This is a genomic window from Puniceicoccaceae bacterium (assembly GCA_040224245.1).
Classification (GTDB): Bacteria; Verrucomicrobiota; Verrucomicrobiia; order Opitutales; family JAFGAQ01; genus JAKSBQ01.
The window spans coordinates 1-57,671 of the sequence record JBEGIR010000041.1 but is presented as its reverse complement, the minus strand read 5'-3'; the positions used below and the strand labels follow the sequence as shown (position 1 = coordinate 57,671).

The 57,671-nt window shown below is 54.8% G+C and carries 48 protein-coding genes (1 of these 48 running past the window's edge); 27 read left to right on the top strand and 21 right to left on the bottom strand.

From position 1 onward, the window contains the following. Positions 1 to 363, top strand: partial view of a hypothetical protein gene (locus ABQ298_06895; protein MEQ9824095.1) — the end only. Its footprint begins 735 nt before the window's first position; 363 of the gene's 1,098 nt are visible here — the last part of the coding sequence; its start codon lies off the left edge, out of view; its stop codon occupies positions 361 to 363. Positions 364 to 424: 61 nt separating this feature from the next. Here the strand turns inward: ABQ298_06895 and ABQ298_06890 are convergent, their stop codons facing one another. After that, positions 425 to 889 (bottom strand): cupin domain-containing protein, encoded by a 465-nt coding sequence (locus ABQ298_06890; protein ID MEQ9824094.1) that lies wholly within the window; start codon positions 887 to 889, stop codon positions 425 to 427. A gap of 40 nt (positions 890 to 929) precedes the next feature. Continuing rightward, entirely contained in the window at positions 930 to 1,373 is a 444-nt protein-coding gene (locus tag ABQ298_06885) for a nucleoside deaminase (protein MEQ9824093.1), read from the bottom strand. 205 nt (positions 1,374 to 1,578) lie between these two features. Here ABQ298_06885 and ABQ298_06880 point away from each other — a divergent pair, with 205 nt between their 5' ends. Both ABQ298_06880 and ABQ298_06875 read left to right on the top strand, forming a co-directional pair. Then, on the top strand, positions 1,579 to 1,794 hold the full coding sequence (locus ABQ298_06880) for a hypothetical protein (protein ID MEQ9824092.1): 216 nt from the start codon (positions 1,579 to 1,581) through the stop codon (positions 1,792 to 1,794). A gap of 24 nt (positions 1,795 to 1,818) precedes the next feature. Further along, positions 1,819 to 4,074, top strand: a complete 2,256-nt coding sequence (locus ABQ298_06875; GenBank protein ID MEQ9824091.1) for a hypothetical protein — start codon at positions 1,819 to 1,821, stop codon at positions 4,072 to 4,074. A gap of 63 nt (positions 4,075 to 4,137) precedes the next feature. Here ABQ298_06875 and ABQ298_06870 read toward each other — a convergent pair whose 3' ends face one another. From ABQ298_06870 to ABQ298_06855, 4 genes are read right to left on the bottom strand one after another with little or no spacing between them, the layout of a single operon-like run. Continuing rightward, positions 4,138 to 4,575, bottom strand: a complete 438-nt coding sequence (locus tag ABQ298_06870) for a hypothetical protein (protein ID MEQ9824090.1) — start codon at positions 4,573 to 4,575, stop codon at positions 4,138 to 4,140. Further along, complete coding sequence (locus ABQ298_06865) at positions 4,562 to 5,041, bottom strand: hypothetical protein (GenBank protein MEQ9824089.1); 480 nt, start codon at positions 5,039 to 5,041, stop codon at positions 4,562 to 4,564. Before ABQ298_06865 ends, ABQ298_06870 begins: the two co-directional genes overlap by 14 nt. Further along, positions 5,025 to 5,921, bottom strand: a complete 897-nt coding sequence (locus ABQ298_06860) for a hypothetical protein (protein ID MEQ9824088.1) — start codon at positions 5,919 to 5,921, stop codon at positions 5,025 to 5,027. The genes ABQ298_06865 and ABQ298_06860 overlap by 17 nt, the downstream gene beginning before the upstream one ends. A 28-nt stretch (positions 5,922 to 5,949) precedes the next feature. Further along, positions 5,950 to 7,011 (bottom strand): SCO family protein, encoded by a 1,062-nt coding sequence (locus ABQ298_06855; GenBank protein ID MEQ9824087.1) that lies wholly within the window; start codon positions 7,009 to 7,011, stop codon positions 5,950 to 5,952. 226 nt (positions 7,012 to 7,237) lie between these two features. Here ABQ298_06855 and ABQ298_06850 point away from each other — a divergent pair, with 226 nt between their 5' ends. From ABQ298_06850 to ABQ298_06765, 18 genes are all read left to right on the top strand, one after another. After that, a complete protein-coding gene (locus tag ABQ298_06850) occupies positions 7,238 to 8,239 on the top strand; it encodes a COX15/CtaA family protein (GenBank protein ID MEQ9824086.1) in 1,002 nt (333 codons plus the stop codon). Continuing rightward, positions 8,229 to 9,104, top strand: coding sequence for a heme o synthase (cyoE, locus tag ABQ298_06845; GenBank protein MEQ9824085.1), 876 nt, complete (start codon positions 8,229 to 8,231; stop codon positions 9,102 to 9,104). Before ABQ298_06850 ends, cyoE begins: the two co-directional genes overlap by 11 nt. Continuing rightward, a complete protein-coding gene (locus ABQ298_06840) occupies positions 9,101 to 9,529 on the top strand; it encodes a DUF420 domain-containing protein (GenBank protein ID MEQ9824084.1) in 429 nt (142 codons plus the stop codon). Before cyoE ends, ABQ298_06840 begins: the two co-directional genes overlap by 4 nt. Positions 9,530 to 9,694: 165 nt before the next feature. After that, complete coding sequence (locus ABQ298_06835; protein ID MEQ9824083.1) at positions 9,695 to 10,705, top strand: adenosine kinase; 1,011 nt, start codon at positions 9,695 to 9,697, stop codon at positions 10,703 to 10,705. Positions 10,706 to 10,987: 282 nt separating this feature from the next. Continuing rightward, positions 10,988 to 12,202 (top strand): cytochrome c oxidase subunit II, encoded by a 1,215-nt coding sequence (gene coxB / locus ABQ298_06830; protein ID MEQ9824082.1) that lies wholly within the window; start codon positions 10,988 to 10,990, stop codon positions 12,200 to 12,202. 23 nt (positions 12,203 to 12,225) lie between these two features. Next, positions 12,226 to 14,217: a cytochrome c oxidase subunit I gene (gene ctaD, locus ABQ298_06825; GenBank protein ID MEQ9824081.1), complete on the top strand. Its 1,992-nt coding sequence runs from the start codon at positions 12,226 to 12,228 to the stop codon at positions 14,215 to 14,217. Between the two features lie 10 nt (positions 14,218 to 14,227). Next, positions 14,228 to 14,839 (top strand): heme-copper oxidase subunit III, encoded by a 612-nt coding sequence (locus tag ABQ298_06820; GenBank protein ID MEQ9824080.1) that lies wholly within the window; start codon positions 14,228 to 14,230, stop codon positions 14,837 to 14,839. A gap of 21 nt (positions 14,840 to 14,860) precedes the next feature. After that, complete coding sequence (locus ABQ298_06815; GenBank protein MEQ9824079.1) at positions 14,861 to 15,289, top strand: hypothetical protein; 429 nt, start codon at positions 14,861 to 14,863, stop codon at positions 15,287 to 15,289. A gap of 19 nt (positions 15,290 to 15,308) precedes the next feature. Continuing rightward, the gene (locus tag ABQ298_06810; GenBank protein MEQ9824078.1) at positions 15,309 to 16,118 is read left to right on the top strand and encodes a cytochrome c oxidase assembly protein; all 810 of its coding nucleotides are present in this window, start codon (positions 15,309 to 15,311) and stop codon (positions 16,116 to 16,118) included. Positions 16,119 to 16,295: 177 nt separating this feature from the next. Next, entirely contained in the window at positions 16,296 to 17,642 is a 1,347-nt protein-coding gene (locus ABQ298_06805) for a SpoIIE family protein phosphatase (GenBank protein ID MEQ9824077.1), read from the top strand. Positions 17,643 to 17,759: 117 nt separating this feature from the next. Continuing rightward, complete coding sequence (locus tag ABQ298_06800; GenBank protein MEQ9824076.1) at positions 17,760 to 19,829, top strand: sodium-translocating pyrophosphatase; 2,070 nt, start codon at positions 17,760 to 17,762, stop codon at positions 19,827 to 19,829. 51 nt (positions 19,830 to 19,880) lie between these two features. After that, on the top strand, positions 19,881 to 20,669 hold the full coding sequence (locus tag ABQ298_06795; protein MEQ9824075.1) for a hypothetical protein: 789 nt from the start codon (positions 19,881 to 19,883) through the stop codon (positions 20,667 to 20,669). 173 nt (positions 20,670 to 20,842) lie between these two features. After that, complete coding sequence (locus ABQ298_06790; GenBank protein MEQ9824074.1) at positions 20,843 to 22,921, top strand: TonB-dependent receptor; 2,079 nt, start codon at positions 20,843 to 20,845, stop codon at positions 22,919 to 22,921. 11 nt (positions 22,922 to 22,932) lie between these two features. Continuing rightward, entirely contained in the window at positions 22,933 to 23,745 is an 813-nt protein-coding gene (locus ABQ298_06785; GenBank protein ID MEQ9824073.1) for a glycosyltransferase family 2 protein, read from the top strand. Positions 23,746 to 23,784: 39 nt separating this feature from the next. After that, the gene (locus tag ABQ298_06780) at positions 23,785 to 24,336 is read left to right on the top strand and encodes a hypothetical protein (protein ID MEQ9824072.1); all 552 of its coding nucleotides are present in this window, start codon (positions 23,785 to 23,787) and stop codon (positions 24,334 to 24,336) included. After that, positions 24,333 to 25,574 carry a glycosyltransferase gene (locus ABQ298_06775; GenBank protein MEQ9824071.1) on the top strand — a complete coding sequence of 414 codons (1,242 nt, stop codon included), beginning with the start codon at positions 24,333 to 24,335 and terminating at the stop codon, positions 25,572 to 25,574. The genes ABQ298_06780 and ABQ298_06775 overlap by 4 nt, the downstream gene beginning before the upstream one ends. 38 nt (positions 25,575 to 25,612) lie before the next feature. Further along, entirely contained in the window at positions 25,613 to 26,581 is a 969-nt protein-coding gene (locus tag ABQ298_06770; GenBank protein ID MEQ9824070.1) for a glycosyltransferase family 2 protein, read from the top strand. Positions 26,582 to 26,733: 152 nt separating this feature from the next. Continuing rightward, the gene (locus ABQ298_06765) at positions 26,734 to 27,756 is read left to right on the top strand and encodes an ABC transporter ATP-binding protein (protein MEQ9824069.1); all 1,023 of its coding nucleotides are present in this window, start codon (positions 26,734 to 26,736) and stop codon (positions 27,754 to 27,756) included. A gap of 28 nt (positions 27,757 to 27,784) precedes the next feature. Here ABQ298_06765 and ABQ298_06760 read toward each other — a convergent pair whose 3' ends face one another. After that, positions 27,785 to 29,011: a class I SAM-dependent RNA methyltransferase gene (locus tag ABQ298_06760; protein ID MEQ9824068.1), complete on the bottom strand. Its 1,227-nt coding sequence runs from the start codon at positions 29,009 to 29,011 to the stop codon at positions 27,785 to 27,787. A gap of 84 nt (positions 29,012 to 29,095) precedes the next feature. Between ABQ298_06760 and ABQ298_06755 the strand changes: the two genes are divergently transcribed. Beyond that, positions 29,096 to 29,689, top strand: a complete 594-nt coding sequence (locus ABQ298_06755; GenBank protein MEQ9824067.1) for a crossover junction endodeoxyribonuclease RuvC — start codon at positions 29,096 to 29,098, stop codon at positions 29,687 to 29,689. A 143-nt stretch (positions 29,690 to 29,832) separates the two neighbouring features. Further along, positions 29,833 to 31,941, top strand: a complete 2,109-nt coding sequence (locus ABQ298_06750; GenBank protein MEQ9824066.1) for a M3 family metallopeptidase — start codon at positions 29,833 to 29,835, stop codon at positions 31,939 to 31,941. Here the strand turns inward: ABQ298_06750 and ABQ298_06745 are convergent, their stop codons facing one another. Beyond that, on the bottom strand, positions 31,942 to 33,030 hold the full coding sequence (locus tag ABQ298_06745) for a LacI family DNA-binding transcriptional regulator (protein ID MEQ9824065.1): 1,089 nt from the start codon (positions 33,028 to 33,030) through the stop codon (positions 31,942 to 31,944). It abuts the gene before it with no gap. 214 nt (positions 33,031 to 33,244) lie between these two features. Between ABQ298_06745 and ABQ298_06740 the strand changes: the two genes are divergently transcribed. Next, complete coding sequence (locus tag ABQ298_06740; protein MEQ9824064.1) at positions 33,245 to 35,686, top strand: glycosyl transferase; 2,442 nt, start codon at positions 33,245 to 33,247, stop codon at positions 35,684 to 35,686. A gap of 153 nt (positions 35,687 to 35,839) precedes the next feature. Here the strand turns inward: ABQ298_06740 and ABQ298_06735 are convergent, their stop codons facing one another. The 5 genes from ABQ298_06735 to ABQ298_06715 are packed head-to-tail and all read right to left on the bottom strand — an operon-like array spanning position 35,840 to position 44,269. Next, positions 35,840 to 37,603, bottom strand: coding sequence for a sulfite reductase subunit alpha (locus ABQ298_06735; protein ID MEQ9824063.1), 1,764 nt, complete (start codon positions 37,601 to 37,603; stop codon positions 35,840 to 35,842). Beyond that, the gene (locus ABQ298_06730; protein MEQ9824062.1) at positions 37,587 to 39,341 is read right to left on the bottom strand and encodes a NirA family protein; all 1,755 of its coding nucleotides are present in this window, start codon (positions 39,339 to 39,341) and stop codon (positions 37,587 to 37,589) included. The genes ABQ298_06735 and ABQ298_06730 overlap by 17 nt, the downstream gene beginning before the upstream one ends. 1 nt (position 39,342) lies before the next feature. Beyond that, positions 39,343 to 41,577: a nitrate reductase gene (locus ABQ298_06725; GenBank protein ID MEQ9824061.1), complete on the bottom strand. Its 2,235-nt coding sequence runs from the start codon at positions 41,575 to 41,577 to the stop codon at positions 39,343 to 39,345. Next, positions 41,574 to 43,148: a DmsC/YnfH family molybdoenzyme membrane anchor subunit gene (locus tag ABQ298_06720; protein ID MEQ9824060.1), complete on the bottom strand. Its 1,575-nt coding sequence runs from the start codon at positions 43,146 to 43,148 to the stop codon at positions 41,574 to 41,576. Before ABQ298_06720 ends, ABQ298_06725 begins: the two co-directional genes overlap by 4 nt. Before the next feature lie 2 nt (positions 43,149 to 43,150). Further along, positions 43,151 to 44,269 carry an ABC transporter substrate-binding protein gene (locus tag ABQ298_06715; protein ID MEQ9824059.1) on the bottom strand — a complete coding sequence of 373 codons (1,119 nt, stop codon included), beginning with the start codon at positions 44,267 to 44,269 and terminating at the stop codon, positions 43,151 to 43,153. 88 nt (positions 44,270 to 44,357) lie between these two features. On the opposite strand from ABQ298_06715, the gene ABQ298_06710 reads away from it, so the two are divergent. Further along, on the top strand, positions 44,358 to 45,272 hold the full coding sequence (locus tag ABQ298_06710) for a LysR family transcriptional regulator (protein MEQ9824058.1): 915 nt from the start codon (positions 44,358 to 44,360) through the stop codon (positions 45,270 to 45,272). A 29-nt stretch (positions 45,273 to 45,301) separates the two neighbouring features. Here ABQ298_06710 and ABQ298_06705 read toward each other — a convergent pair whose 3' ends face one another. The 5 genes from ABQ298_06705 to ABQ298_06685 form a co-directional block, all read right to left on the bottom strand. Then, entirely contained in the window at positions 45,302 to 46,102 is an 801-nt protein-coding gene (locus ABQ298_06705) for an ABC transporter ATP-binding protein (protein ID MEQ9824057.1), read from the bottom strand. A gap of 46 nt (positions 46,103 to 46,148) precedes the next feature. Beyond that, complete coding sequence (locus ABQ298_06700; protein MEQ9824056.1) at positions 46,149 to 47,000, bottom strand: ABC transporter ATP-binding protein; 852 nt, start codon at positions 46,998 to 47,000, stop codon at positions 46,149 to 46,151. A 40-nt stretch (positions 47,001 to 47,040) separates the two neighbouring features. Further along, positions 47,041 to 48,648, bottom strand: a complete 1,608-nt coding sequence (locus tag ABQ298_06695) for an ABC transporter permease subunit (protein ID MEQ9824055.1) — start codon at positions 48,646 to 48,648, stop codon at positions 47,041 to 47,043. Positions 48,649 to 48,690: 42 nt separating this feature from the next. Further along, positions 48,691 to 50,016 carry a CmpA/NrtA family ABC transporter substrate-binding protein gene (locus ABQ298_06690; protein MEQ9824054.1) on the bottom strand — a complete coding sequence of 442 codons (1,326 nt, stop codon included), beginning with the start codon at positions 50,014 to 50,016 and terminating at the stop codon, positions 48,691 to 48,693. Between the two features lie 223 nt (positions 50,017 to 50,239). Next, positions 50,240 to 51,526: an alginate export family protein gene (locus tag ABQ298_06685; GenBank protein MEQ9824053.1), complete on the bottom strand. Its 1,287-nt coding sequence runs from the start codon at positions 51,524 to 51,526 to the stop codon at positions 50,240 to 50,242. Between the two features lie 308 nt (positions 51,527 to 51,834). Here ABQ298_06685 and ABQ298_06680 point away from each other — a divergent pair, with 308 nt between their 5' ends. After that, entirely contained in the window at positions 51,835 to 53,022 is a 1,188-nt protein-coding gene (locus ABQ298_06680) for a hypothetical protein (protein MEQ9824052.1), read from the top strand. A 5-nt stretch (positions 53,023 to 53,027) separates the two neighbouring features. Next, positions 53,028 to 53,495 (top strand): MarR family transcriptional regulator, encoded by a 468-nt coding sequence (locus ABQ298_06675; protein MEQ9824051.1) that lies wholly within the window; start codon positions 53,028 to 53,030, stop codon positions 53,493 to 53,495. A gap of 106 nt (positions 53,496 to 53,601) precedes the next feature. On the opposite strand, the gene ABQ298_06670 is transcribed toward ABQ298_06675, so the two are convergent. The 3 genes from ABQ298_06670 to ABQ298_06660 all read right to left on the bottom strand — a co-directional run. Next, entirely contained in the window at positions 53,602 to 55,911 is a 2,310-nt protein-coding gene (locus ABQ298_06670) for a glycoside hydrolase family 2 TIM barrel-domain containing protein (GenBank protein ID MEQ9824050.1), read from the bottom strand. Positions 55,912 to 55,922: 11 nt separating this feature from the next. After that, complete coding sequence (locus tag ABQ298_06665) at positions 55,923 to 56,885, bottom strand: LacI family DNA-binding transcriptional regulator (GenBank protein ID MEQ9824049.1); 963 nt, start codon at positions 56,883 to 56,885, stop codon at positions 55,923 to 55,925. 60 nt (positions 56,886 to 56,945) lie between these two features. Further along, positions 56,946 to 57,671 (bottom strand): MFS transporter (locus tag ABQ298_06660; GenBank protein MEQ9824048.1); only part of this gene is annotated, 726 nt, incomplete at its 5' end.

Below are 57,671 nucleotides of genomic sequence, written 5' to 3'. Positions count from 1 at the left end.
TACGGCGACTACAGCTTGATTGAGCAACACAATGCCAAGCTCAAGGAGGACCCCATGACAGGTGCCTTGGGGGAGCTGGGGTTTGGGACGCAGTTGCTGCCGTTTTCAGGTCGGGATATTCAGGACGAAAAGATTCGTGGCACGATTCACGTGGCCACCGGGCGGGATGATCATCTCGGGGGAAAGCTGACTCCCGATCTCTTCACCAAACATGAATATGCCTCGCACGATGATGTCCTGTATGCTCCGTTCAAGACGCCGGAAATTCGCATCCCCGAGGTTCGCATGATCCGCGACGGAAAGGCGACGGTGATTCATCGCAACTACGAGATCACCGAATACTTGCAGCATCTGTTGTCATAGTGGATGCCAATCGCTTGGGTCGGGTTTCACAGGTCTCTGTGGACCTGTTCCCGATCCGGCTTTATGATTTGCTGGGAGCTTGCTTCTCTGTTGACGGGATGTTCTCCAGCACCGTGATGGGTGTTCCCTGCACACCGGCATAGAAGACAACGATGACGGCGGGTTCATCACCGGGGTTGTGGCCATAGTGTGGCTGGTTGACCAGTTCAATGAGCGTATCGCCTGCCTTTAGTTGCAGGGTTCGCCCGTCAGGGGTGTGCACCGTCAAAGCACCCTCCAGTAGCAAACCAGCGTTGATAACCGGATGGTGGTGCATCGGAAGTGCACTGTGCGGTGGAATAGTGATGCGCAGGATCGTGACCTCGGGAGTGCCTTTCGGATAGGCTGGCAACGGACTGCCATCCCAGCTCAGGGATGCTTTCTGGAGCACTTCAACCTCGGCAGATGTGCTGGAAGTGTGAGCGTGCAGGAACCCTGTGAGCAGGCACAGGTTCACGAATAATAGGGGTTTCAGCAAGATGTTCATTTGTGGAATCGAGGGTTCGTGTTTTTGGGGGAAGCAAACATCAGGTACAGCCAATATCTTCGTTCCACAGCGATGGGTGCTGATCGATAAAATCCCGCATCATCTGAATGCAAGCAGGGTTCTGCAGTACATCAACCGTGACGCCTCTTGAGCGCAGCAGTTCTTCCTCACCCATAAAATTCTGGTTTTCACCTACAATGACTTTGGGAATCTGGTAGAGCAGGATGGCACCGCTGCACATCGCACAGGGGGAGAGTGTGGTGTAGAGTTCACACTCACGCAGCAAGGAGGCGGACAATCGACCCGCATTTTCCAAGGCGTCCATTTCTCCATGCAGAACAGCGCTTCCCTTCTGAACCCGGCGGTTGTGACCCCGACCGAGGATTTTTCCGTGATGAACGAGAACGGAACCGATGGGGATGCCTCCTTCGGCAAGTCCGGCCTGCGCCTCTTCGATTGCCGCCTGCATGAATGCGTCTGCCATGTGAGAAAATCTGTTCAGAATTCTCCAGAATGTCGAGTGCTGGTTGGAATGGAGTTGTAGGGAGTGGTGAAATGAATCAGTTTTGTGCTGAGTTTACCGTAAGAGTTTCAAAAATCAAAGGTTTGAAACTGCGGCATCGCTACCATTTTGGAACGCATGCGACTGCGCAGAGAAATATCGTGAAGGAGTACCTGATTATTGGAACATGATTCGATACCGTCAAACCTTCGAGGAAATCATCAGTTCCTTGATTCCTATTGAGGCAACTTGGCTGGATTCTCATGCAGAGAAGACTATTCAATTGATGCAACAGATTCCTCAAAAATCTGCCTATGAGCCTAACGATGTGAAACGGCTGCTGGATCAGGATTTTGATCTTCTTTTTCCATTCGCTGGTGAATACAGTGGAGTTCTCCAGTAACTTCGCACTGCATCTGTTTGCCTGATGAAAACCTTCACCTTGAGCTTCTTTTTTCTTCTCAGTTCACTGGTTTCTGCCAGTGATTGGATTGCAACTCCGATTGACGGCTGCACGCCAAGTGTGAGTTCGGTGGACTCTCTCGACGGACGCTTTGTTGCCTGGGGCGATGGACTGATGGTCTCAGAAGATGGAGTGAACTGGACAACGGTACCACTGCCACTCGATGGAGGAAGGATCTCGAGCGTCTTTGTTGTGAACGGACAGTGGGTGTTGTTTGCGGAAGAGAGTACGGGTCAGCGGATGCGCCTCATATCTACCGATCTGAAGCGATGGGCGAGGGATCGCATCCCAGGGTCTTTCGGTTGGGGCATTATATATGCCAAGGGAAAGTTTTTTGAAATAAGATCGCATCGTCTGCACAACTCCCCGGACGGGTTGACCTGGCAGGAGGTACCAATCGAGTTGGAGACAGTCGATACTCTGACGGCGATTGTGGAGTTGGAGGATACGCTCTATCTGCTGGGTTGGGACCGCTACTGGACGAGTGAGGATGGTGTTGAATGGAACGAAATACAGGCTCCATTTCTGAGTCGTGATGGCAGTGGAAACGGGGTATATCAAGCAGTGTCCTTCAAAGGCTGGACATTTGCCGTAGGAAATGGATTTCACCGATCCCAAGACCGTCAGCAGTGGCAGTCGCTTTTTCCCCTAGGAATTCACGGCGATGCGGCGGTTACGGGGGACGAGGGTATCTCACAGCTTTTCCCGACGGACGAAGCACTCTATGCTGTGACGAGTACGGGTCGTATGCTTTTCACCCACGATGGTACGCACTGGGGCACGACCGGACGTAAGGCATTGCCTCAGCCCATGGGGCCTGGATTGATTGTATTGCAGTACCGTCTGGCTGCGGACGACATGACGCGAGTATGTACGGATGGCAAAGATCTCTTTTGTCAGGCCAGAGGGGGCGATTGGCAGCGTGTCAGTGATGCCAGCTGGCCCGCAGCCTGGTCTCAGGATGGTTTCGCTCCCCAGTGGTTTGCGGGTCGTTATGTGGTGGGTGGACCGGGGGCGCAGTTGTGGAGCAGCGAGGATGGGGTCGTGTGGCGCACGGATTTTCGGTATGCAGGGGTGCAGGAGTGGTCGTCCATTATCGATCCAGACTCCTTTTGGGGTGATTCGTTCAGGCTCGCGCAGGGAGGAGGACAACTGCTTGCAATAGGTCGAGGAGACTGGGTACTTGCAACCGAAGATGGACGCTTATGGCGTCATCACTGGACGACGCTTGACGGACAGCCCATGTGGGATCAGATCGGCTCAACGACTGAGGGTTATTCTGATTCGATTGAAGCACTGCGCTTTGTGGATGGACGCTGGATTTCGACTTCAACTGCAGGCAATCCCATTCAATCTGCGAATGGTATCCATTGGGTGAGTGAGGCGCGTGCACCCGAAGGACTGGAGTTCGTACGCATCCATCGAATGCAGGATGGTTTTGTGGGGGCAGGCACCTGGCTTTATTTCAGTACCGACGGCCAGAATTGGGAAGCAGCGTCGGTGGAGGGATTAACCGAGGCTGAAAGCACCTGGTGGTTTGTGAATCTGAAGCGCTTTGCTGAGGGTTATGTGGTGGGTTGGAATGGCGGAGCAATTTTTCGTTCGGTGGATGGAAGGAGCTGGAGTCGGATCGAGATTCCACTGGAGGGTTTTGTTCCTTCTGGCAACATCAGCCAAATTGGGGATGCCCTGTATCTTGCCATGTCGCAGGGTTCGGCACCGTTTTTGCGCATGGATCCAGACGGAACCCTTTCTCCGGTTCATGTGCTGCCTGCAACGATTCTTGAGGTGGAGGGTGATGCCCCACAGGCTTTGGCACTGAGTAGTCGTCTTGGAGGTGCCGTGCTGCTTCGACCGCACGAATTGCCGCATCCCGTCCTGAAAGTGACGGCACTGGTGGATACGCTATCTGAACTCGATTCGCCGCAGCCAGCGTTTGCATTGACACGCCACGGGGATGTCTCCCAGTCGCTGGAGGTGATCCTGGACTGGGTGGGTTCGGCAACGGTGCACACCGATTTCGGCTGCAATCTGGAGCAGCGTGGCGACAACTGGGTCTTGCGTTTTGAGTCGGGTTATTCCGTGCTTCACGTGTGGCTGGAACCTGTGCAGGATGGATTGCAGGAAAGCGAAGAATCCGTTGGGCTTTGGATTCGCCCTGATCATGCCTATCGGGTAATGTCTGAGAACGCATTGGCGACGCTTTTGCTGACCGATTGAGTGTTTGGAGATTTTCGTGCTCTGGGAACTCGACTGGAGAGATCTCAAGTGGATTGCGCGATGTCAGACCATCATTTCGGGATGGCGTTCGAAGAGCATGGCGGGGATTTGGGAAAGAGAAAGAAACATGAGGGTTCCCTCGAACCCGGGCACCCCAAGCTTTTCGCCGACTTCCGCAGCGGCCATGGCATCGACCATTACGTTGCCGATGAGCAGGAACACAAAAAAGAAGGAGAGAATGCAGATCCCGATCATACCGATTCGCCACACCCGGGATGCGCGCACCCTGACCCATGGAAACAGCATCCAAGCAGCGATCAGGATGCAGTAGGGCAGGGTGAGCCAGAACAGCCAGGGGGCGGCAGTTGATTCGCGCACCTGATACCGCTGCATGCACCAGAATGCCATCATGGCCACTGCAAGCCAAGCGAGCCAGCGCGTTGCACGGGCGAGACTGCGCGCGTAGTTCAGTTCGGGTGGTTGGGCATTATCGGCTGACATGATCGAGTGCAGGGTTTGACTGAATCGGGATGGGGTTGGCAATGCGAATTTCACCAGAAGCGGTTTGGCCGACTGGCAGACTGAGCATGTGCAGCGGATCGGAATCGTAGTGCAGGTGGATCACCCACCGTGGTTCGAGATTGGAAGTGTATTGCGATCCGAAGAACTGGAGTGCGTTTTGGGGATCCCAGGGTTCGATGTGCATGTGCTTTACTGGAGTCTCGAGATCATAGGCCAGACTGCGCAAAATGGCTTCTCGAGTTTTGGGTAGCACCGCTTCCCAGTGGAAAAACTTGAAGGTGGATTCGATGGGAGGAACACGGTTTCCATGCAAGGAAGCAAACTCGATTGCAAAGTCTCTGACAGCGCTCGGCGCCGTTCCGCTGATTTGCGGTCCGGCATCCTGACATGCTCCCAGCAAAAGTGCGAACAGGGCTGCCAGCAGGGGATTACAGAACTTCCACATCGTGCGGGATAAAAAGGGATTGACCGTCAATCTGGAATTGTGCCCAGAAACGATAGCGGCCGCTTTCGCCACTGTAGAAGGTGAAGTCAAACGACGGTTGCATCGGGTTGTCCGGTGAGGCGTCCGAGTTCGGATGCATGTGGGCAAATCCCGTGGTGCCTTCCCGCAGTGCAACAACGTGGCTATAAGAGTCCATGAAGCGCTCCAGTTCAACGGGTTGTCCGGACTTATCCCTTAGGGTGAGCGAAAAATGAACCCAGCTTCCGCGACGCACGGGTTTGTCGCCAAAATCCCATTGCAGATCCAGCGATGGTGAAAGATCCGAGTTGTCCGGACGGGCGGACGCACTGCCCTCAACAGTTAGAGTGGAGTGCACGATCAACTGCTTGCGGGTGCGCAGTGGCACTCCCTCAACGTAGAGGTCGTATGTTCCGCTGCGTTGTGGAGTGAAGGAAAACTGCCAGCGACCGGTGTTATCGACCGGGACGGGATGCAGGTGATGGAAGTCCGAGTGAGATTCATGCACGACGAGCAAGTGCAGCTTTTCGGCATGCGTGATGGCAAGTTCGTGCGGCAGCAGATCGTTGCCTTTGGGTCCCGTGATGGAGATATCCCCATGGTAGAGTTGTCCAACCCTTGCGGTATTTGCAGAGTGGACGAGCAAACGACCGGGGAACTTGACTCGTTCGAGATCCATCATGCCACCGGGTCCATCGGCACACATTTCAACGCCGTTTGCGGTTTCTTCGGTTACCTCGTAGTGCAAAATGGCGCACTGCGTGTTGGGCATGCTGCGAATGCCAAAGTAGACCCCAACAAATAACAGAGTAAGGAGTGCGATCTGGATGCGGGTTTGCCTGGAAATGGATGTTGAACTCATGGAAAGTGATAACGGCAGAAGCGTCGCTTCAGTCTGCATGTTTTGACTCGGATCTCCGGGAATACAGTATCACCCCTGCTGCGATTGCAAGCAAGGCAACCAGTGCCGAAAGCAGAACTGGAACCATCGACATCTCCGGGTCCGATACGGGTTGTTGCTGGGCCGCATCGAGCACGACCTCCGGCGGCGAAGTGGGTTGCGCTGCATCAGGCGAGGGTTGTGCCGCTCTGCCCAGCTTTGCCTTGTGGATGTGATCGATGAACTGATCCACGGTCCAGCGCGTGCCATCCTTGCGCAGCACGATCTTGCCAGTAGGGTCAAACAACAGGGTGGTGACGGTGTGATCGATGATGTTTTCACTTTCAAATGCGATCACGCCGTATTGCTTCAGCACGTTGAGCATCACAGATTGCGGACCCGTGAGAAAGCTGAAGTTGTTGAGGTCGGCTCCGCGCGTAACTCCATAGTCGTAGAGGATGCCGGGTGTGTCATATTCCGGGTCGAAGGTGACGCTGACGAGTTGCAAGTCTTCAATGCCCTCACCTGCGGCCCTGCGTTGCAGGTCAATCATGCGTGCGGTCTGTGCCGGGCACATCTCCTGAACGCTGCAGCGCGTGAAAATGAAGTTGAGCACGACCCACTGCCCCAGGAACTGTTTCCACTGGATAATATCGCCCTGCTCATTGAACATGGAAAAATTGATGCCGTAGTCACCCTCCTTGCGAAACTGGCGTCGCTGACGGGTTGCGGTATCTTTCTGCAGCTGCAAATTGACTGCATCCATGATGCGCTGCTGCTCGGGTTCGACGGGCCAGATGAATTCGAGCAGGTAGCGACCATCGCTTTGACCCAATTCCCCACGAACGCGCCGTCCCTGATATTGCAATTCCATATCCCCAGGGGATACCCGGGCGACAAGAGGGCCTTCAATCCTCCCTCCCTCCTTTCGCTCGATCACATCGATCGTGAAGGTGCGCGCTTCCTGGTCCACGGACTGAACCGTTGCTTCGATGAACTCGATCTGTGCAAGAGCGGACGTGACTGTGCTCAGTGCAAGTGCGATGGGAAACAGGAATTTGACGAGTTTCATGGTGAATTGCATTACGATCCTTTACCATAACGCAAGTCGGCAACAGGGAAAATCATAAATACTGCTTTTCCTCGGATGCAGGGTTGATTTTCAGAACGAGTTGGAACTAGATGCTTGCGGTATCCCCGCGTGGAGAACCTTTGGCAGCACCGTAGTGTTCGGGACGCTGCGTTTGGATGTCTCCCGTTTCTTCTCGAATTGAACCCATGATATTGCCTGCGACGTGATGCGATTGTCACGAAATTCCACCTACAAGCCACTGCTCTTCTGGTTTTCTCTGTTTGCGCTTTGTTGGATGACCCTGCTGCTCTATGCGGGCGGGTTCACGACCAGTATTGAAGCGGGCATGGCCTTTCTCGACTGGCCGCTCTCCAACGGATCGCTCAACCCCGAAGGCTGGACCCAGTCGGCGGACCAACTCGCCGAGCATTCCCACCGCTTGCTTGGCATGAAGATGGGGTTGCTCAGTATCGCATTGTGGGTGTTGTGCATGCTGTTTGAATCCCGACGCCCCGTTCGTCGAATTGCGGCACTGCTGGTTGGCATCATTGTGCTTCAGGGCCTGATCGGTGGATTACGTGTGCTGTTGGATCAGCAGAATCTGGAGACAGATGGCAATGCGATTGCACAGGTTTTTCTCATTCTGCATGCGGTGGGTGCGCAGGTAACACTCTGCACCATGGTGACACTGGTGGTATGGCTTTCCAAAACCTGGATTGAAGGATCAAGTCATCCGTCAGGCGTTCTGCAAGACCCGCTTCGGCGGTGGTCAACCTTTGCGCTGGGTGCGCTGGGCGTGCAGTTGTTGTTGGGTGCATTTTTGCGACACTTCAAAGCGACGGGAGTGTTTGGCGACAACTTTCCTCTGCTCACGGATACGTGGATGGGCTTGTCGAGCCTGGTTCCGTCTGTGTGGCACCTACAGAGTGCGGTACATTTTTTTCACCGGGCGTGGGCAATGGTTGTCTGCATCGCACTGCTTCGCTTTTTTGGACTCGCTTGGAAAAGCTGCGCAAAACAACACTGCCGACGGTTTTGGCTGATGGTGGGTACCCTGCTGCTGGCACTTCAGATCTTCCTGGGTGCACTGGTGGTTTGGACGCTGCGCAATCCCTATGCGGCGACACTGCATACCCTTGTGGGGGCGGGAATCCTTGCTGTCACCTGGGGGTTGAGTCTAGGGGTGCATCGCAAGGTTTCAGAAAAAGGAGTGGCGCATGTCAGTTGAATGGATGGCCAAGGCACGTGCCTTCAATGCGCTGACCAAACCCCGTCTGAGTGCGCTTTCGGTCATCACAGGCATGGTGGGGTATGCGGTTGCTCCATCCGGATTTGAGTGGAAGACCTGCATCGGCCTTGCACTGGGCATGAGTCTCGCTGCGGGTTCCGCCGCAGCACTCAATCAATGGATGGAACACAAGCGCGATGCGCTGATGGAAAGAACCTGTCACCGACCCATCCCATCCGGAGAGATCGGAGCCGGAACCGCATTGCTCTTCGGACTGGGAATCGGTGTGGTGGGTTTGTTGATTCTGCAGTGGCTCACAAATACCCTGGCCATGACCCTGACGCTTGCAACGCTGGTGAGTTACCTTGCCGTTTATACGCCATCCAAATCCATTACCCCATGGTGCACGGCGATCGGCACCATCCCCGGTGCACTGCCGCCAATGATCGGCTGGGCAGCTTCTGAAGGAACGCTTGCAGTAGCGGCGTGGTTGCTTTTCGGGCTGATGGTTGCATGGCAGATCCCGCATTTCATGGCCATCGCCTGGACCTACCGTGAAGACTATGCCAAAGCATCGCTCCCCATGATTTCAGTTGTGGATGGCACGGGTCGGTCTGCTGCCGTGCAGTCGACCGTGTTTACCGTGTTGCTGATTTTCAGTGCACTGGGATTTGTATGGTTTGACGTGGCGACTTGGGTTTTTGGTGCAGCATCGCTGCTTCTGGGTTTCTGGATGTTATGGCTGTGCCTGCAGTTTCTGCTGCGAACGGAGCGCTCGCTCTGGGCAAAGCGACTTTTTTTCTTTACCTTGATTTACCTTCCCATTGCCTTTGGGCTGCTGGTGATAGATGTGAATTTCCTATGATTGCCTTGCCCGAACTCAATGCCCTGCTCAATGCCACTGCCACGGTTTTGATTCTGGCGGGACTGGTGGCAATTTCCAGAGGTGCAACGACAGTACACCGCAATCTCATGTCAGGTGCCTTTGGGGTGTCGGTGCTCTTCCTCATCAGCTACGTCACGCATCGCATCCGACAACAGGGAATACACACTCCGTTTGAGGGACTGGGGTACTGGCGTACCGTCTACTATTGCATGCTCGCAACGCATGTGGTGCTGGCGATGATGGTTCCGTTTTTGGCGATTCGCACCATTTTGCTCGCCCTGCGAGGCCAGTTTGAGAAGCATCGCTTCTGGGCACGGATTACCTACCCGATCTGGCTGTACGTATCCGTCACGGGAGTATTGGTTTATTTTTTTCTGTATCAGTGGTTTGGCAGTGCCGGATGAGATGAAAGCGATGCGAATCTGATGCTGGTGTGTCTGTTGTGAGCAGAAACGGATCTGAATTCAAGGGCTTGCGTTTGCCCGAGAGGTCAGGGTTGGGATTGAGAGCATCGATTTTGGAGTTTTTGCGTTTGCAACACGGGATGCATTGTGGAATAGAGGCCACTGATGAATTGGGAACAACGAAGCATGGATGTGTATGCACTCGGCAATGCACTGGTCGATATACTGGCGTCGGTGGACGATGCATTTGTGGAAAAGCTAGGCTTTGCCAAGGGTTCCATGAATCTCGTAGACACGGCAAAACGCACGGAAATCCTCAAACTGCTTCAGGGTCAGCCGCTTGAGCGAAAGAGCGGAGGGTCAGCCGCAAATTCGATGATTGCCATCACTCAGAGCGGTGGAAACGGCATCTTTGCGGGCAAGGTGGCGCAGGATGCCGAGGGTCAATTTTTCAGGCATGATTTGCGCGACGGAGGAGTGACATATGACGTCGCACCAGGGGACCCCGGTATCGATCCGACGGGCACGAGCATTATTCTGACCACTCCAGACGCCGAGCGCACAATGTGCACTCACCTCGGGATTTCCATCGCACTGGACGCTCCGGATGTGGTCGAATCTCAGATTGCCCAGTGCAAGCTCTGCTACATTGAGGGCTATCTCTGGTCGGGTCCCAGCACGCGGGCAGCGGCGCTCCGCACCATGCAGCTGGCGCGCAAAGTCGGCACGCGCGTGAGTTTCACCTTTTCCGATTCCTTTCTGGTGCAGGCCTTTGCGGATTCGTTTCGATCAGAGGTGCTGCCACACTGTGACATCGTATTCTGTAATCGTGACGAAGCCCTGCAATTTACGGGTGCGAGCAATCTGTCCGATGCGGTGCGTTCCATTGGGGAACAGGTGCCCATGGCATTTGTCACGGATGGTGCGCATGGAGCCTGGATTGCCCATGCAGGTGCAGTGACAACGGTTGCCGGCTATCCTGCAGTGGCAATCGACACCGTCGGAGCGGGGGATGCCTTTGCCGGAGGGGTGCTTTATGCGCTTGCCCGCGGGGCACAGCCGGAAATGGCCGCACGTTGGGGAAACGCACTGGCCAGCAAGGTTGTGGAAGTCCGCGGTCCGCGATTGCAAAGCCTGCCTGAAGAGTTGAAGCAGACGGTCGGATTCGACCTCTAGCCTGGCATGCATCGGGTTACTTCGGTGCGTTTGGTGCTGCCCGGAAGAAATTGCCTTGGCAAGCCGGGCGGGGTAGGAGGCAATTCTAAACCTGCGAAACTGAGCTATAAGCAGAAGTGTTAACTGGGGAGTGGGGCTTGGAAAAAAGCACATTCAGACAACTAATACTTGTAATAAGAAATCTGAATCGATAACGCTTTGCCTAACGCAGTTGTGTCTCCCTGAGATGCTGCGAACGCGCGAATTCGCTCTGCGAATGGGTTTCTGTTTACTTCCCGATCTATGACTCAGTTTATCACACGGATGTTTCGGCTGCTTCCCCTGATGGGGGTTTTGTTTTTGGCAGGTTGTGATTATCAGTCCAGGCAGTCGACCTTCGACCCCAAGGGACCTTTGGCAAAAGAACAGCTGGACCTGTTCTACATCACGCTCTGGGTCGTGCTGTTCCTTTTCGTGACTGTGGGAAGCGCATTGTTGTATGCAGTGATCCGTTTCCGCGAGCGCAAGACGGATGATCCCAACTTCAAGCCGAAACAGTCGCATGGTAATCCCGCAGTGGAACTGGGGCTGATCCTGGGGTCGATTGTCATGCTGGTGATCATCGCCATCCCCACCTTGCAGGGCATTCGTTTCATGCACCGCATGCCTGTCGATGAGGCCAGCCAACTGGCAAGTTATTACGACGGGACACTTTCAGAAGGTGCCGAATCCGATGTTCTGTTGGTCTACGTTTATGGCTGGCAGTGGTGGTGGTCCTTTGAATACCCGCAACTGGGCATCACCACCGCCAATGAGTTGGTGATTCCGGTGGGCAAGGTGGTTCAGCTGGAGCTTCGTTCGAAGGATGTCATCCACTCCTTTTGGCTGCCCAAGCTTGCGGGCAAGGTGGATACGATTCCTGGCCGCACCAACGCCATGTGGATCCAGGCTGATGAAGCGGGTCATTATTATGGGCAGTGTGCGGAATTTTGCGGAGAATCCCATGCTTACATGCTCTTTCGTGCCGATGCTTTGGAGACCGAGGACTTCAACGCATGGGCGAAACAACACCGCGAGGGAGCGGCACATCCGGACGGCAGCGAGAGCTGGGATCAGTTTCGCACAGATCTCGCCGCCTATCGCGGTGGTGCAAATGTATTTGACGGAGACGATCTGCTTGAAGGTGCGGCACTCTTCTATACCAAGGGCCAGTGCAATACCTGCCATGCGGTCCAGGGATCAAATCTGGCACTCGGAGCGGTGGCCCCCGATCTCACCCATGTCGGGAGTCGCAAGAGTCTGGCTGCCGGATGGTTGGACAACCGTGCTTCGGATGAAGGAGAGATTGATCCGGACATCCAGTTGCAGAATCTCATCGACTGGGTAGGACACTCTCAAGACATCAAGCCCGGAAACCTGATGCATAAAGGCACGAGCGGGATGATGGGTCTCAACCAGATTGAACTCTCGGAGGACGAAGTGCGTAAGATCGCGCTGTATTTGCAGTCCCTGAAATAAAGCAACCCCATTTGATACTTGCCATGGCTGATTCCTACGCATCCCACGCCGAAGCTCACACCCTGCAACCCACCCGCAGTCTGCTCGGATTGAAACGACCCGACCACAGCACCGGCTTGGTCGACTGGCTGACCACGGTGGATCACAAGAAGATCGGTATCCTTTATGCCGTTTTCGGACTGTTCTTTTTTCTGATTGGTGGCATTGAAGTACTCGTTCTGCGCCTGCAGTTGTCGGGTCCAGAGCTGAAGCTGATTTCTGCGCAAACCTACAATCAGCTCTTCATGATGCATGGCACCACCATGATCTTTCTGGCCGTGATGCCGCTGATCTCAGGATTTTTCAACTACATCATGCCGCTGCAGATTGGTGCGAGGGATGTGGCATTCCCCCGACTGAATGCGTTCAGCCTGTGGGTCTTTGTGGCGGGTGCCATTGTGCTCAACATCAGCTGGCTGTTTCAGATCCTGCAAGTATCCGGGCTGTTCAGTCCAGAGGGCGGCACGGACGTTGTTCCAGCCGTAGGCTGGTTTGGTTACGCTCCATTGAGCACAGGGCAGTACAGCGGTATCGGTGCCGATTTCTGGATCTTTGGACTACAGATTCTGGGTGTGGCTTCGATCGCCTCGTCGCTCAACTTTATTGTAACCATTCTCAACATGCGGGCACCGGGACTGACGATGATGCGCCTTCCGGTCTTCACCTGGATGACGCTGGTCACCTCCATGCTGGTGATTTTTGCCTTCCCTGCATTGACCATTGGATTGCTCGAACTGATGTTCGACCGCTTGTTTGGTACCAGCTTTTTCCGGGTGGATTCCGGAGGACAACCCATCCTTTGGCAGCACCTGTTCTGGATCTTCGGGCATCCAGAGGTTTACATTCTGGTACTGCCGGCCATGGGGGTGATTTCAGAGATTCTGCCCACGTTTTCCCGCAAGCCGCTCTTTGGCTATCCGATCATTGTCTTCTCGGGAGCCGTCATCGGATTCCTGGGCTTTGCCGTATGGAGCCATCACATGTTCACGACGGGACTGGGCGAAGTGGCGACCGCTGCCTTTTCGCTTCTCACCATGGCAATTGCAGTGCCTACGGGAGTTAAAATTTTCAACTGGATCGGAACCCTATGGGGCGGACGCATCAAGTTCACGGTACCCATGGTGTATGGCATTGGTTTCATCTGGATGTTCATGATGGGCGGCTTCAGCGGCATCATGCACGCGGCAGCACCCGCTGATGCACAGCAGCAGGATACCTACTTTGTCGTGGCACACTTTCATTATGTGATCATTGGCGGCATCGTTATGGCGATGTTTGGAGGCATTTATTACTGGTTGCCAAAAGTAACCGGGAAAATGTGGAGTGGCTCGCTCGGATACTGGGCGGTAGGATTTGTGGTTTTTGGCCTCAATCTGGCCTTTTTCCCGATGCACTACCTGGGCCTGCTGGGCATGCCGCGCCGCACGCACACCTACCTGGAGGCCAGTGGATTTGGTCCTCTCAACCTTGTGGTCACCATTGGCGCTTTTGTTCTGGCATTTGGCATCCTGCTGGTGGTCATTGACATTATCAAAACGATCCGGGGTAAACACCTTGCGGGCAACGATCCCTGGGATGCGCGGACCCTGGAGTGGATCACCACATCTCCGCCGAAGGTCTATAATTTTGACGCCACCCCGATTGTGAAGTGCCGTGATGCATTTTGGTATGCCAAACACGGTGATGCACGTTATCGCCTCGACTATGTGGATGACCATGGACACGGCGTTCACATGCCCAGTCAATCGTGGTTCCCTCTGATGATGGGGGTGGGCATGTGCATCATGGGCGTGTCGCTTTCGTTGAAAGCAGGAGGAGTGCCGCTAATGGGGTATGTGGGAATTGCGGGCATCTGCATTGTGGCCCTTGGCAACTACCTCTGGCTCTTTGAAGGTCCTGGCGGGTATCATTTGCATCCTGAACCGGACGAATCCGATGCCTCTGACGAATCATCCACCGGAACCGCAAACCCTTGAGTATCTTTCTATGAGCGAAGCAACCACTCTGCAATCCGGCGATGCGGCGCATGCATCGACTGGGATTAATCCCAAAAAACTCATGATGTGGCTCTTTCTAGGGTCCGATTGCATGTTTTTTGGAACCCTGATTTCCACTCACCTGATCTACCGAAAGCTGTATCCGGAGCCGGAACTGGCGCCCAGCAAGGTCTTCGATCTGGAATTGACCACAACGAGCAGCTTCATCCTGCTCATGAGTTCCTTTCTCATGGCTCTGGCGGTCAGTGCCCTGCACAAGCAAAATATGTCCAGCTATCGGTGGATGATCAGTGGCGTGATTTTGTTTGGCCTGACTTTTCTGGGTTTTCAGGTCTATGAATTCTCTCATTTTGTCCACCATTATGGTTTTACCATCCATACGGGTACATTTGGTTCCACCTTCTATCTGCTTACGGGAACACATGGTGTGCACGTTGCGATTGGCGTCCTGATCCTGCTCAGTCAGCTGATTGCCTCCTTCACGCCGCGCCTGACCGTGAATAACGCGATTGATGTGGAAGTGGCCGGATTGTACTGGCACTTCGTGGATGTCGTGTGGATTATTATTTTTACCGCCGTTTACCTGGTGGAATACATTTGAGCCTGAACCCAAGGATCTCCCATGTCAGACCTTCCGCTCTCCAAAGACCAGCTGATCGAAGAGGATAAAAAATACCATACGTTTTACAATCTGGCGATCATCCTGAGCTTCATCACCATGATCGAGGTGGTGGCGATTTTCCTGCCTTTTGTGCAGGGCTTCATCTTTTGGTCGCTCATCATACTTTCACTGGCAAAGTTTTTTGCGGTGATCTTCATTTTCATGCATCTGGTGTATGACAAGAAGATCTACACCCTGCTGTTCCTGGCGGGTCTCGTGTTGGCGACCGGAACCGTGATTGCGCTGTCCTTGCTGTTCAGTTCCGAGAGAGTTGATCACGACGCCATCAGCTGGAACCCGACTCCGGATCTGATTCACTCCGGCGGGGACGACCTTTCGCCGGGGCAGGATCACCCGCTTTCGGGTCGCTCAGTGCGCTGTATGAGCTGAGCCTGTCCCTCGTCCCGACATGCAGTTGCACTGGCATACGGAACCCTTTCTCCTGATCGCCATCCTGTCGATCTCTTGGTTTTATGCCATCTGGACGGGACCATTGCGCCATCGCTGGGACCCTTCGCGCCTTGCAACAGGACTGCGTTTGAAAGCCGTCAGTTTTCATTCCGGTGTGCTCGTGATCTACCTCGCGGTGGGATCCCCCATCGACCAGTTGGGTGAGGACTATCTGTTTTTCATGCACATGGTCCAGCACATGCTGCTGATCTATGTGGTTCCGGTGCTGATGTACCTCGGGATACCGTGTGCGCTGATGGACCATTTTCTGAAATCGCAGACCGTGCGTGGCGTGCTGAAACCCTTGGTTCACCCCGTGACAGCAGGCATGGCGTTCAGTGTGATTTACACCGGCTGGCACATTCCACTGCTCTACGAACTGGCACTGCAGGACAAAGCGATTCATATCCTTGAGCACGCAACGATGTTTCTCACGGCAGTGCTCATGTGGTGGGCGATTCTGAGTCCGTCCCGGCGCTATTTGCCTCCGGCTTCTTATGGAGTACAAATCCTCTATGCCTTCTTGCTGATGGTGGGACAGCTGCCAGTTTTTGCCTTCCTCTCCTTCGCCAACGTGGCGATCTACGAAACCTACGTCTGGGCACCGCGTGTGATTCCGGGACTCGATCCACTCAACGATCAAATCCTTGGCGGCATCATCATGAAGATCTTCAACATGGTGGTTTCACTTTCCATCATCAGCACCTGTTTCTATCAATGGGCCAGCAAGGACCGGCAGATGATGGAGCTGGAACTCGAAAAAACATGAAGAAGAGCTGGCCGGATGGTGGTGACGTAATCTCAGCCGAACGACCCTCCGGTATGCCCACTCTTGTAAGTGAAAAAGGGGTAAGGTATTCTGTTGTCAGCACACAGAGAAACGATCATGTTGATGGCATGAAAGACGCTGACGGCTCCGTTCTCCACTGAGTGCTTTGTTTTGAGGATGAAACGCAATGACCCCATCAACCGGATTCTGGCGGATGCCTTTGCATCGGGCGAAACGGAGCGCGAGTTTTCGAAGGCTGAGCTTGAAGTCATGCTGCGTCGCTTTGCGGAGCTGCTCGAGACCTCAAAGCTCGACAAGAATGCAATCTACCTCGACAACCTGCTCGATCATCTCCCGGACAAGGTGTACTTCAAGGACGCGGAGAGCAACTTCATCAAGGTGAACCGCTTCTTTGCGGAGTCCCATGGGTTTGAAACCCCGGACGATATGATTGGGAAGAGTGACTTTGACTTGTTCCCCTACAAACTCGCGATTCAGAAATTCGCCGACGAGCAGAAGGTGATGCAAAATAACGAGATGATCTATGCCAAGGACGAGGTTGATGAATATGCGGATGGCAGTGAGGCCTGGGTTTCCAGCACAAAATCACCCCTCTACTCCCGCGATGGCGACATCGTAGGCACTTTTGGAATCTCCCGCGACATCACGGACCGTAAACGCGCTGAAATGAAATTGCAGCTACTTGCCGAAGAATTGCAGCGCAAGAATTCACAGATCGAGGCGGATATGGAGATGGCGAAGAAGGTGCAGGCCGCCTTTATTCCGGTCAACTACCCAAGCTTCATTTGGGATCTGTCGAGCCACAAGAGTGCCCTGCGGTTTTCACATCGCTATATTCCGTCGGAGACGCTTGCGGGTGATTTTTTTCAGGTGATCCCGATTTCCAACAGTCAGGCGGGAGTGATCATTTGCGATGTGATGGGGCATGGCATTCGGGCCTCGCTCGTGACGGCCATTCTCAAGGGACTTGTGGGAGAGCTGAAGCTGATCACACCCTATCCCCATGTCTTCCTGCGCAAGGTGAACCGCAGCCTCAATGCGGTGTTGAAGCAGCTCGACAGTGCCTTGTTTGTGACGGCGTTTTATGGGGTGATCGATCTGCTCAAGGGGGAGTTTCGCTATGCCAACGCGGGACACCCGCTTCCCGTGCTGCTGAGCCGACAGCAAGGCTCAGTCGGGTTCATCGATCCGGTTGCGGATACGCCCGAACCAGCACTGGGACTGCTCGACAATTTTCGCTACACTTCGACGCGCATGTCGTTACAGGCTGGGGATTCCCTGTTTTTCTACACCGACGGCATCACCGAACTGGAGTCAGAGCAAGGAGAGGAGTTTGGTCGCCAGCGCTTTCTCGATTCCTTGAACCATCCGGAGTTTTTGGAATCCGAACCCATCGTGGATGCGCTGTTCGAAACCATCACGGCATTTGCGGGTGCGGGAGGGTTTCTGGATGACATGTGCACGGTGTCGGTCGACGTGATGCGAATCGCCGAGAATTCGTGATCCGTATTTGTGATTTTGCGTTTTTGCGGTTTGCTTTGGGTATTCTGAATCCCTTCGCTGCACCCCAGGGCATTCCCCATACCCGCAGCGCTCAGGGTTAACTCAAATCCGAACGACATGACGTTACCTATGGATGCCTTACTGTTCTTTGCGGCGGCAGGTGGAGCAGCTGCTCTTGCGTACGCCTTTGTGAAAACCCGATGGATTTTCCGTCAGCGTGTCGACAATGCCGATCTTCGGCGCATCAGTGGATATGTTGCGGAAGGAGCCATGGCCTTTCTCACGCGAGAATACAAGGTGCTCATTCCCTTTGTGCTGGTGGTGGCGATTTTCCTCGGCCTTGCAAACCAGGGAAACCTGCGTTTTCAGGCACTCGCCTTTTTGTTGGGTGCGCTCTGTTCGGCGCTGGCGGGGTTTGTCGGAATGCGTGTGGCAACCGCAGCCAACTGCCGCACGACCGAGGCTGCACAGCAAGGACTGCATCCCGCGCTCAGAGTGTCCTTCACGGGTGGCAGCATCATGGGAATGGCGGTGGTCGGCCTGGCACTGCTGGGTATCTTCCTCGTGCTCTGGGTAGGTGGGCACTGGTTTGGAACGAGCATGGAACAGTATGCTGGTATCCTCTTGCCCATCCTGTCGGGTTTCTCTCTTGGCGCATCAAGTATTGCGCTGTTTGCGCGTGTGGGCGGTGGCATTTTCACCAAGGCCGCTGATGTGGGTGCGGACCTTGTCGGCAAGGTAGAGGCCGGTATTCCGGAAGACGACCACCGAAACCCTGCGACCATTGCCGACAATGTCGGGGATAATGTGGGAGATGTTGCGGGCATGGGTGCCGACCTTTTCGAATCCTATGTCGGATCCATTGTGGGTTGTATGATTCTTGCGCTTGCCGTGGATGCCAGCGAACTCACCCGGTTGCGCCTGATGAATCTGCCGCTCATCCTTTGCTTTATCGGTGTCATCTGCTCCGTCTTGGGCACCTTTCTGGTGAGGGCAAAGCCGGGAAAATCCCCGCAGCGCGCCCTGAATGTCGGCCTCTTTTCGGCGGCAGCACTGGCGGCTCTACTCTCCTTTCCGGCGATTCATCTGGTGATGGCCGGAGAAACCTTCAATGCGGGAGCGGGTGCCAACCAGGTATTTTTTGCGATGCTGGTGGGTCTGGTCGCGGGTGTCATGATCGGCTTGTTGACCGAGTTTTTCACCGGGACAGACACTCCGCCCGTCAAGGCCATTGTCAAGGCCTGTGAGACGGGTTCGGCAACCAATCTGATCAGTGGAATGGGAGTGGGCATGCTGTCCGTTTTGCCACCGATTCTGGTGTTGGCTGTTGCAATCCTCGCATCCAATCAGCTCGCCGGACTCTATGGTGTGGGCATGGCTGCATTGGGCATGCTGCTCACCCTTGGCATTCAGCTGGCGGTCGATGCCTATGGTCCGATTGCCGACAATGCGGGTGGTTTGGCCGAAATGGCAGAGCTGCCCTCGGGAGTGCGCGACATTACGGATGAACTGGATGCCGTTGGAAATACCACCGCTGCCATTGGCAAGGGCTTTGCCATCGGATCGGCTGTGCTTACCGCCCTGATTCTGTTCACGGCCTTCAAGGAGCAGGCTGGAGTGCAGTTCATTGATCTTACGTCCACTCCGGTCATGGTTGGAATTTTGGTTGGAGCGATGATTCCCTATCTATTCTCATCTCTGGCGATGAGTGCGATTGGTCGGGCCGCGTTTGCCATGATTGAGGAAGTGCGGCGACAGTTTCGTGAAAAACCCGGCATCATGCAGGGCACGGATGAACCCGACTACCGTAAGTGTGTGGATATCAGCACGGGTGCGGCACTGCGGGAAATGATGTTACCCGGCATCATTGCGGCGGTGACTCCGGTATTGGTCGGTTTTCTGGGTGGAGTCGAAATGCTAACCGGACTGCTGACAGGTGTGATGGTCTCGGGTGCCGTGCTGGCGATTTTCATGTCCAATACTGGAGGTGCCTGGGACAATGCCAAAAAAATGATCGAAAACGGCGCGGCAGGTGGCAAAGGCAGCGAGTCCCACAAAGCTGCTGTTGTGGGGGATACGGTGGGGGATCCCTTCAAGGATACTGCCGGTCCTTCCCTCAACATTCTGATCAAACTGATGGCGGTGGTTTCCCTCGTGATCGCACCGATGCTGCGTGGTTCGATGTGAGCCATCAAAGCCCCACTTCAAACTGATGAACCCGATTAACAGGACTTAGCCATGAACTTCCCCATTCGACTTTACGCCATTCTATATCCCAACACCTCACTCATTGCCTCGCAGCTCGATCCTGAGCATTTTGCAAAGCATTACATTTCGGGTAGCACCCGTCACTATGATGGCAAGATGATGTTTGTCGAAGTGGATCCGGGTTTTCGGCATCCTTACTTCCGCATTGATGAGGCCGTTGCTGAAGTGGTTCCCCACGAAGACGGTCGACCCAAGGCGACAAAATTCATCTCCTGCTATCGCGTTCTCGAGCATCTCGATCTTGAAGCGATTCTGCAGTTGTATTTGACAACTTCGGAAGGCCACTGTCTTGGACTGCAACCCGGACCGCATGAATCGGATGGGCACGATGAGGCGACGCTACGGGTGTTTGCTGAGATTGCACCTTTGCGCATGCTGGCCCTCGCGCGCCACAGCTTTGAGGAATTTGGAAGCTATATCACCGACCCTGCCAATCCCAAGGGTGCACCAGCGCTGTTTTACACACAGCTCGAACTGGAGGTCGATGAGTTTTTGGCGGATTTTGATGCCAATCCGATGTTGCTCTCCCCCATACCAGGGCTGCACCCGTCCAAACTGCGAGATTCCATTTTGGAGCTTCGCAGCAAGCGATCCAAGCCCCTGAAAGGCATCAGCCTGCACAGCACTTTTGAGAAGATCCCGTATCGCATTGTGCAGGGCGGTTTCATGTTCGCTTCGGGAACGCAGAATCGTTTTTTTCCGCTGCCGGATCTGCACGAAATCGAGAACACAAACTACAAGTTCTGGAAACACATGTAGATTCCAATACCAGGTGCATTGGAGAACATCCAACGCTTTCACCCGTATCTGCTTTGCCATACAGCGCAATAGAGTACGGGTCCCGGTGGGGAACCGGAATTTGTTGCTGGGATTTGCCTTGTTTGTGACGCCATTGCATCCTTTAATGGGTATCGCTTGAACGTTGCATAGAGGTGAGAAGGGTAGTATCATGGATCGCGGGTTTCGCAGTTGTACTGCAGCTCTCGGCTTCCGGCTGGCGGGAGGTTGAGTCGCTGGAGACCGACGGCTACAGCTATGTCGAAGGACTGGACCCTTTCAGCCGGGCTGGCAGTTATGGACCCGGAGATGCGAGGATCGGCGCCTACACCCCCGAGATTCTCCGCTGGGGAACCCAGCGCAACGTAGGGGTTGAGTTTTCCGGAGGGCTTTTCAGCAATCGGGTCGATTTTGGGCTTTCGGATCAGCGGCGAACCACCGCAAACTATACGCCCCGACTGATGCCCTTTGGCGGACCATTGGAATACTCGCAGGGGCGGAATTTCAGCTTCACCCTCGACGAACCCGTGCGCAACATTCCTGCCGATGCTGATTTCATTCAGTTTTATCAATACGCAATGCCATTTCGGGACAGCAGTGGTGAACTGGAACTGTCGATTGGAGAATATGGTTCACTGACCTCCATCCTGCGCTCGGAGTTGCCAGTTGAACGCCTGCAACTCTCCACTGAGCTGTCGTGGAGAGAGTTTGGGAACTTTCGCGATGGCAATGATGTGATGCTGACCGAAAGCCTCGATCAGAAAAATCCCAAGGTACGCTACATCGACGAGGCCGATGACCAGGACATTTATGAAATCCGCTCGATCGAAACATCGGGCAAGGTCACGATCTCACCCACGCAATCACTGGAATTCAACGGAAAATACACCGAATCCGAAGGTGTGTTTTTTCCGGAACTCCGCATGGATGCGGAATACGACCGGGGGTCCAATGTTTCTGCGGTGTATCACATCCAGAATCCATCTGCCGGAGTACAGCGACTTTCCATTCGCGCTTTTTCCGCCAAGGCGGATCAGGAATTGAACGACCGCTGGCGACAATCCAAACTCGATAATCTTGAGGCACCCGGGCGAAATGATTTTTCGACGCGCGCGAACTCCCGCAGCTCAACCCAGGGCTTTGACTTTCGGGCAATCAAGGAATTCTACGATTTGCAGATTGGATTTGGGATGCGCCAGTACTGGCAGGACTGGGAGGCCCTGACAGAAACGCTGGGGGTGGAGAGCGCGATGTTGCCTGTCATCAACCAATCCAACTTGGGCGCCTACCTGGAGGCAGAGCGTTTTTTGGGCAACTTTCTGTTGTCTGCAGCGGTGCGCATCGATCAGCTCGATACGGAAGTGGACGGTGATATCGGTTTTATTCGCCGGTATCGTACGGATGTGACGCGGCGCGAGCGGGACTCCGCGCTGAGCCTCTCGGTCCGACTTGACTACGATCTGACGGATTGGAGTTCCTGGTATGTGGAGGTGGGCCATGCGGCGCGCACGCCCGATCCAAATGAAATGTATGTGCAGTACATGTATGAACGTGCTCCGGGCAATGAGTTGGTCTGGGTGGGTAATCCGGATTTGGATTCCGTGAAAAATACCTCAATGGACATGGGAATCGAGATCAACCTGCGGCGTTTCAAATTTCGCATCAACGGTTTCTATTCCAATGTAGTGGACATGATTTACCTCGAAGACATCAGTCCGATGATTCGACCGGAAAGCGGTGGGGTCTTCCTTGGAACCGCAATGAGTTACAATAACGTTGATGCCGTGCTGCACGGTGGGAATGCTTATCTCGATTTTCGCATCAACGACGCCTTTACGCTAACCGGGGGGGTTGAGTTCACCCAAGGTCGGAAAAAGCAGTTGGATGGACTATCGGGGGATCGGGATCTTGCCGAACTCCAGCCCCTGCGTGGCAAGCTTGCACTCGAATACAACAACCGCCTGTGGTTTGGCAAAGTCGAGCTGCAAATGGCCGAGGCCCAGTATGCCGTGGATGAATCGATTTCCGAGACGGCACTCGATGGTTATACCGTGGTAAACCTGTTGTTGGGCTATTACCTGACCCGCAACCTTTTGTTTACACTGGGTGTGGAGAATTTGTCGGACCAGAGCTACTCCACCAAAAACGTGAACATTCGCAATCCCTTCACAAACTATGGGGTTTCGAACGAACCCGGACGCTTTGTCTACATGTCCCTGAAGTGGGGATTTTAGCAGGTTTTACCATGTCAATGCCGGTTCGTTTCAGTTTCATCATTCCGGTCAAGGATCAGGTTCGCCTGACCCGGGATTGCCTGCTCAGCTGGTTCGCCCACATCGGTTCGTTGCGTTCCCAGAGTGAAATCTTAATTGTCGATGATGGCAGCAGCGAGACCAGTAAATCCTTCCTTCGATCCTTGCCAGCGCCCATCCGCGTGCTGGAAAATGCCGAAAACCAGGGTTTTGCTCATTCGAATAACCGAGCAGCGCAGGAGGCATGCGGAGAATTCCTCATCATGCTCAACAACGATCTCGTCTTGCAGCGGGGATGGCTGGATGCGATGTTGGCGGTTGTCAATGCTGGCAGTGCGGACCGCATCGTCGGCAATGTGCAGCGCAGCCGCTGTACCGGGCGTGTGGATCATGCGGGCAAATTTTTCGACGAAGGCCGGGATCCCCGACACTTTGGCCAATTTCACGAATCCCTCTTTCCATGGGATCCACCTCTGGATTTTTGCCGCTTCCCTTCCGTCACTGCTGCCTGTTGGCTGGTCAAGCGTTCGGTTTTTACAGGCCTGGGTGGTTTTGACACGGCATATCGCAATGGTTTTGAAGATGATGACTTCTGCCTGCGCGCTGCGGAGCAGGGCATTGAAGTTGGCGTTGCAACACGAAGCTGGGTGTATCACTATGTGAGTCCATCCGACGGTCGCAAAACCCATGAGGATCAGAACCGAAATCTGTTTCTCGAGCGCTGGGGATCGCTTGCTCAGCGCTGGCATGACCGGGAATACGCACCCCTGCTTCAACTGCTGCGCTCCTGGTCCTGCCAGAAATGATCCAGCACTGAAATTCGACAAGTCCGCCCTGATAATTTCATGAACATGTCCCAACCCGAACCTTATGACACCGCTTCGATTGAGGAGCGAATCGCTGTGTTTGAATCGCGATTTACCGAACTGAGCACGCGCTATGCTGAGTTTTCGAAGATACTCCAACAATTGCAGCAGCGCATGGACGACCACCTGACCGAAGGTGCCAGGATGCTTGAAATCGCTCGGGATGAGCAGGAAGCTGCCGAGCAGCGCAAGGGCATTTCTGCTTTGTGGAATCGTCGCAACCAGGGGCGCATCAATGCAAAGATCATGGGTGCGATTGAGCGGGATTTTGCGGTCATGCGAGATTTGCAGGAACTGACCGCCCGGAATCTCGAACTGGTCAACGATACCGGAGAGGCGGTCCGGCGCGATCTGAAGGAAATGATGGGAAGCGTCGTGCACACGCTTCAAAATTTTCATGAGGCCCACTCCCAGTCGCTGCGCTTGCTTGCCGATGACATTGAACTGCTCAAGCAGCTGCAGTCCAAGGCTTTACTCTGTCATCCGGGCGATTCGGATGCAGAGATACCCGGGGAACCTGATCGATCATGAGCATGGTGCGGGCCAAGGATATTTACGTCGCAGTCACCCATACATCCCACACGCTTGACAATACGGGGATTCAGCGGGTGACGCGCAGTCTGTGTCGTGCGCTGGAACTCGACTACCCTGCAGCTACCTGTGTCAGCTGGAACGAGAGCCTGCGCAGCCTGACTCCGCTCGACTCCGCTCAGGCCCATCGCATGGCGGCATATTTTGGTCCCCAGAATGTGGAACCGCGCACCGATGTGAGCGTTGCCCCGACCTGGATTTCCCACCTGCCTGTTCCCCGGGTGATGCGCCGCCGTATTCGCGAAGCGTGGCGTCGCCGCAATGCGCATTTTCGCTTTCGCAAGGGTGCTTACCTTGTGATTCCCGAGTGGGTGACCGGGGAACAAATGTGGGATCTCATTCATTTTGCGCGCCGCAAGCACCTGCGCACGGTTGCGATTTTTCATGATGCAATCGCCATTGATCATCCGGATCTTGTGAGCAGTAAATATCGTCAGTATCATCTCGATTATCTGTTGGCGATGACCCACTGTGACCTGGTAATTGCGAATTCCAGTGACTCTTACGAACGCTTTAAGCGTTTCGTTCGTGAGCATCCTGAAGGGCAACCCCAGATCGACTATGTGGAACTGGCGGGCGAGATTCCGGGTACACAACGCAATATGGATCGGCTCGTGATGGATCTGGATCACCCGATCCGTGCATTGTGTGTCGGCAGTTTGGATCCGCGCAAAAACCATCAGCGCCTCATTGAAGCCTTTGAAGGCATTTGGGACGCTCACCCCGATTTGCCACTGGAGCTGATCCTTGTCGGTGGACAGTATGATGCCAGCAGTGATCTGAGTTGTTGGGTGGAATCCAAAGTGCGCCAGCGCAAACGACTGATCTGGATGGGGCGCATTACGGACGAAGCCCTGGCGCAGCAATATGCGGACTGTCACTTTACCTGCTTTCCTTCGCTGGTCGAAGGTTTTGGGATTCCCCTGCTGGAGAGCCTTTGGAAGGGGCGACCCTGCCTTTGCTCTGATCGCGGCATCGTAGGTGACCTGGCAAAGGAAGGCGGATGCATCACCTGTGAAGTGACCGAAGTCAGCTCAATTCGGAAAGCCATCGAGTCGGTGCTCTTCCAAAAAGGACTTTACGAAAATCTCTGCGAACAGGCGACCGCGCGTCCCATCAAGACATGGCGTCAGTTTGGGCGCGAGTTTGTCGCGAAACTGACACAACACCTGCCGTAAGGGCCTTCTGTTCTGAAGCGCATCCTGAAGAATGACCCATGCGAGTTTCGATCATAATTTCTGTATTCAATTGCATCGACCTGACGCGGAAGTGTCTGCAAACCCTGGAGGCGACGCTCCCCCCCGGGATCGACTACGAGCTGTTGCTGGTGGACGACGGCAGTACTGATGGTAGCCGCGATTACATCTCGGATTACAGTCGACAAAATGAACGCTGCAATGCGGTTCTCAACGAGCGCAACCTTGGCTATGCCGCGAGCAACAACCGCGCGGCAGGACTCGCCAATGGCTCACACCTACTGTTCCTCAACAATGATACCGAGCTGACTCCGGGGTGGATCGAACCCATGATCGCTGGTTATCACAAACTGCGCCGCCAGCGTCCTGGCATGATTGGCAACGTGCAGCGACGATGCTCCGACAAGCAGATCGATCATGCGGGTGTGTTCATCAACTCGCGCGGCAAACCTGACCACCTGCAGGTGGATCCCGCAACGGCGTATCCGCGCAAGGCGTATTCCGAGCAAATCGCAACCACGGGTGCGTGTTTTTTGATTCCGGCAAGTGTCTTTCGTGAGGTTGGGGAATTCGACACAGAATTTCGAAATGGGGGGGAAGACATGGACCTCAACTTCAAGGTGCGCCACGCGGGCTATCGCATCTTTGTCGCGAACCGCAGCTGTATTTGGCATCATGTCAGTGCCTCACCGGGGCGAAATGACCATCATGAACGCAATACACGCATTGTGTTTCAGCGTTGGAGAGAATTTTTGCTGCAGCAGGGAGCGCGTACCTGGGCACTTGAGTATGCAAACGACCCAGCCCATCGCGGTCAGTTTTGGAAGGACCGCATCTACCGGCAGTGTGTTTGCATGCGGCGGGGTTGGCGTAAAGACCCACCAGCCGAAGCAACTGCGAAGGTCGATGCCCTGATCCGGGAACAGGAACAGGTTTGGCAAAGTCTGTTTGCAGCAGACACGAATGACGCATGCGCGGGTCGTCACTAAATCCGATCATTATTGCACGTATTGCCCGGTCTTTTGAATCGATGACGCATGCTTGCCTGTAAATTTCTTTTGACGATCTCGGGTGAAACTGGGAAGGTTGGCTGGATTCACTGCGTCAGTGAAGTTGTCTTGCATTGGAAGCTATTCAGACCGTGGACGTTCCCAGCATAGAGGCGATCAAGCTCAGTAAACATTATGGTTCCATTGCCGCGCTGTCGGAGGTTTCGTTCCTGATTCGCAGAGGCGAGGTGGTGGGACTGTTGGGTCCGAACGGGGCGGGAAAAAGCACATTGATGCGCATCATGAGCGGATTGATTCCCGCGACGTCGGGGTCGGTTTTTGTGGCGGGATTGTCGGCGACACGGCATCAGGATAAACTCAAGAGCCGCATTGGCTACATGCCGGAGAACAATCCGCTGCCAGAAATGATGAAGGTGCAGGAATACCTGCGCTTTCGCGCGCAGCTCAAGGATGTGCCACATCGACAGATCAAGCGGCGGGTCAACGAGATCATGGAAGTGTGTGACCTGCGGAACAAGGCAGCCAAACGCCTCATCGGCAAACTATCGAAGGGGTTTCGCCAACGTGTCGGCATCGCCGATACCCTGCTGTCTCAACCTGAAGTTGTCATCATGGATGAACCCACGATCGGACTGGATCCCCACCAGATTCGGGCCGTGCGGAAGTTGATCGACCGCATGCGTGGAAACATGACGGTGATCCTGTCGAGCCACATCCTGCATGAAATTGATGCCGTGTGTGACCGATCCATGATCATCAATCGGGGACGCATTGTGGCCTCGGGGACCTTGGCTCAGATGCGGCGGCGATATGACCTCGGGGTGCGCTATCACTTGCAGGCAAGAGGGGATTTGAAGCAACTCGATATCATGCTGGCCGAGATCAGTCCGGAGCTGGAACGCATTCGCACTCATCCGGTCAACGAAGATGGGTATCATGAAGTCATTGTTGACTCTCGGGTGAATGATGATTTTGGCGGAGAGCTGATTCGTCGCATTGCCTCGTGTGACAGTGTTTTCATTCGCGAGTGTTTTCGCCGCGAAAGTGATCTGGAAGATGTGTTTCTTGCCGCAACAAAGCGGAGCTGGGAGACTCCACTGGAGGGCGGTGTGCCGGATGGTGCCTACTCACGCCTGGAGCGCGAAACTCCGTAACTGAGTTTTATGTGTTCGTGGCTGAGCATCAACCCAGGCTGAGCGTGACAATGTTTTCGATGTGGCGGGTCTGGGGAAACAGGTCCACGGGTTGCACTTGCTCCACCTGGTATCCCATTTCCAGTAATCGCTTCAAGTCGCGTGCCTGGGTAGCCGGATCGCAGGATACGTAGACCATGCGTCCGGGTTTGAAGCGGGAGACTTGATCCAGAAAGTCTGCATCACAACCCTTGCGAGGAGGATCGATCAGCAGCACACACTGAGCAGGAGGTAAATCGACGGATTCAAAAATGTCCTTGGCATCCCCGACCTGAAAGCGGCAGTTTTTGAGTTGATTGAGTGCAGCGTTCGCGCGGGCCCACTGAATGGCAGATTCGCTGATTTCAATGCCGATGCAGCGTTCAAATGCGTGGGACGCGCAGATGGAAAACAATCCCGATCCACAGTATGCATCGATCAAGTAGGGTTGCCCCGTTTGTTTGGCCTGATCGATCACATAGTCCACCATTTTGGGCAGTACAAACGGGTTGTTCTGGAAAAAATCTCCTGCCTTGAATTGGAAGATGCGTGGACCAACGCGTTCGGTGACCACTTTTTTGGGGTCCGTGATCACGCCTTCCATGACATCACGCAGGAGCAGGGTCGCGCCCTTTTTCATGCGACCTTTCCGGGCAAGTGCCTGGCGTTCACTGCGCTGCACGGTCAATTCCGCATTGATGGCTTCGGTTGCGATTACACAGCGTTCGATGTCAACGATCTGATTGCGCTGACCGACTTTGAGAAAACCCATGGCTCCCAACTCTCCCTGCCGCGGTTTGTTGTGGTGGGGTGTGATTTTTGAGCGGTAGTGAAAGGCGTGTTCGGAGTGAATGGGCAGGGCGATCGCAGTATCGATCCCGGCGATTTTTGTGAGTGTTTCTGCAACGTGTTGTCGCTTGATCTCGAGCTGGGCGGGATAAGTGAGGTGCTGATACTGGCAACCACCACAGCTGCCGAAGTAGGAGCAACCGGGCTGAGTCCGGTCGGGCGAGGGATCGATGACCTCGAGCAAATCCGCTTCGGAGTAGTTCTTGTGATTCCGAAAGATGCGCGCCCTTACCCGCTCCCCTGGAATGACAAACGGAACCATGACGACCCAATCGTTCCACTTGCCGATTCCCATTCCCAGATTGGTCATTGAGCTGATATGCAACTCAAGTTCATGATGATAGGGGAAAGGTTCCGGGATGAAATTTTTCGGAGATCGATGGTGCATGACTGGGTCGTAATGGCTATCGGGCAGGAATGGCAGAAGGCTTGAATGATGTTCCGGGTTCTGCTCTAGTGGACTCCATATTCGATGGGAAGAAGCAGTCGTCAACTCTGGAAAGCCTACGTAGAAGGACGTGCAAACGGGAAACTGGCAACATCTGCGCATCCATCCGCGATCAAGCTATGCAAGTATCGCGGAATCGTCATGGGCATCGATCCCAGCCTGCGTGCGACGGGACTGGCCGTAGTCGAGTTTGCAGAAGGAGATCGCATGCAGCTGCATCATCGCGAGACCATTCGAATCCCCGCGAAACAAAGCTCCATCCACTGCCTTGCTGCGATCTCTGAGCGCTGCGAATGGGTTGCACAGCACTTTCAGGTGCATCATGTGGCCGTCGAGCAGCCGATCTATGTGCAAAATTACCGAACAGCACTGATCCTGGGCAGTGCCAAAGGTGCGGCACTTGGTGTTTTGGCGCGGCGTGGTTATGAAGTATTTGAGTATGCTCCGCTTCGGGTGAAGCAGGCGATTGTAGGCAGTGGTCGAGCCAGTAAAGAACAGGTTGCGGATATGGTGACGCGTTTTCTCGGAGTGAGTGACTGGAGCAGTGCCGATGAGACCGATGCTGCTGGTGTGGCCATTTGTCATGGATTCACCCACCGCATTCCTGCATCCACTTGATCGCTTGAAAATGCGTTCATCGTGTTGACCGATGCGGGTAGAGCCGAAAATACTGAACTTGATCATTCAGGGATTGAATTTGCGGTTTATGGATTATGAAATTGCGATTCAGACGAAATACCTGAAAATCGGACGAAATTCATATGAAAAAAGCCTTGAATTGTTGGCTGATTGCCGGAATTGCCTTTCTCATGACCCAAGCGACTCACGCAACCGATAATCCGTTTTTCCAGCCTTGGGAGACGCCCTTTGGAACTCCTCCTTTCGAGGCTATTGAGCAGGAGCACTACCTTCCTGCCATTCTTCAGGGGATCGAGCTGGAAAAAGCGGAAGTGAATGCCATCGCTGAAAATCCGGATCGCGCGACGTTTGAGAATACGATTGTTGCACTCGATCAGACCGGAGCATTTCTGACGCGCGTGATGCGGGTATTTAACAACCTCAGTGGTACAGACAGCGACGAGATCATGCAGCGCATTGACCTGGAGACGACACCGCTGTTGTCAGCTCACTATGCTGAGATTCGCTTGCGTCCAGATCTGTTTGAGAGGGTAAGTGAAGTCTACGAAAACAGGCATGCCATCGAACTCGACAGCGATCAGCTGAAGCTGCTTGAAGACACCTACGATGGATTTGTCCGTGGAGGTGCATTACTCGAAGCCGAAGCAAAGCAGCGCTACAAGGAGGTGGTGAAGAAGTTGTCAGTGCTCACCCTTCAATTTGGCGAAAATGTGCGTGAGGATACGACCTCCTGTGAGATTCTGGTGGAGTCCCGGTCACGCTTGGAGGGGATTCCGGAGTCGATCATACAGGCAGCAGCCCGCAAGGCTGAAGAACGCGGTTATGACGGGCGGTGGTTGTTCCTGCCGACGCGTTCCAATGTGGAGGCTATTACCACCTACGCGCATGACCGGGATCTGCGTCGGCAGCTCTACCTGGGGTATGTGCAGTGTGGTATGCGCGATAACGCCTACAACAACGAATCCATCATCGCAGAGATTCTCAATCTTCGGCTCGAACGTGCACAGCTACTGGGCTATCCCAATCATGCTGCCTATGAGCTGGACCGTACGATGGCAAAAACTCCGGAGGCCGTGATGGATCTGGTGCTCCAGATCTGGAAACCGGGATTAGCGGCGGCACAGCGGGATATCGAGGAAATGCGAACGCTGATGAGCGAAGAGGGCTTGCAGGGTGAATTGCAAGCATGGGACTATCGGTATTTCATGGAAAAAATCCGCGCTGCGAAATATGACTTGAGCGAGAGCGAACTGATGCCGTATTTCAGCTTTGATAACGTGCTGCGCGGCATTTTCATCCTGACGGAGAAGCTCTACGGCGTCACGATTGAAGCGGCGCCCGAAGTGCAAACCTATCGCGAGGACGTTCAGGCGTGGAAAGTCATTGAGGCCAACGGTGACTTGATCGGAATTTTTTACACAGATTATTTCATCCGTGACAGCAAGCGGGCCGGAGCGTGGATGAGTGCGTTTCGCACTCAATCGGTGGATGCCGATGGGAAACGGGTGATCCCGCATATCGTCAATGTGCTCAACGTACCACCAGCCGCAGATGATGCACCCGTTCTGCTCAATCTGGATCAGGTGAACACTGCATTTCACGAGTTTGGGCATGCCTTGCACGGTCTGCTCAGTGATGTGCGGTACCATGCACAGGCGGGCACTTCCGTCACCCGTGATTTTGTAGAACTGCCATCGCAGGTGCTTGAAAACTGGGCATTTGAACCCGCCTTGCTTCGCGAGTATGCGCTGCACTACGAAACAGGTGAAGTGATCCCTGATGTGCTTATCGATAAGATTCGCACGGTCGAAACGTTTAACCAGGGTTTTTTCACCACTGAATACCTGGCAGCTACTCTGCTCGACATGGAATACCATCGCATGGAAGTGCCCTTTAGCGGATCCGTGCAAGCGTTTGAGAACGAGATTCTCACGGGAAAATATGGACTGATGCCGCAGATCGCACCCCGTTATCATTCCAGTTACTTTCAGCACATTTTTTCCGGTGGATATGCTGCGGGATATTACAGCTACCTCTGGTCCGAGCTTTTGGATGCGGATGCATTTGAGGCCTTTCGGGAAAAGGGTTTGTTTGACCGCGCGACTGCGGCTTCTTTTCGGGAACACGTGCTTTCGAAAGGGGGATCGGGTGATCCGATGGAACTGTACAAGGCCTTTCGGGGTAAAGAACCTGCAACAGAACCTCTGCTAAAGCGGCGCGGATTTCTTTGATTACCGGTGTTCTGTTGCGTAGATGTTGTGGGCACGAATGTCCTCAATGGTATCGAGGTCCGGAGCCTTCCAGGTGGAATTGATCAGATTGATGCGGGGAAACTGGGCCTGTCCCTTTTGGTGGTGTTGCATGAGTCCAGAAAGCACCTCAACTGCGGATGAGCCGACGATTTCGTGATTCTGCATGATACCCCAGCTGCCAGGGGCATCATTTTCGAGATCGAGAGATACCGCATACACCTGTTTCCCCATGCGGTTTCGCGCTTCCTCAACGACAGGATTGAGGATGCGCCAATTGGAAATGCAGGCGTCGAGCCGATTCTCAACCACCCAGTTCAGAATGCGGGAGCGGCTTTCGCTGAATTCCTCATAAAATTCATTGCCCTCAAAAACCAGCAGGGGCACCCGGTCCTCCTCGGGGATCATATTCTGTTCCACCAAGTATCCCGCCGAGAAAAGATTGCGGGTGTGTTTTTCGTCATGGTCTGCAATGCACAGGCCAATGCGGCGAAACCCGAGTTTTCGCAGCTCCTGAAAGGCCCGTCGAACGACTTGGTATTGATTGTTTTCGATGGTATGACAGCGCACATGGTTGGGCAGCATCTCAATTTTGACCAGACTGTAAAAGTCCCAGCTCAGCTCGATATCAGTAAAGTGCGTGTAGAATCCGGCGAGAATGATGCCCGTGATGTTTCGCGTGATCAGTACCTTGTCGAGATACTTGGAATGATAGTGCCGTCCGCCGTAATAGAAGACATCGAGGTTGTATCCGAGTTCATGAGAGCGCTGCTTGGCTCCCTTGAGAAACAGTTGACGTGCGGAGGATGCCTTGAGTCCTTCCTCTCCGTCCACATTCATGATGTAGCCGATGGTAGGAGTCTGTACCCGTTCTGAGCGACTCTTGCGATAGGCGATGAGGGATGACAGCATCGGATCGGGACGATATCCCATTTCGTCGGCAAATTTTTTGATGCGGTTGCGGGTTTTTTCCGGGATGCTGGGATGATTTCGCAGCGCCAGAGACACGGTGGTTTGATGAACACCGGCTTTTGCCGCAATATCCTTCATCGTGGGGCGTTTCGATTTCATGAAGAGGAACTCAGGGGTTAATGATGGTGCTTCGTATACACTAGGATTCGAAATCCGTATAGCAATAATACATTCTTATGTAAGAGCCTTAATCCTTTTCCGTTTTTGCCAGAATTTGGTAGCGTTTGGGAAAATCGGAGTGGTGATGCATGTTCATGGGATCATGGTGCCTTCCGGTTGCCCCACCTGAACAAGCGTAAGATACGGATATAAAATGAGTTACGGATATTTTGATGATCCCCGTCGTGAGTATGTAGTGCGTCGCCCGGATACGCCGTTGCCCTGGTTGAATTACATCGGACAGGATGAGTATTTTGGTCTGGTGACCAATACCGCAGGCGGATACAGCTTCTTCAAGGATGCACGACTCCGGCGTTTGACGCGGTACCGCTACAACCAGATTCCTTTCGACATGAACGGACGCTACCTCTACCTCAAGGACGGCGATACGGTGTGGAATCCTGGGTGGAAACCGACCAAGACAGCACTCGATGAGTACGAGTGCAGACATGGCTTGGGGTACAGCAAGTTCCGTTCGTCCAAAAAGGATGTGCGATGTGAGGTCACCTATTTTGTCCCCAAAGGGGAAAATGCTGAAATCTGGAAGGTCAGTGTCAGCAACGAGGGAGCCACTCATAAGAAAGTGCAGCTTTTTTCCTTTGTGGAGTTCTGTTTCTACAACGCACTCAACGACATGACCAACTTCCAGCGCACCTACTCGATTGGAGAGGTGGAAGTGCATGGCAGTGCAATTTATCACAAGACCGAGTACCGGGAACGCCGCAATCACTACGTCGTGTTTGGCTGTTCGCGCGACGTGCAGGGATTTGATACCTGCCGTGACGCATTTGTGGGCCTGCACAATGGTTTGCATGAACCCGCAGCCGTGCTTGAGGGCAAGAGCCGCAACAGCATCGCTCATGGGTGGAATCCGATCGGTTCCCACTGCTTGGAGTTGGACCTCGCTCCCGGTGAGGTGCAGGAGTTCTCGTTTGTAATGGGCTACATCGAAAACGAACAGGAGCGCAAGTTCCGTCCCGATGGCCTGATCAATCGCGAAAAGGCGGAGGCGTTGCTCCAAAAGTATGCCACCATCGATGCGGTGGACGCGGCGTTTGCCAAGCTCGCCGAGAGTTGGGAGGAGACCCTTTCCAGTTTCCAGATCGAATCTCCCAGTGCCATCATCAACCGCATGGGCAATACCTGGAATCAGGTTCAATGCATGGCAACCTTCAACCTGAGCCGTTCGGCGAGCATGTTTGAGTCAGGCATCGGACGGGGAATGGGTTACCGCGACAGCAATCAGGACTTGCTTGGATTCGTCCACATGGTGCCTGAAAAAGCCCGGCAACGCGTACTCGATATCGCGGCGACACAGAAGAGTTCGGGACTGTGCTTTCATCAGTATCAGCCACTGACCAAAAAAGGGAATGACGAGATCGGTGGTGGTTTCATGGACGACCACCTCTGGCTCATTCTCTCGACCTGTGCTTATATCAAGGAAACAGGTGACTTTGCCATCCTGAGGGAGCAGATCGGGTATGCTGATGTGGAGGAAAAGCACGCCACACTCATGGACCATCTCGAGCTGAGTCTGCGTTACACCATGGAAAATCTTGGACCGCATCAGCTGCCGCTCATTGGTCATGCGGACTGGAATGACTGCCTCAATCTGAACTGTTTTTCGATGGACCCGTCGGATTCCTTCCAGACGGCCAGCCACAGCGGCGATTCCAACGTGGCAGAATCACTGATGATTGCAGGGCTTTTCCTCGTGGCTGCGAAGGAACTCAAGGCGTTGTATGAAGTGTTGGATTCACCGGCACAGGCGGCCGATGTGCAGCGCAACTACGACAAGATGCTTGATGCCGTTGAGACTCACGGTTGGGACGGTGCCTGGTATCTGCGCGCTTATGATGCGCATGGTAACCCCATTGGCAGTCACACTTGTGACGCGGGCAAGATTTTCATCGAGAGTCAGGGATGGCTCATCATGGGAGGTGCGGGTGCCACCAACGGTCGTGCGGAAAAAACGCTGGAATCCGTGCACGAGCATTTGTTCACACCCAATGGTTGTGTGCTGCAACAGCCCTCGTATCCTGACTATCGAATCGAGCTGGGAGAGATTTCGAGCTACCCGCAGGGCTACAAGGAAAATGCAGGGATATTTTGCCACAACAATCCCTGGATCCAGCTCGCCCTCATGCAATTGGGCATGAGTGACCGGGCCTTTGAGTATTATTTGTCCATGTGCCCGGCGGCCAAGGAGGACAAGCTCGATGTGTATCGGGGCGAACCCTATGTGTATTCGCAGATGATTGCTGGCAAGGATGCAGCGACACCAGGTGAAGCCAAAAATGCCTGGCTCACCGGTACTGCCGCCTGGACCTTTCTCACCATCAGTCAGGGGTTTGCGGGAATCAAGCCCGACTACGACTGCCTCGTGGTTGACCCGAGTATCCCATCGGACTGGAAGGAATTTTCCGTTACCCGCAAACTGCGCGGTGCAACGTATGAACTCAAGTTTGTGAATCCGGATGGAGTGAACAAGGGTGTTCGCTTCCTGGAGATTGACGGACGACGCATCGAGGGGAACCGCATCCCGCTCGTGTCCGCAGGTGAGAGTTGTGAAGTTTTGATCACGATGGGTAAGTAGTATGCCTGTGCGACACCCGTCTGATACGGGTCTGCACAGTGCTTCATTGAACTGGAAAGGCGGAGCTTGTTGGCTCCGCCTTTTGCTTTGGTGCGCTTGCTAGGGCGCAGTTGTTTAAATCCGAAACGAGCGGGATCGCTTCAGGTGATTCGCTCAATACACATCGCGCTGATAGCGTCGCTCTCGTTTGAGTTGGTCGACGTAGGCTTTGCCGGAGACGTTATCGAATTTCCCGCATTGGGTGACAATTTGCACCAGTGCTGCATCCACATCTTTGGCCATGCGCGATGCATCGCCACAGACGTAAAAGTGAGCTCCCGCTTCGAGCCATTCGAACAGGGTTTCTGCGGCCTCGAGCATTTCGTGCTGCACATAGCGTTTGTCCGCCTGATCCCTTGAAAAGGCGGTGTTCAGATGGGTGAGCAGTCCCTGCTCCTGCCAGCGGCGCAACTCCTCCGCATAGAGGAAGTCCGTTGCCGCATGCTGGTCTCCAAAAAACAGCCAGTTGGGGCCGGAAGCCGCTCGGGCCTCCCGCTCCTGCAAAAAGGAACGAAACGGAGCGATACCGGTTCCGGGTCCGACCATGATGACCGGAGTTTTATCGTCTTCCGGTAGGCGAAAGTTGCGATTGGGGTGGAAGAAGACTGGCACGCTTTCCCCGGGTGATACACGATCTGCGAGAAAGGTGGATGCCACCCCCTTTCGTGCTGTGCCGTTTAAGGTGTAGCGAACGGCTCCGACTGTGATCGTCACCTTGCCTGCTTCATGTCGGGGACTTGACGAAATCGAATACAGGCGCGGCTGCAGGCTTGGAAGAATCTTCAACAAGTCCGCTCCACTCGTCACTTTCAACGCAATTTCATCAATCAAATCGATGAAGTGGTGCTGTGCGATGTAGTGCTTGAGTTGCTCGCTGTTGGAATCCTCCAGCAGCTCGGCAAGTTTGGCCGAGGGGGAATGTGCATGGCAAGCAGCGAGGGTAGGGCGGCTGAGCTGGCTGATCTCACAGTCGTTCAACAGCACATCGTGCAGGCTTCGCGATTGCCCTGCATGCGTTACACTTTCCCCAGCGGACAATTCCAGCTTTTCCAGCAATTGATCCACCAGTTCCGGGCAGTTTTGGGGAAAGATGCCGATGGCGTCACCCGCTTCATATTTCAGTCCGGAATCTGCCAAATCCAGGCAGACGTGGCGTACTTCCTTTGACGACCCCTCCCCATTGAGCAAGCGGGACTCCACTACCGTTGACGGGAAGGGGTTTTTCCGATGATAAAGGGGCTCTTCTGTTTCATCATCATCGGCGTCGGCTGCTTCAACCTCCCGCGTGCTCGACTGAAAAGGCTGCAGGGCCTGCTCGATGGAATGAAGCCAGGCGTCAAATGAGGCTTCATAGTCCGCATCACAGTCGACGCGTTCGATCAGGCGTTTGGCTCCCAGTACTTTGAGGCGTTGATCCATGTCAATGCCCGCCTTGCAAAAGTGTGGGTAGCTGGAGTCTCCGAGCGCGAGCACGGCAAAGTTCACCTTGGACAGCTCGTGGGCCTGATCGCTGTGCAGATATTCCTGAAACGCCTGAGCATTGTCGGGTGCTTCACCGTCACCATAGGTGCTGGTGAGGATGAGCAGCAGCTGTTCGTTTGCCAGTTTAGCGACATCGTAGCTGCTCATGTCGATGACCTTTACATCAAATCCCGCTTTCTTCAGGCGTTTACCCGTTTTGCGTGCGAGTGTTTCGCAGTTTCCGGTTTGCGATCCCCACAGCAAAGTGACGGGTGTTGCCGGAGCCTTGGGTTCGGCAGCTGAGTTGGAATAAATACCCGCAAGAAACCCGTTCAACCAGGCGCGCTGTTCGGCGCTGAACGGAGCATTGTCGGGAATGAATGGATGTGTTTGCGTGGAATCAGGATGTGCTTGCATGTGGTAAAAACAGTTGGTTGAGCGCCTCGTGAGAGTGTCGGCGAATGAATGCATTGAATGTTTCGCCTGCTTCGCGGTGGTCGAGAAAAGTGGTCAGGCAGGCTTCGAGCAGATCCGGGATGTGTTGAAAGGGAATGGACTTGAACATCTCGATGGCAATGCCCTGGCGTTCTTCAACCCCACCTCCGAATGCGATGGAATATCCCTCGACCGATTCTCCATCCAGCGTGCAAGGAGTGGCTATCATTCCGATATCGCCGATGTAGTGCTGCGCACAAGAATGAGTACAACCCGTGAGGTGAATGTTGATCGCATGATCGAGCTGAACGCGCTTGGCCAGTTCATCTGCGAGCTTGACCGCATGGGATTTGGTATTGGCCGCAGCGTATTTGCATCCCGTATTTCCGGTGCAGGCAACCAGTCCCGCCGCAAAGGGATTTGCCTCAAATGCAAAGCCTGCATTGCTGAGCGCCAGTTTCAGCTCCGCAATCTGGCTCTTGTGCACATGGGGAATCAGGAAATTTTGCCACACGGTTAGGCGGATTTCCCCGCGAGCGTAGTGCTGACTCAGGTTCGCAATCGTACGCAACTGTTCGTGGCTGAGCCGTCCCACGGGAACGCGAACCCCCACATAGGAATAGTCGGGATGCTTCTGTGCATGGATGCCAAGATGACCTTGCTGCAGGGTGGCGCCGCGTGCTTCGCAGTTTGCTTGTGGAAAACGCATCAAGGAGAAATCCAGATGGTGTTCGGTTTCTTCCAGAAATCGCTCAACGCCCCAGTCATCAATGAGGTATTTCAGTCGGGCCCGATTGCGGTTGGTGCGGTTGCCATGCTGCAGAAAGGTGCGAAGCATCGCACAGGCGAGATCGGCATGCTGTTCTGGGCGGATCAGGATACCGCAGTCTTTTGCGAATTGTCGGTGCCCGGTAATTCCGCAGAGCTGAACGCGAAAATACACACCGGGATCCACCGAATGCCCCTCACCGACTCTCACGGCATAAAATCCGATGTCATTGGTGTCCGCACAGGCGGAGATTTGGCCGCCGCCGTCATAGGCAATGTTGAATTTTCGGGGCAACCCGTAGAGGTCGCGGTTGTTCAGGATGCGGTGATGCATTTCGCGGGCGAAGGGCATCACGTCGAGGATTTCCTGAACGTCAAATCCGGCGGTCGGACTGGCCGTGACGTTGCGCACATTGTCCGCTCCCGATCCCTTTGAAGTGAGGCCAATGTCGGTCAACTGGGTGAGCGTCGGAATCGCGGATGCGGGCGCAATTTCCCTAATCTGAAAATTCGCGCGTGTGGTGATATCGAGGAATCCATTGCCGTGCTTTTCGGCGATATCCGCCAGACCTCGCAGTTGGTGATTGAAAAGTTGTCCACCGGGAATGCGACAGCGCAGCATCAAAGAATCCTGTGCCGGGGCGACGTAAAACATTCCGTAGAACTTGTAGCGGAACACATCACCGTCCTTGGGGAATTGATTCAGATCCCCGTTTTTCACCATCTGATCCCAGACATCCAACCCATTGGTTTCCAGTTTGATGCGTTCCTCCCGGCAGAGTTCGTCGATGGGAGTGCCATAAAGGGATTCTGCACCGGTTTCAGGGGGTGCGTCGTCGAGTGCAGTGTTCGTTGCAAGGGCATGGATGACCGGGCGTTGTGCAATGCCCTGGAAAAAGCCCTTGAGGTACGATTCCTGTTCGGTCGAGAAGGGTTGCGGAGGGTGATTCATATCAATGTTCTTTTGGAAAAATTCGTACGGCGCATGCCTTGTAAGAGGGTTGACGGGAGTGCGGATCGAAGGCCGGAAAGGTGAGTTGGTTGGTGACGGCATAGTGCATGGGGATGAACACCATGCCTGGGGATACGGTGTTGGAGAGTCGAAGAACGACCTCAATGCGACCGCGTGAGGATTCGACCCAAACCCATTTCCCATTGTGAAGACCAGCTCGTGCTGCGTCGTCCGGATGCATTTCCAGGTAGGGATGGGCGGGGTACAACTTGCGAAGAATGGGTGATTTTTCGGTGCGGGTTTGCGTATGCCACTGCGCCGAGGTGCCCCTTCCGGTGATCAGGAGAAGCGGGAAGCTGGCTGATGGTGCTTCGGGCATGGCTTGCGCAGGTTCAAACAGAAACTTTGCCCGTCCGTTCGGGTGGAAGTATTGACCGTTCTCAAAGAGTCTGCGTTGGGGATTGATGGTCCCTTGTTCAGCCATGTCGTCCGGGCGGAGTGGCCACTGGATACCGCCGTTGGCCGCGATCATTTCGTAGTTTTCAATGGCACTGAAATCGCAGGGTTGCCCTTCGCTCAATCGGGCAAGAATCCGGAAAACGGACTCCGGATCCCTCCACTCCTCCAGCAAGGATTCACATCCATAGGCGGTGGCGATGCGCTGGCAGATGTCAAAATCGCTCAATGCCTCTCCGGGCGGTGACTTGACTTGTCGAATCAGACCGATGCGGCGTTCGCTGTTGATGAATGTTCCCTGTTTTTCCCCCCAGCCTGCAGCGGGCAGGAAGAGGTCGGCCATCTGAGCGGTTTCAGTGCTGGTGTACATGTCCTGCACGACAAGGAAATCCAGTTGTTGGAGCAGCTTTCGGGCATCGTTCTGGTGAATCCAGGAATGAGCGGGATTGGTTGCGATCACCCACAGTCCGCGAATGCTTCCATCGCGGATACCTTCCATGATCTGGTCGTATGCGAGGCTTTTGCTGGTCGGAATGCGTTCCACTGGGATGTTCAGTCGTTCGGCAACTCGATGGCGATGGGAGGCGTTGAGGAAGTCGTGCCCCCCCAGCAGGGAAGTGGTGTTGCTAAAGAGTCGCGAACCCATTGCATTGCATTGACCCGTGATCGAATTCGCCCCGGTGCCTGGTTTTCCGATGTTGCCCGTCATCAAGGCGAGATTGATGATCGCCTGTGCGGTACGGGTGGACTGGTGTCCCTGATTGACTCCCATGGTCCACCAGAAGGATACCCGCTCGCCGGAGGCGATGGTTTCGGCCAACCATTGCAGGCGGGAAACCGGAATACCGGAAGCAGCAGAAGCAAGTTCGGCAGTGTACGGCTGGAGAAAACTCGCGAACGCCTCAAATCCAGTCGTGCTGGCGTTGATGGTGTCACGGTCGATCCAGCCGTTTTGCAGCAGGATGTGCGCGATCCCGTAGAAGAACTCGAGGTCGGACTTTGGGCGAATGGCAAAGTGATCCGTCGCGAGCTGAGCGGTCTCCGTATTTCTGGGATCGATCACGATGATGCGCGGATGGTGTGGGTTCTGCATGATGCGCTGCCAGAGGATGGGGTGGGCGATGCAGAGATTGGAGCCGATCAGCAGGATCACATCCGATGATTCCAGATCCGCATAGGTATAGGGGGGAGCATCAAATCCAAATGATTGCTGATAGGCGGCAACGGCAGTTGCCATGCACTGGCGTGTATTGCCATCGCCGTGCAGCCAACCCATGCCAAACTTGGCGAGCGCGCCGATGTAAGCCATTTCTTCGGTGGCGATTTGACCCGTGCTCAACCATGCGACTGAGCCGATGCCGTGCCGTTCGATGACGGACTGGAAACGCTCGACAAAGGTTTGAGTGGCCACATCCCACGAGACGGCCTGCATTTCGCCCTCCTGATTTCGCAACAGCGGTGTGGTGCCGCGATCCGGTGCATCGAGCACGGTGAGGGATTCCCATCCCTTGGGACAGGCCATGCCTTGATTGACCGGATAGCGATGGTGCGGGCTGAGTCCGATCGCCTGCTCGTCCCGCAGATGAATTTTGAGGGAACACCCGGTGCTGCAGTATCCACAGACGGAGTGGGTGACGGCATCGGGTTTCAGGCGCGTTGGCAGTTGGGGAAGATGGGGAGAGAGTTTTTCACGCTCCAGTTCCCGGGTCATTTTCCCTTCGCGACGGTGCATCCACGCATCGATGCTCTGTGTCCATGATGGGCGACGTTTGGAACTCATCTTACCGCCCCTCCCGGCATTTTGGAAACGTTGACAGACACAAAAAACTGGTAGCGCTCGCAGAGTTCTCCGATCAATAATGCTCCACCAGCGATCCCGATGAAGAGGGTGGTCGCAGGCTGCCAGAGTGTTGCGGCGATGGCCGCGAGCAGGAAGGTGATTCGCGATGCCAGAGCAACCTTGCCACCACGGGTGGACAACCATGGGAAGCGTGCGCCGTGAGGTGAATTGGATATTGAGTGACTCGCCCCCATGTCGAGCGCATCCCACAGGCATTTTGCACCTGCGAGGAACCAGGTAGCGACAAACCATGCGGTGTCGCCCGAGGTGATGCCTGCGACGAGGAAAAACGACAGCAGGACGGTTCCGGCAAAACGACGAAAGGTCTCCGTGAAATTCCATGCGCGGCGTCCCGTGTCTGCGTAGATCATGATCGAGGTGAACACGGCGATGCACCCTGTGATGCATGCCGCTGCCGAAAGGGACTGTTGCACAGCAGGGGAGAGTTGTGGAATCCAGCCGGAAGCGAGCGTACAAGCGAGCAGAAACCCATAGGCACCGAAGCCCACGATTTCGCGAGAGAGCCAGGATCGGCGCAGTCCCAGAAAGACGCGCCAGGCACGAAGCGGTTGTCCCAGATGCAATACACTTGCGAGGATGCCGATGCCTGCAAATGCAAGCGCCGTCCAGAAACTGGGCTGTGCATGTTGCGCAACCCAAGTGCCTGCAGCCATGACGCCGACGGATGCCTGGGTGCACACGAGCAGGAGAATGAGTGGCCAGTGGGCATGCGCTTTGACGGCCACGTGTGCATCGGCTGCGGTTGCATCGGTCGGCACGGGGCGGGCAGAATGGTAGCGCGTGGTCGGCTGGGTGAGTGTCGGGTTGGGCGTTCCCGGGAGAAAGGCATTTGCGTTGGCCAGATCGCGCACTTCGGCTTGCTTCACAATAGTGACCGAGATGGCCTGAGTCGGACAGGCTTGCGCACAGGCGGGTGCTTCTCCGGCTTTCAGGCGTCCGTGGCAGAGGTCACATTTGCGCACGATTCCGAGTCGCTTGTTAAACTTGGGCACATCGTATGGGCACTTGAGGATGCAATAGCTGCAGCCGATGCACTGGTCGTCAAGGTGCAGCACGATGCCGGTGACCGGATCTTTTTCGTAGGCCTCAACCGGGCAGCCGTTCAGACAAGCAGGGTCCACACAGTGGTGGCAGGCGGAGGTTACAGTCTGATGGTAGTGCGTACCTGCAGTGGGTTGATGGATGTAGCCGACATCCCTCCAGGATTCGGTTTCGTCCAATCCGTTGAGGCTGTGACAGGCAGCCACGCAGGCTTTGCACCCGAAACAACGGTCGAGGTCCACATCAAAGGCATATTGCTCGCCGGCCTTCGGTGTTTCGAGCGGCAGCAGGCGTCGGACCTGTGCGGCTGACCGGAATTCCGCATCGTCATGCAGGCGGGCGAACTCGGCTACAGGAGTCTGCAGCGCGCTTTGACTCTCAAGCCAGTGATCAATCGGAGTCACTGGAACACCGGCACGATCCGGATGGACGGGTGTGAAATGTGGCATGGTCAATGACCTCCGGTTGTGGTTTGCTGCACGCGCTGCTCGAGTCGCCCCATCTGGCTCCGCAGTTTCAGCGCGCTTTCGTAGTATTCCTCTGCGAAGACGATTTTCGCCAAGGTATCGGGATCGACAGACACGCCGCGCATCAGTCCCGCATCCTGCATCTGCTTGAGGATCCAGGTGCAGTGTTTGCGGGAGGGACGATTGGAGTCGAAGCGAAGAAACTGGCTTGCCAAAATACCCAGCTGATGGGTTTCAATCGTTACAATGCGTCCTTCAAGACCGACCTCAATGTCTTCCCTGGGACAGTTCAGGTAGCGGCGCTCGCTCAGAATCGCCGCAAAGCGTGAGCGCAGATCGGGATCCTGGCACTGTTCGCAGGCATCGATCAGCGCGGCGATCAGGCGGATGTGAGTTTCGCTGCGGCGGGTTGCGAAGCGATGGGAAACCATCAGCACCTTTTCGACATGGCCGGGATCCACATCCAGACTGCTGGCGACCACGATGCCGGTACCGGCGCGCACGGCCTGGGAGTTCCAGGGTTCTCCAGCGCAAAATCCATCAATCAGGGCATTGCCGAGAATGTCCGGCATCTGACTGGGCGGCAATGTCACGATGTGCACATCCTTGAGGGGATGAATGCCGTTTTTGATCAGCCATTTCCGCAGCAGAAAATGGTGGGATGAAAACTCGGATACCACTGCCAGAGTCGGCTTGCCAAATGAGCGATGGGTGAAGTCCCCTCGCTTGAGGGCCTGCACCGGGTCCCCTTCCTTCTCAAGCAGGGAGCGACTCAAGGTGATCGCGTTTCCATTGAGATTGAGAATGAGGCTGACCAGACATTCGGTTGGGTGTCGATTTCCCAGCCCCATGGTTGCTGCGAATGGCATGGGAGCGAGGGCCTGCGCTGCATCCAGTTCACCGTATTCCACCTTGTCACGGATGGAGGCCCAGCCAATCTCACGCGATAACTTGACGTCCAGTCCATATTTCAGGAAGAGTCCGGATTCCTTCGCAACAATGAAAGGCAGTGCGTCGTTGAGCGCGACGTATCCCAGGCGAAGTGGTTGCAGAATCGTCGGTTTTTCGACGACGGCCCCCGAAAATGTATGCAATTGCGGCATGGGTTTCTATTAGCCCTATCCATGCCAATGTCTTGCATTGACAAACAAACAGCACTCATAGAATTTATGAGAATAATGAAATTTTCTCATGACTCCTGACGTTCTTGATACCCGACAGCTTCTGGTTTTTCGCACCCTGGCGGAAACCGGAGGATTCACGGAAACTGCCAAGCGACTGCACCTGACCCAATCGGCAATCAGTCATTCGGTTCGCTCGCTTGAGGACAAGTTGGAGTGTCGACTCTTCGACCGCATTGGCAAGCGGGCCCTGCTCACCGAGATTGGCGAACGTCTGTATTCGCACACGCACACCATTTTCAGTGAAATGGATGCCGCATTTCGGTCGATTGAGGAAGTAAAGACCTGGGGAAAGGGGCGCATCCGCATCGGAGCGACAACCTCTGCATGCCAATTCATCCTGCCCAGCGTGCTGCGGGAGTTTCGGGAGTGTTTTCCACTGTGCAAAATCGTGGTCCAGGCGGGTGATACTCCGGTTTTACTTGAAAAACTTAAACGTTCGGAGGTGGATCTCGCCATCTGCCTGCGCCCCTGGAAGGACATCGAGTTTGATACAACGCTGCTCTTCGAAGATCGCCTGCATGCGATTGTGGCCCCCAATCACCCCATTGCCAAACTTCCGATGATTCCGAGAACGGTTGAGGATTTTCCCTTCATCATTTATGACAGCCGGAGTTATACTTTTGATCTCGTCAGCAACTACTTTCGGGAGAGCAAGGTTCTGCTGGATCATTTCATCGAATTGGGAAGTGGCGAGGCGATCAAGGAACTGGCCAAAATCGGACTGGGCATCGGTGTGTTGGCGGACTGGACCGTTCGCAAGGAAATCGAAGAAGGGTCGCTGGTTCAGGTCGCTTTGGGGAGAACGCCGCTCAAGCGTAGTTGGGTGATTTGCAGGCAAAAGGGACACAGCCAGACCCTGATGGAGAATACATTCGAGAACCTGACGCACTCCGTCTGTGACAATCTGGCGATGGCAGATTGAGGGGCATGGTGAGATAGCGATGCCCGCAATCAGGCGGATTGCACTTGGGCACGCGAGGCTTTTTCGTGTTCGCAATCGTCCAGGAATCGCAGCAGCACCTCGCGGTATTCGTAGTAACGGACGTGTTCCATGACGGCATCCCGGTTGCGGGGTCGCGGAAAGTTGACATCGAGCAGATCCCCTACCTTTGCCTGAGGTCCGTTGGTCATCATGCAGACGCGATCACACATGTAGATCGCCTCATCGACATCGTGTGTAATGATCAGGGTGGTGAGTTGTTCCTGTTCGATGATTTCAAGCATCACGTCCTGCAATTCCATGCGAGTCAGGGAATCGAGGCGACCAAAGGGTTCGTCGAGCAGCAGCACCTTTGGCTTGAGCGCAATTGCCCGTGCAATGCCAACGCGCTGCTGCATGCCACCTGAAAGCTCATTCGGGTATTTGTGCATGGCATCCTGCAGCCCCACAGCACACAGTGAGTATTCGGTGATCACATCGCGTTGCTGTGCGGTGGCGTGGGCAAAGACGCGCTTCACTCCCAGCATGACGTTTTGGTAGGCAGTCATCCAGGGAAGCAAACAGGGTGCCTGGAAGACCACCGCACGGTCGGGTCCCGGACCGCTGATTTCGCGTCCATCCACCACAATGCCACCATCGGAGATTGCGTTCAGGCCTGCCAGCATGGTCAGCACGGTGGACTTGCCACAGCCCGAGTGTCCGATGATCGAGATCACCTCACCCTTGGCGATGTGCAGGTTGAAACCATCCACGACCTTGACGTCGTCGCCGTAGGGATTCGGGTAGGCCTTTACCAGGTTGAAGATTTCCACGAATTTTTTGGAATGCAGTTCCATAGTGTGCTGGGCAAAGGTGTTGTCAGGCTGCGGTGAGGTCGAGTGGCCGGATGTTGGGCATCTGGGGTTTGACTCCACGTCGGGTAGATCTGGACTCCAGGTTCAGGTGTGCCATGTAGCGCGTGATTTCGTTGCGCAGGGACTTGTAGGCGGGATCGTGATTCAGCGTCGTACGGTCGCGCGGACGTGCCAGCGGCACATCAAATCCGGGCAGCAGGGTTGCACCCGGACCCGGACTGAGCGGCACGATGCGGTCAGCCATGAGCAGCGCTTCGTCGACATCATTGGTGATCAGGATCACCGTCTTGCGATCCTCACTCCAGATACGGATGATCTCCTCCTGCAGCTTGGAACGGGTCAGTGCGTCCAGTGCGCTCAGTGGTTCGTCGAGCAGCATGACGTCGGGCTGGATGGCCAGGGTGCGTGCAAGGGAAACCCGCTGGCGCATGCCGCCCGAAAGTTCGCGGGGACGTTTGTGGATCGCCGGGGTCAGGTTGACCATCTGCACATAGCGCATGACGTGATCCTGCAGCGCCTGATGTTTCAGGTGTGGGAAGACCTGTTTCACGGCCATTTCAATGTTTCCGTAGACAGTCAACCAAGGCAGCAGCGAGTAGTTCTGAAACATCACACCGCGCTCGGGTCCCGGTTCGGTGGATTCTTTGCCCTTAAAAAGCGTTGCTCCCTCGTCGGGAGTGAGCAGTCCGGAGAGCAGGTTGATCAGGGTGCTCTTGCCACTGCCGGAAAATCCGATGATGGCGACAAACTCATTGGGCATCACCTTTAGGTTGACCTGTTTCAGCACTTCAGTGCGCGTGGACTCGGGTCCAAAGGCAACGCTTGCGTTGTAGAGTTCGATGATGGGTTGATTCATGTGCATGATGATGAGGTGTAAGCGTGACTCTATTCAGGATTTACAGCGACGGAGCATTTTCATCAAAGGAGACGAGGCGCTGGAAGATGATCATGATGCGGTCGAGCATAAATCCGATGATGCCCACGACAAAAACGACGACAAACATCTGGGCGAAGGTTTGTGAGGAACCATTGTTGAACATATCCCAGACAAACTTGCCCACCCCCTCGGAAGAGGAGAGCAGTTCCGCCGCGATCAACACCATCCAGCCGACGCCCAGCGAGATGCGCAACCCGGCGAAGGTGAGCGGCAGGGCGGAGGGGATGACGATTTTGAATAGACGGCTCCAGAATCCCAGTCGCAGTACCCGGGCCACATTGAGGTGGTCCCTGTCAATGGAGGCGACTCCAAATGCGGTATTGACGAGGGTGGGCCAGAGCGAACACATCGCTACCGTGAGCGCGGAGGCGATAAAGGCAGGATTGATCTTCATCCATCCGATTAAGGGCGCTTTGGCCAGTGCGCTGATGAGCCAGTGCTGGTCGGGGTCCGGGATGAATCCACCTACGATGATGAAGAGAATCGGCAGCCAAACAATGGGTGAGACGGGTTTGAATAGCGCGATGAACGGTGTGAGCGCAGACATGACCACACGGGAGAGGCCACAGACGATGCCGATGGGGATGGCAATGACGGAGGCGATGACAAAACCCGCAAAAACGCAGGCAATGCTTCGCAGGACCTGATCGGGCAGGGTCATGGGCTTCGCATAGGACGATGTGGCTGTATTCTGGATGCGCGCTTCGGTGAACAGCAGTGACTTTGCCAGTTGCGGCAGTTTTTCACCGTCAGCAGTGTAAAATGCCTCAAGTTGTGTTTCGTATTGGGCCTGCTCCTCTGCCAGTTTTTGAGCTTTGTTGTTTTCGAGAGTATCGACAAGTTTGAGCAAAAACTGCTTTTCCTCGGCAATCGCCGACTGCGCGCGAAGCGCTTCGATGCGTTCGGGGAATACCTTGGCGCGGACAGCATCCTGCTTCGATTTGAGCGCACGCAGGGTCTCCTTCTCGGATTCGATTTGCAGTTCGTGGGCGTGGTATTGCTTCAGGAAGGTGTCCCGGGCACTGCGATCCTCGGGGGTGAGGGTCGCAGCCAGTTTCTCCAATTCCGCCTTGCGCGCGTTTTGCTGGTCCCTGAACTGATAGCGCAGGGATTCATATTCGGCCTGCAGAGGCTGCACTTCCGTTTCAAGGTATTCTGCCATGGTGGCGTCCGCCTGTTTCAGTTGACGACGTGCCTCGGCCTCCAGAGGCTGAATTTCAGCCAAGCGTTCGCGTGCTTGCTGCAGCATCTGTTCCCGCTGCGCTCCTGTTGCTTCGTAGGCTTCGAGTTGCTCAGACTGGCGCGTGTGAAACTGCCACACTTGTTTGGCAGAATCCCAGACGACGGCGGGAGTTGGCACTTCCCCGGACCTGGTTTTGTGAAGCGGAGCCAGAATGCTCCACAAAAACAGGAAGAGCGTGAAGGCGAGGATGGGAACCAGGATATGCAGCGCAATCTGGCGAACCTGCTCTTCGGGTTCTTCGCGATAACAAAGCAGGATCACGGGTCGCAGGAAGTTGAGTCCGGCGAGGTCGATACCTTTCAGTATTTTATATTTGATGCTCATGGTTGGCGTTTGTGCATGGAGGCCGCGGTTGCGGTCCTGCGTTCAGAGATCTTTGTTGCCGAGGGTGTGGGAATTCAGGTAGCCGATGGGATCCCGCCCGTCGTAGCGCAGCCCGTCGATGAAGTCAGTGGTCGGTTCCTTGTATCCGTCGCTATCCCAGGGCACGTCGTCGACATCGATGTGACCTTCCTCCAACAGCAGCTTTGCCGCAGCGAGGTAGATATCGGGGCGGTAGATGTCCCGCACGGTTTGATCATACCACTCGGCGGATTTGGGTTCGGTGATCTGTCCCCAGCGCCGCATTTGAGTCAGGAACCAGACTCCGTCACTGTACCAGGGATAGGTGCAGTGATACTTGAAGAACACGTTGAAATCCGGCATGTGACGCTTGTCGGATTTCTGGAAAAAGAAGTATCCGGTCATCGAGTTTTTGATCACATCGTAGTCGGCCCCCACGTAGTCCGGACGGCTCAGGATGCGTGCGGCCTGCTCTCGGTTGACGAGTTGACCATCGGCATCGGTTTCGTCGAGCCATTTGCAGGCCCGCATGAGTGCCTTGATCATGGCGATGTGGGTGTTGGGGTGTTGATCAGCCCAGCGTTTGCTGACTCCCAGCACTTTTTCAGGATTGTTTTTCCAAATGTCGTAGTTGGTGGTCACTGGCACTCCGATGCCTTTGGCGACGGCTTGCTGATTCCAGGGTTCCCCCACACAGTACCCCTGAATGTTGCCTGCCTCGAGCGTTGCGGGCATCATGGGGGGTGGTGTGACGGAGAGTTCGACCTCGGCATGGGTGCGTCCGCTGATGTCGCTGCGCGTGTACATGCCCGGGTGAATGCCTGCTGCAGCGAGCCAATACCGAAGTTCATAGTTGTGAGTGGAGACCGGAAAGACCACGGCCATCTGCAGTTTTTCACCGCGAGCGAGCTTTTCGTCGACGACGGGTTTCAGCGCATCGGCTGTGATGGGATGGGGTGGGGTATCGGTATCGAGATCAAAATCATTTTCCTGCATCTGTTCCCAGATGGAGTTGGACACCGTGATCGCGTTTCCATTGAGATCGAGCGTGAAGGCGGTAATGATGTGTGCCTTGGTGCCAAAACCGATGGTCGCCGCGATGGGTTGACCGGAGAGCATGTGTGCGCCGTCCAGATTTCCACTGATCACGTTGTCCAGCAGGGTTTTCCAGTTGGGTTGGGCGACTACTTCGACCTGCAGTCCCTCGTCCGAAAAGAACCCCTTTTCTTTGGCGATGACGAGCGGCGCGCAGTCGGTGAGCTTGATGAAGCCGAGTTTCAGCTCGTTTTTCTCAACGTCGAGCAAGGTTGCGAACACAGCGTTTGGAAGCAGGAGTGCACAGAGCAACATGCCGAATGAAAGGGTGGAATGATTGAATTTCATGATCAAAGATTTTGTGGTTGGCGAAAAATTTTGGATGATCCGATTCGAATCACTGAACCGGATTCAGCGACAGCCGTGCCAAGTCGCTGGATTGTTGCATTATCAAATATCATTAAATTGATAGAATGAATGAATGAGATTCATTAAGTCCTGTCTGCCAAATGGGAACCGTGCTGAATCGCAGTCTTGATTAATAGATGAATTCGCATTGCAGCGTCAGGCGTTGCATGCTGGCAGGAGCAATGATCGAGTCCCGGTCAAAATCCGCATATTTGACGGTTGTCGAAAAACTGCGTGTGAACCGGTAGCTGAGCAAAAGGTCGATCTCACTGCCATAGTTGAGGGAACCGGCATGCGAGCGAAACTCATGGTAAATCGCCTTGGCGGTCAATCCAGTGCCGACAGGAATGCGAGTGGACAGGGACAGCGAAAAATCCTGCAGTCCTGCTGCGGGTGTTGTGAGAAAGACATCAGCCCATCCGTTGAAAGCGTGCAGCGTGGCCAAAGGGGTTTGCAACGCGATGCCATTGTCGCTTCCGAGCAGTTCATATGTGACACCCATTTGCAGCATCGGTAAAGCGTAAGTCGCGCTTGCATTGACGTGGTAGACCCGGAACTCATTGGAGTTGGCCTTGTAGTCGCTCTGCGTGGCGACCGAGAGCACGTAGTCCAGACGGTGGTCCTGCGATCCGATGGCGCGATTTCCGCTCAGTCGCAATCCATAGGTCGCGGATGACAGCGAAGCGGCTTCGTCGAGACTCACGAGATAGGCGAAGGCAGACAGGGTCCCCAGCGCGGTGTTGTTCCACCGTAAGTTGAACAGGTGGCTGTCGGAGTTGAACTGCCCAATTGGACCCGCACGGTCGGGCCAGTGATCGCCGAAAATGCGGTGTACCTTATCGACATAGCTGTAGTGAAGCGAAACATCGCTGCCCAGCTTTCCGGTCAGCGTGAGTGCGTCAAAGGTTTGTTGGTTCTGCCTCCAGCCTACGTGACCGATGAATCGATGATCATCGAGTGCGAGGACCTGGCGACCGAGTTTGAGTTGGATTCCATCCGGACTCGTGTAGGAGACCCAGAGGCGGTTCAACTCCGATGCTTCTGGATCTGCGATGATGGGTCGGTTGCGAGCGTCGCGGTGCCGGCCTGCAGCGTTGAATTTTTCGCTGTCATTGAGCGCTTCCACCCATTCTCCTTCGACCAGTACCTGAAACCCGGCATAGGAGGCAGTCTGATAACCCAGTCGTGTGCGAAGAGTTACGGCGCGGGAATCCAGCGACAGCCCCTCCTGGTCCGCCGTTTCATGGCGCAGGCGTGTGTTTAGGATCAGTTTGCCTGCGGGAACCTGTGTTTCGATCCAGGAGGCAATCGGATCGGAAGGTACATCCTGCGCCTGCAATGAGCAGGTAGCGGTCAAGACCGCGACGGTGACATGGCGAAGGTTGCGCCAGCATGAGTTTGTCGTTGAGTAGATCATGGGTTGCGTTGTTGCAACACGCATACCATGCCAGAAATCTGGTTGAAAAATGACATTAATTGATTTTGTGAATCAATGAATGTTATTCATGAGTGGTGCGCACCCATCACAGCAAATGAACCAAGAATCAACTGGCTTATAATGTCATTCGTTGCGTAGAGATTTCTGTTTTAGCGGTTCTGCTGCATCGCTTCAGTTGCCCATTTTCCGAAATCCAAATTTTAAGGGAAGCCAGTGAATTCGGTTGAAAAATACGCATGCGTATTATATGGTTTGTTATTCTACTTTGACACTAACCTGATACTCCCATGAAAACGGTATTCCTTTGGACTCTGAGTCCGTTTTTGATTCTGTGCACCCTTTCAGCTGTGACCCTCGAACCTCGTGAGCGGGGTCCGTTTCCGGTAGAGGCTACGAACCTCGAGATTGCAGCGTCCCATGCGAGCCTCGAGCCTGAGCAGATGGATCGCTATTTGATTGGAGCCTGGGATGAAAGCAGTGGAGCCGTTTTTTGGGACCAGATTCTGCAACATCCGGACGATGCCTGGATTGTGGAAGTGACTGTTCCCGAAGATGCATCGCTCTACGAATCCCTTGCGGGAGAAAGCTTGTCAGTCGTGGTTTACCTGATGTATCCGACGGTTCAGGAGAACCCACGGGAGTCCTATGCATTTCCCCATGCGCGCCTGGGTGCTACTTTTGAGCACATGCAGCGGGAGGGGCAATCTCCGCTTATTTCAGAGCAGCAGGCACAGTATCCACTGGTGATACTTTGCCATGGGATTTTCGCTCACTCGGTGTATGACGTTCGACACGCGGAGTTTTTGGCAAGCCAGGGGTATATCGTGGCCTCGATTTCCTTTGGAGATGGGCGGATATCGGCGGAAAATTCGATGCGGGTGCGTTCCTTTCTGCGTCCGCTCGAGGCCAGATCCGTATTGCAGGCGATTTTGGATGACCCCGAATTCGGACCGCGCGTGAATCCGGATCAGATCGGCATTTCCGGCCACAGTTTTGGTGGATTTACCGTCTACACGATGATGGGTGCAAGAAACGACGGTGAAGGGAAGACGGTGCACGATGATCGCATTGCTGCTGGTGTCGCTGCATCTCCCTGGACTGGTGGAATCCAGGGCGATGGGGAGTATCTTCCGTTTGGACCCGAGCATGTTGAAATGCGACACATTCAGAAACCTGTGCTCACCCTCTTCGGGAGTTTGGATCCCGTTACCCAGCCCAAATACATTGTGGGCGCATCCCGAAATGTGCAGGGTCCTGCCCATCTGATCGAACTGAGTGGCGAAGAACACAACTACTCGCCAGGAGGCTGGGCGGATATGCAGCAATGGGAACTGTTGTTTTTTGATGCCTATCTCAAGGGGGATCCGCAGGCACTGCAAACGCTTGAGCAAGCAGAATCGATCAGGGGCGGCAGTGATGACAGGCAACACTTTGATTATCGCTCGCAGCCATTGGAGCGCATTGTCACGGATTGATTTTCATGAGAGCAGCAAAGCGACTCTGCGCAAAGTCTGCGCGTGAGGAAGTACTGCAACTTCCCATGGCGTTGCGAGAGGCCTATCTCTGCATGCATCGGGCAACCAACGAGTTGCTGAAACCCGTCGGCATCACTGCAGATCAGTATGTGTGCCTGCTGATTCTTAAACAGCACGGAACGCTGATCCAGAATGCGATCGTGAAACATGCCAACTCCGACCCCAATACTGTGAAAGCCATGCTACAGCTTCTGGAACAGCGGGGTTTGGTGATGCGGGAGGTGGATCCAAGCGACCGACGGGCGAGGAGGGTATCGCTCACAGACAAAGGCGCGAAAGCGGCCAACACTGCTTCCGAACGGTTGAGCGGCATTCACGACCATGTGACGCAACAATTTTCTGCGCAAGAGGCGCAACAGATGAAAGAGTACCTGCAACGGTATGCTGCAATGATGTCCATCCCTGCATCCTGAGTCGAGCGCAAGGGCTGAAAATGGATCGGGAACCTTGGAGCGTGAGATCATGGGGGCTGAGAGTTTTCATTTCCGAATCCAGTCCTGACAGGAATCCGAGGATCTCTCATCGCTGCCCCATGGCGCTCAGATCGCACGCAAGTGTGCCAGGTCGAACACCGCGAAGCAGCGGAGTTTTTGCTTCAAGATGGAATCCTGGACTGCTGGATGGGATGCGGATCAGGGTGGATGCGATACCAGCCTCTGCGGTGATCGGGTTTGGACTCATCAGTTGGGCCTCCCCCTGTAGGTGCAGCTCGACAGTGTCGTTACACGTGACACAGAGCGTGCCAACGGAGTCGAGGATTGATATGTGGGCAAAAATGAGGTCGTAGGCATCCTCTATAAGGGGATCAGCTACCGGGCTATTGTCGAGTTGGATGTGCAGCTGGGCGGGTGCCCCTGGTGGGCGGATTTGATGCGTGGCGAAGAGCTTGCTCCGATGATAGCCCCTGGCTTCGAGCACTGCATTCTCGGGCAGGTGGTCGAGATCGAACAGGTGTGGGGGATGGGGCAGGTGGGGCCAGCGTTCCCGTTCTCCATGCTCGGATCGTGCGACAAGGGCACCGTTGAGATACAGCTCAACGGTATCGAGATTGCTCAGGGCGATGAGCGGCTGGGTGCTGTGCGGTGTGCCGTGGGTAGCGAGCCATAACACGGGTTCACCCCACACAGAATCGAGGCTGCGCTGGCTACGGTAGAAAAAATAGGACCACTTGGGCAGACGGAACACATCGGCGATGCCACACGCGGCGCGGACCGGATGATAGCCGCGCGCATAGTCAAACATGGACCATTGTCCGTCCAGTGCGGCGGGTGAACTGAGGGTGTCGTTGAGGGCTTCAATGTGGTTGAAGAGCTGCTGTCTCAGCTTGGCTTCACCATCAGAGCGAAACGCTCGTGAATTGAGTGCGCTAGGTTTGAGCTGGGCACCCGTTCTCTGGTCAAACCCATCATTCTCAGCATAGTATTCCCAGTCGCCGTATTCGGAAATGACCAGGGCTTGGTCCCCATTTTTCCACGTGTGCATGCGCCCATGCTGCCGTGCGTGGATGTAGACATCGTAGCCCTTCATCCAGCCGCAGGTTGTGATGGAACCGCCCGGGAACTCGGTGCGCGCGATGTGCTGCATGGTGGAAATGAAGTCAGTATCCATTTCGGTTTCATTGAGGGACAGTTCCCAGAGCACCACGCAAGCGTGGTTGCGGTCGCGCCGGATCAAGTCGCGGGCGTTCTGGAAACAGGCCTCGCGGAAAGTGTGGTTGCCGATGAATTGCCAGCCTGGAATACAGTTCATCACGAGAATGCCCAGTTCGTCACAGGCATCGAGGAATGCAGGTGCCTGCGGATAATGGGAAAGACGCACGTAGTCGAATCCGGCGTTTTTGATGCGAAGTGCGTCGCGGTACTGGGCGGCATTGGGAAGCGCGTAGCCGACCCAGGGATGATCCTGATGACGGTTGGTACCCCTGGGACGGATGCGGGTTCCGTTGATCACGAGACCCCGGCTGCGGGAAAAGCAGACCGTGCGAAACCCAAAGCGTGTGGTGCGCCGATCCAGCGCGAGTCCATCGGAATCGACGATGCTGGTTTCTATCGCGTACAGTGTAGGATGTTCTGTGGACCAAGGCTGAATGCCCGGTACGGATAGACTGCAACTGATCACGCAGTCGGCCTCACCTTCAACGGAGAAGGGATGCACGTGTTCGGTGATGCATTTGCCACTTGCATCGCATACACGGATGCGCAGGCCAAGCACGTGGGGTTGGGCATGGCGGTTTTGAATGTGTACCCGGACCCCGAGCTGTGCGCAGTCTCCCTCAAGCTCCAGAGTTTGCAGCAACACACCTCCCCCGGCTTCGTTGGGAATGGAAAGGGGATCGGTGATGTGGATGCCAGGGTAGTGCTTGAGACAGACGGACCGGTACAACCCGCCATACCAGCAGAAGTCGAGCTGATCATGAGCTTTGCCCGGAGGGATTTCAGGGTTGTGCCTATTGTCCAGCACCATTCGCAAGGTATGGGATTTTTCATCGCAAAACACATCGGGAATCGCTATCTCGAAGGGCAAGAACCCACCCGCATGACGACCGATGCACTGATCGTCGAGGTAAACCGTTGTGTGCTGCATGGCCCCGCCGACATGGATTGCGAAGGATTCTCTGTTTGAACAGCAGGGCAGCGTCAGTTCGCGCTGATATTCACAGATACCAAACCAGTTTTGCTGTCCATTCAAGTCGGCGGTTTCCGGATGGTGTGGCAGGATGGCGGGCTGCCAGTCTGCGCCGGGTTCGCACTTGCGCCAGCTCCAGGCGTCGTGGATGGCCTGGGAGTGCGGAATAGCGTGGGTTGAGGCGGATGGTAGTGTGGATTCCATGCGAACCATGTTCAGCCAACCGAATTGCGCTCGATGAGTTTCACCGGTAGCATGACAGACGGAGTATCGATGGACTCGCCAGAGGTCAGACGATCCATCATGTCCGCAGCGGTTTCAGCCATCTCGCGAAGGGGTTCCTCAATGGTGGTGAGCGGAGGGTGCTGGTAGAGTGAGATGCCCTCATTTTCCCCACCAATAATGGCCAGGTCATCCGGGACCCGCTTGCCCATGACATACGTGAGCAGGTGCATGCACTCCAGAGCCTGAAAACTGGTGCCGGGGACATAGATGCTGTCTGCTCCGCGTCGAACCAGCCGGGTGACGACGGCCTGATGTTCATGTTGTGCGGCCATGACCAGGAGGTGTTCGTCGATGGGAACACTAGCGTCCGCCATTGCATCACGGTATCCTCTTAGCCGTTCGGCGAAGGCTGCGCCCTTGCCTCCGAAGAATGCCAGGCGTTTTTTTCCGTGTTGAATGAAATGTTCCGCAGCAAGATAACCGGAGCGATAGTGATCGGAACAGACGCGCAGAGTATTGGCGGATGGGTTGAAGGAATCCATGAAAATGACGGGCACGGGTTGCTCCAGCTGCTGAAGACTGCGTTCGAGATTCTTGTCGTAGGTGACCGCCACAATGCCATCGAGAAACAGACCGGGAATCTGGCTCACGGGATCCGAGGGCAGCATGACTCCGATGTAGCGTCGTGAAAATGCGAAAGCTAGGTGTGCGGTGAGTGTGGCGGCGTACCCTTCGATCCGGTCGGTGAACGTGGGTTCGGACAACAGGGCAACCTGCCGGGAGCGCACGGATACCTGTGGCTTGAGATCCAACTCACGTGCGGCATCGAGGATTGTTCGACGGGTCGCAGGTTTCACCTTGTCGCGGTTGTTCAGCACCCGGCTCACGGTTCCGGGAGAAAATCCGGTGTGTCGGGCAATGTCGTAAATCGTGGTTTTTTTTGGGTTTGGCATGGCCGTGTTGCACTGTCGATGACAGTGGTTTGAGGGTTGATGGGTTGTCGTGGCAGTGGATCAGGAAAGGTGTGGGTCTCCGGAGTGCGAAATGATGCGTCCTCTACGGGTTTCCAGCGCATCCCGAATCGAGTGCATGCGCTGTCGGCTGAGCGGGTAGAATGCGAGCAGTACGACCGCGAGCAAGGCCCAGACTGCGGTGGAAAGTGCCAGAACCAGACGCATTGACAGAAGGGTTTGGTCAGACTGCGCACCGCCGAGCTGTTCGTCAAATCCGGTCCAGACCAGAGCCACCCCGGTTCCGAAAAACGCCAGGGAATAGCCGCTTTTCTGAATCCATGAGAACGCTGCTCCAAACATGCCCTCACGGCGGTGTCCGGAGCGTAGTTCGTCGGCATCGCACACATCGGCAAACATGGAAGGCGTGAGCACGTTGATGGCGATCCAGATGGGGCCGCAGAACAAAGGATCGATCAGGATTTTCCAGAAGTTTCCCGGAGTGGCGAGGCCGGGAATCTGATCGAGCCAGGCGTCAAGGTGTTCAAAAAATGCACCGCCGGTTCCGGGGGTATAGATGATCCATTTGAACCAGGCTCCAATGAGCACCAGAACAAAAATGACGGCCAGTGCACTCTGTTTGCCAAATCGCAGGGCGAGCCAGCGTGTGGGAAAGATCGCAAGAATGCCGACAAATGCGTAACCCATGGAAAGAATCGCTTTCCAGACTGAGCCGACGCCAATGTCGCCATCGCAGAGGTAGTAGACAGAGCGGAAGAGCACACGTCT

Bases quoted from the DNA above. Each gene is read 5' to 3' on its own strand.
- ABQ298_06890 (MEQ9824094.1), bottom strand. From the start codon at position 889: ATGAACATCTTGCTGAAACCCCTATTATTCGTGAACCTGTGCCTGCTC.
- ABQ298_06885 (MEQ9824093.1), bottom strand. From the start codon at position 1,373: ATGGCAGACGCATTCATGCAGGCGGCAATCGAAGAGGCGCAGGCCGGA.
- ABQ298_06880 (MEQ9824092.1), top strand. From the start codon at position 1,579: ATGATTCGATACCGTCAAACCTTCGAGGAAATCATCAGTTCCTTGATT.
- ABQ298_06875 (MEQ9824091.1), top strand. From the start codon at position 1,819: ATGAAAACCTTCACCTTGAGCTTCTTTTTTCTTCTCAGTTCACTGGTT.
- ABQ298_06870 (MEQ9824090.1), bottom strand. From the start codon at position 4,575: ATGTCAGCCGATAATGCCCAACCACCCGAACTGAACTACGCGCGCAGT.
- ABQ298_06865 (MEQ9824089.1), bottom strand. From the start codon at position 5,041: ATGTGGAAGTTCTGTAATCCCCTGCTGGCAGCCCTGTTCGCACTTTTG.
- ABQ298_06860 (MEQ9824088.1), bottom strand. From the start codon at position 5,921: ATGAGTTCAACATCCATTTCCAGGCAAACCCGCATCCAGATCGCACTC.
- ABQ298_06855 (MEQ9824087.1), bottom strand. From the start codon at position 7,011: ATGAAACTCGTCAAATTCCTGTTTCCCATCGCACTTGCACTGAGCACA.
- ABQ298_06850 (MEQ9824086.1), top strand. From the start codon at position 7,238: ATGCGATTGTCACGAAATTCCACCTACAAGCCACTGCTCTTCTGGTTT.
- cyoE (MEQ9824085.1), top strand. From the start codon at position 8,229: ATGTCAGTTGAATGGATGGCCAAGGCACGTGCCTTCAATGCGCTGACC.
- ABQ298_06840 (MEQ9824084.1), top strand. From the start codon at position 9,101: ATGATTGCCTTGCCCGAACTCAATGCCCTGCTCAATGCCACTGCCACG.
- ABQ298_06835 (MEQ9824083.1), top strand. From the start codon at position 9,695: ATGAATTGGGAACAACGAAGCATGGATGTGTATGCACTCGGCAATGCA.
- coxB (MEQ9824082.1), top strand. From the start codon at position 10,988: ATGACTCAGTTTATCACACGGATGTTTCGGCTGCTTCCCCTGATGGGG.
- ctaD (MEQ9824081.1), top strand. From the start codon at position 12,226: ATGGCTGATTCCTACGCATCCCACGCCGAAGCTCACACCCTGCAACCC.
- ABQ298_06820 (MEQ9824080.1), top strand. From the start codon at position 14,228: ATGAGCGAAGCAACCACTCTGCAATCCGGCGATGCGGCGCATGCATCG.
- ABQ298_06815 (MEQ9824079.1), top strand. From the start codon at position 14,861: ATGTCAGACCTTCCGCTCTCCAAAGACCAGCTGATCGAAGAGGATAAA.
- ABQ298_06810 (MEQ9824078.1), top strand. From the start codon at position 15,309: ATGCAGTTGCACTGGCATACGGAACCCTTTCTCCTGATCGCCATCCTG.
- ABQ298_06805 (MEQ9824077.1), top strand. From the start codon at position 16,296: ATGAAACGCAATGACCCCATCAACCGGATTCTGGCGGATGCCTTTGCA.
- ABQ298_06800 (MEQ9824076.1), top strand. From the start codon at position 17,760: ATGACGTTACCTATGGATGCCTTACTGTTCTTTGCGGCGGCAGGTGGA.
- ABQ298_06795 (MEQ9824075.1), top strand. From the start codon at position 19,881: ATGAACTTCCCCATTCGACTTTACGCCATTCTATATCCCAACACCTCA.
- ABQ298_06785 (MEQ9824073.1), top strand. From the start codon at position 22,933: ATGTCAATGCCGGTTCGTTTCAGTTTCATCATTCCGGTCAAGGATCAG.
- ABQ298_06780 (MEQ9824072.1), top strand. From the start codon at position 23,785: ATGAACATGTCCCAACCCGAACCTTATGACACCGCTTCGATTGAGGAG.
- ABQ298_06775 (MEQ9824071.1), top strand. From the start codon at position 24,333: ATGAGCATGGTGCGGGCCAAGGATATTTACGTCGCAGTCACCCATACA.
- ABQ298_06770 (MEQ9824070.1), top strand. From the start codon at position 25,613: ATGCGAGTTTCGATCATAATTTCTGTATTCAATTGCATCGACCTGACG.
- ABQ298_06760 (MEQ9824068.1), bottom strand. From the start codon at position 29,011: ATGCACCATCGATCTCCGAAAAATTTCATCCCGGAACCTTTCCCCTAT.
- ABQ298_06755 (MEQ9824067.1), top strand. From the start codon at position 29,096: ATGGGAAGAAGCAGTCGTCAACTCTGGAAAGCCTACGTAGAAGGACGT.
- ABQ298_06750 (MEQ9824066.1), top strand. From the start codon at position 29,833: ATGAAAAAAGCCTTGAATTGTTGGCTGATTGCCGGAATTGCCTTTCTC.
- ABQ298_06745 (MEQ9824065.1), bottom strand. From the start codon at position 33,030: ATGAAATCGAAACGCCCCACGATGAAGGATATTGCGGCAAAAGCCGGT.
- ABQ298_06740 (MEQ9824064.1), top strand. From the start codon at position 33,245: ATGAGTTACGGATATTTTGATGATCCCCGTCGTGAGTATGTAGTGCGT.
- ABQ298_06735 (MEQ9824063.1), bottom strand. From the start codon at position 37,603: ATGCAAGCACATCCTGATTCCACGCAAACACATCCATTCATTCCCGAC.
- ABQ298_06730 (MEQ9824062.1), bottom strand. From the start codon at position 39,341: ATGAATCACCCTCCGCAACCCTTCTCGACCGAACAGGAATCGTACCTC.
- ABQ298_06725 (MEQ9824061.1), bottom strand. From the start codon at position 41,577: ATGAGTTCCAAACGTCGCCCATCATGGACACAGAGCATCGATGCGTGG.
- ABQ298_06720 (MEQ9824060.1), bottom strand. From the start codon at position 43,148: ATGCCACATTTCACACCCGTCCATCCGGATCGTGCCGGTGTTCCAGTG.
- ABQ298_06715 (MEQ9824059.1), bottom strand. From the start codon at position 44,269: ATGCCGCAATTGCATACATTTTCGGGGGCCGTCGTCGAAAAACCGACG.
- ABQ298_06710 (MEQ9824058.1), top strand. From the start codon at position 44,358: ATGACTCCTGACGTTCTTGATACCCGACAGCTTCTGGTTTTTCGCACC.
- ABQ298_06700 (MEQ9824056.1), bottom strand. From the start codon at position 47,000: ATGAATCAACCCATCATCGAACTCTACAACGCAAGCGTTGCCTTTGGA.
- ABQ298_06695 (MEQ9824055.1), bottom strand. From the start codon at position 48,648: ATGAGCATCAAATATAAAATACTGAAAGGTATCGACCTCGCCGGACTC.
- ABQ298_06690 (MEQ9824054.1), bottom strand. From the start codon at position 50,016: ATGTTGCTCTGTGCACTCCTGCTTCCAAACGCTGTGTTCGCAACCTTG.
- ABQ298_06685 (MEQ9824053.1), bottom strand. From the start codon at position 51,526: ATGATCTACTCAACGACAAACTCATGCTGGCGCAACCTTCGCCATGTC.
- ABQ298_06680 (MEQ9824052.1), top strand. From the start codon at position 51,835: ATGAAAACGGTATTCCTTTGGACTCTGAGTCCGTTTTTGATTCTGTGC.
- ABQ298_06675 (MEQ9824051.1), top strand. From the start codon at position 53,028: ATGAGAGCAGCAAAGCGACTCTGCGCAAAGTCTGCGCGTGAGGAAGTA.
- ABQ298_06670 (MEQ9824050.1), bottom strand. From the start codon at position 55,911: ATGGAATCCACACTACCATCCGCCTCAACCCACGCTATTCCGCACTCC.
- ABQ298_06665 (MEQ9824049.1), bottom strand. From the start codon at position 56,885: ATGCCAAACCCAAAAAAAACCACGATTTACGACATTGCCCGACACACC.